The organism is Geodermatophilus sp. SYSU D01106, from assembly GCF_054049995.1.
On sequence record NZ_JBJGYM010000003.1, the window covers coordinates 227239 to 282407 of the forward strand.

The 55169-nt window shown below is 76.7% G+C and carries 61 protein-coding genes (2 of these 61 only partly in view); 37 read left to right on the plus strand and 24 right to left on the minus strand.

Features of this window, described 5'->3' with window-relative positions:
- Window positions 1–25: the 3' portion of a hypothetical protein gene (locus ACI78R_RS04945; RefSeq protein WP_073421677.1), read on the plus strand. 176 nt of this gene lie to the left of the window's left edge; the window shows 25 of its 201 coding nt (coding positions 177–201); the start codon falls outside the window, past its left edge; it ends in the stop codon at window positions 23–25.
- A gap of 8 nt (window positions 26–33) precedes the next feature.
- On the opposite strand, the gene ACI78R_RS04950 is transcribed toward ACI78R_RS04945, so the two are convergent.
- On the minus strand, window positions 34–957 hold the full coding sequence (locus tag ACI78R_RS04950) for an EamA family transporter (RefSeq protein ID WP_457039848.1): 924 nt from the start codon (window positions 955–957) through the stop codon (window positions 34–36).
- A 73-nt stretch (window positions 958–1030) separates the two neighbouring features.
- Between ACI78R_RS04950 and ACI78R_RS04955 the strand changes: the two genes are divergently transcribed.
- Entirely contained in the window at window positions 1031–1945 is a 915-nt protein-coding gene (locus ACI78R_RS04955) for a LysR family transcriptional regulator (RefSeq protein ID WP_457039849.1), read from the plus strand.
- 15 nt (window positions 1946–1960) lie between these two features.
- Here the strand turns inward: ACI78R_RS04955 and ACI78R_RS04960 are convergent, their stop codons facing one another.
- Together ACI78R_RS04960 and ACI78R_RS04965 are read right to left on the minus strand one after the other, a co-directional pair.
- Complete coding sequence (locus ACI78R_RS04960; protein ID WP_457039850.1) at window positions 1961–3442, minus strand: AAA family ATPase; 1482 nt, start codon at window positions 3440–3442, stop codon at window positions 1961–1963.
- A gap of 64 nt (window positions 3443–3506) precedes the next feature.
- The gene (locus ACI78R_RS04965) at window positions 3507–5492 is read right to left on the minus strand and encodes a SpoIIE family protein phosphatase (RefSeq protein WP_457039851.1); all 1986 of its coding nucleotides are present in this window, start codon (window positions 5490–5492) and stop codon (window positions 3507–3509) included.
- 139 nt (window positions 5493–5631) lie between these two features.
- Here ACI78R_RS04965 and ACI78R_RS04970 point away from each other — a divergent pair, with 139 nt between their 5' ends.
- The gene (locus ACI78R_RS04970) at window positions 5632–6039 is read left to right on the plus strand and encodes a hypothetical protein (protein WP_457039852.1); all 408 of its coding nucleotides are present in this window, start codon (window positions 5632–5634) and stop codon (window positions 6037–6039) included.
- A gap of 14 nt (window positions 6040–6053) precedes the next feature.
- A complete protein-coding gene (locus ACI78R_RS04975; protein ID WP_457039853.1) occupies window positions 6054–6929 on the plus strand; it encodes a cobalamin-binding protein in 876 nt (291 codons plus the stop codon).
- A gap of 37 nt (window positions 6930–6966) precedes the next feature.
- On the opposite strand, the gene ACI78R_RS04980 is transcribed toward ACI78R_RS04975, so the two are convergent.
- Window positions 6967–7689 carry a YcnI family protein gene (locus ACI78R_RS04980; protein ID WP_457039854.1) on the minus strand — a complete coding sequence of 241 codons (723 nt, stop codon included), beginning with the start codon at window positions 7687–7689 and terminating at the stop codon, window positions 6967–6969.
- 149 nt (window positions 7690–7838) lie between these two features.
- Between ACI78R_RS04980 and ACI78R_RS04985 the strand changes: the two genes are divergently transcribed.
- Window positions 7839–8732 carry an alpha/beta fold hydrolase gene (locus ACI78R_RS04985; protein ID WP_457039855.1) on the plus strand — a complete coding sequence of 298 codons (894 nt, stop codon included), beginning with the start codon at window positions 7839–7841 and terminating at the stop codon, window positions 8730–8732.
- Between the two features lie 41 nt (window positions 8733–8773).
- Here ACI78R_RS04985 and ACI78R_RS04990 read toward each other — a convergent pair whose 3' ends face one another.
- Window positions 8774–9544, minus strand: a complete 771-nt coding sequence (locus tag ACI78R_RS04990; RefSeq protein WP_217651296.1) for an SDR family NAD(P)-dependent oxidoreductase — start codon at window positions 9542–9544, stop codon at window positions 8774–8776.
- 121 nt (window positions 9545–9665) lie between these two features.
- On the opposite strand from ACI78R_RS04990, the gene ACI78R_RS04995 reads away from it, so the two are divergent.
- From ACI78R_RS04995 to ACI78R_RS05005, 3 genes are read left to right on the plus strand one after another with little or no spacing between them, the layout of a single operon-like run.
- Window positions 9666–10076, plus strand: a complete 411-nt coding sequence (locus tag ACI78R_RS04995; protein ID WP_457039856.1) for a hypothetical protein — start codon at window positions 9666–9668, stop codon at window positions 10074–10076.
- Window positions 9997–11109, plus strand: a complete 1113-nt coding sequence (locus ACI78R_RS05000) for a PHA/PHB synthase family protein (protein ID WP_073421668.1) — start codon at window positions 9997–9999, stop codon at window positions 11107–11109. The genes ACI78R_RS04995 and ACI78R_RS05000 overlap by 80 nt, the downstream gene beginning before the upstream one ends.
- Window positions 11110–11111: 2 nt before the next feature.
- On the plus strand, window positions 11112–11666 hold the full coding sequence (locus tag ACI78R_RS05005) for a GNAT family N-acetyltransferase (protein ID WP_073421667.1): 555 nt from the start codon (window positions 11112–11114) through the stop codon (window positions 11664–11666).
- Window positions 11667–11752: 86 nt separating this feature from the next.
- On the opposite strand, the gene ACI78R_RS05010 is transcribed toward ACI78R_RS05005, so the two are convergent.
- The 3 genes from ACI78R_RS05010 to ACI78R_RS05020 all read right to left on the minus strand — a co-directional run bounded on the left by ACI78R_RS05010 (window position 11753) and on the right by ACI78R_RS05020 (window position 15048).
- The gene (locus tag ACI78R_RS05010; RefSeq protein WP_457039857.1) at window positions 11753–13390 is read right to left on the minus strand and encodes an ABC-F family ATP-binding cassette domain-containing protein; all 1638 of its coding nucleotides are present in this window, start codon (window positions 13388–13390) and stop codon (window positions 11753–11755) included.
- A gap of 85 nt (window positions 13391–13475) precedes the next feature.
- Window positions 13476–14576, minus strand: a complete 1101-nt coding sequence (locus ACI78R_RS05015) for an adenylate/guanylate cyclase domain-containing protein (RefSeq protein ID WP_457039858.1) — start codon at window positions 14574–14576, stop codon at window positions 13476–13478.
- A gap of 13 nt (window positions 14577–14589) precedes the next feature.
- Complete coding sequence (locus ACI78R_RS05020) at window positions 14590–15048, minus strand: universal stress protein (protein ID WP_457039859.1); 459 nt, start codon at window positions 15046–15048, stop codon at window positions 14590–14592.
- A 205-nt stretch (window positions 15049–15253) separates the two neighbouring features.
- On the opposite strand from ACI78R_RS05020, the gene ACI78R_RS05025 reads away from it, so the two are divergent.
- From ACI78R_RS05025 to ACI78R_RS05080, 12 genes are all read left to right on the plus strand, one after another.
- Window positions 15254–16255, plus strand: coding sequence for an ABC transporter ATP-binding protein (locus tag ACI78R_RS05025; RefSeq protein WP_457039860.1), 1002 nt, complete (start codon window positions 15254–15256; stop codon window positions 16253–16255).
- Entirely contained in the window at window positions 16252–17007 is a 756-nt protein-coding gene (locus ACI78R_RS05030) for an ABC transporter permease (protein ID WP_073421662.1), read from the plus strand. The genes ACI78R_RS05025 and ACI78R_RS05030 overlap by 4 nt, the downstream gene beginning before the upstream one ends.
- 107 nt (window positions 17008–17114) lie before the next feature.
- On the plus strand, window positions 17115–17960 hold the full coding sequence (locus tag ACI78R_RS05035; protein WP_457039861.1) for an ankyrin repeat domain-containing protein: 846 nt from the start codon (window positions 17115–17117) through the stop codon (window positions 17958–17960).
- A gap of 131 nt (window positions 17961–18091) precedes the next feature.
- Window positions 18092–21964, plus strand: a complete 3873-nt coding sequence (locus ACI78R_RS05040; protein WP_457039862.1) for a multifunctional oxoglutarate decarboxylase/oxoglutarate dehydrogenase thiamine pyrophosphate-binding subunit/dihydrolipoyllysine-residue succinyltransferase subunit — start codon at window positions 18092–18094, stop codon at window positions 21962–21964.
- 33 nt (window positions 21965–21997) lie between these two features.
- Window positions 21998–22183 carry a DUF6104 family protein gene (locus tag ACI78R_RS05045; protein ID WP_073421659.1) on the plus strand — a complete coding sequence of 62 codons (186 nt, stop codon included), beginning with the start codon at window positions 21998–22000 and terminating at the stop codon, window positions 22181–22183.
- A 147-nt stretch (window positions 22184–22330) separates the two neighbouring features.
- Entirely contained in the window at window positions 22331–23044 is a 714-nt protein-coding gene (locus ACI78R_RS05050; RefSeq protein ID WP_073421658.1) for a metal-dependent hydrolase, read from the plus strand.
- Between the two features lie 30 nt (window positions 23045–23074).
- The gene (locus tag ACI78R_RS05055; protein ID WP_457039863.1) at window positions 23075–24340 is read left to right on the plus strand and encodes a sensor histidine kinase; all 1266 of its coding nucleotides are present in this window, start codon (window positions 23075–23077) and stop codon (window positions 24338–24340) included.
- Window positions 24337–25017, plus strand: coding sequence for a response regulator (locus tag ACI78R_RS05060; protein WP_457039864.1), 681 nt, complete (start codon window positions 24337–24339; stop codon window positions 25015–25017). Before ACI78R_RS05055 ends, ACI78R_RS05060 begins: the two co-directional genes overlap by 4 nt.
- A gap of 75 nt (window positions 25018–25092) precedes the next feature.
- Window positions 25093–25929 carry an alpha/beta hydrolase gene (locus tag ACI78R_RS05065; protein WP_457039865.1) on the plus strand — a complete coding sequence of 279 codons (837 nt, stop codon included), beginning with the start codon at window positions 25093–25095 and terminating at the stop codon, window positions 25927–25929.
- Complete coding sequence (locus tag ACI78R_RS05070; RefSeq protein ID WP_457039866.1) at window positions 25926–26978, plus strand: acyltransferase family protein; 1053 nt, start codon at window positions 25926–25928, stop codon at window positions 26976–26978. The genes ACI78R_RS05065 and ACI78R_RS05070 overlap by 4 nt, the downstream gene beginning before the upstream one ends.
- Complete coding sequence (locus ACI78R_RS05075) at window positions 26975–28315, plus strand: MFS transporter (RefSeq protein ID WP_457039867.1); 1341 nt, start codon at window positions 26975–26977, stop codon at window positions 28313–28315. Before ACI78R_RS05070 ends, ACI78R_RS05075 begins: the two co-directional genes overlap by 4 nt.
- Window positions 28312–29778, plus strand: a complete 1467-nt coding sequence (locus tag ACI78R_RS05080) for a pyridoxal phosphate-dependent decarboxylase family protein (RefSeq protein ID WP_457039868.1) — start codon at window positions 28312–28314, stop codon at window positions 29776–29778. Before ACI78R_RS05075 ends, ACI78R_RS05080 begins: the two co-directional genes overlap by 4 nt.
- Here ACI78R_RS05080 and ACI78R_RS05085 read toward each other — a convergent pair.
- Window positions 29768–30988, minus strand: coding sequence for an NAD(P)-dependent malic enzyme (locus ACI78R_RS05085; protein ID WP_457039869.1), 1221 nt, complete (start codon window positions 30986–30988; stop codon window positions 29768–29770). The two genes, ACI78R_RS05080 and ACI78R_RS05085, sit on opposite strands and share 11 nt — an antisense overlap.
- Window positions 30989–31068: 80 nt before the next feature.
- Between ACI78R_RS05085 and ACI78R_RS05090 the strand changes: the two genes are divergently transcribed.
- Window positions 31069–31686 carry a dTDP-4-dehydrorhamnose 3,5-epimerase family protein gene (locus ACI78R_RS05090; RefSeq protein WP_457039870.1) on the plus strand — a complete coding sequence of 206 codons (618 nt, stop codon included), beginning with the start codon at window positions 31069–31071 and terminating at the stop codon, window positions 31684–31686.
- On the opposite strand, the gene ACI78R_RS05095 is transcribed toward ACI78R_RS05090, so the two are convergent.
- A complete protein-coding gene (locus tag ACI78R_RS05095; RefSeq protein WP_245794708.1) occupies window positions 31683–32060 on the minus strand; it encodes a S26 family signal peptidase in 378 nt (125 codons plus the stop codon). The genes ACI78R_RS05090 and ACI78R_RS05095 overlap by 4 nt on opposite strands.
- Window positions 32061–32111: 51 nt before the next feature.
- On the opposite strand from ACI78R_RS05095, the gene sodN reads away from it, so the two are divergent.
- The 5 genes from sodN (at window position 32112) to ACI78R_RS05120 (ending at window position 35506) form a co-directional block, all read left to right on the plus strand.
- Window positions 32112–32516 (plus strand): superoxide dismutase, Ni, encoded by a 405-nt coding sequence (gene sodN / locus ACI78R_RS05100; RefSeq protein WP_073421650.1) that lies wholly within the window; start codon window positions 32112–32114, stop codon window positions 32514–32516.
- 198 nt (window positions 32517–32714) lie between these two features.
- On the plus strand, window positions 32715–33392 hold the full coding sequence (locus tag ACI78R_RS05105; RefSeq protein WP_073421649.1) for a phosphatidylserine decarboxylase: 678 nt from the start codon (window positions 32715–32717) through the stop codon (window positions 33390–33392).
- Between the two features lie 8 nt (window positions 33393–33400).
- Window positions 33401–34228: a CDP-diacylglycerol--serine O-phosphatidyltransferase gene (gene pssA, locus ACI78R_RS05110; RefSeq protein ID WP_073421648.1), complete on the plus strand. Its 828-nt coding sequence runs from the start codon at window positions 33401–33403 to the stop codon at window positions 34226–34228.
- A complete protein-coding gene (locus ACI78R_RS05115; protein ID WP_457039871.1) occupies window positions 34225–34719 on the plus strand; it encodes an N-acetyltransferase family protein in 495 nt (164 codons plus the stop codon). The genes pssA and ACI78R_RS05115 overlap by 4 nt, the downstream gene beginning before the upstream one ends.
- Before the next feature lie 4 nt (window positions 34720–34723).
- Window positions 34724–35506, plus strand: coding sequence for an HAD-IIA family hydrolase (locus ACI78R_RS05120; protein WP_217651295.1), 783 nt, complete (start codon window positions 34724–34726; stop codon window positions 35504–35506).
- 23 nt (window positions 35507–35529) lie between these two features.
- Here the strand turns inward: ACI78R_RS05120 and ACI78R_RS05125 are convergent, their stop codons facing one another.
- Window positions 35530–36003 (minus strand): hypothetical protein, encoded by a 474-nt coding sequence (locus ACI78R_RS05125; protein ID WP_336027671.1) that lies wholly within the window; start codon window positions 36001–36003, stop codon window positions 35530–35532.
- Between the two features lie 82 nt (window positions 36004–36085).
- Here ACI78R_RS05125 and ACI78R_RS05130 point away from each other — a divergent pair, with 82 nt between their 5' ends.
- On the plus strand, window positions 36086–37108 hold the full coding sequence (locus tag ACI78R_RS05130) for a diacylglycerol/lipid kinase family protein (protein ID WP_457039872.1): 1023 nt from the start codon (window positions 36086–36088) through the stop codon (window positions 37106–37108).
- A gap of 434 nt (window positions 37109–37542) precedes the next feature.
- On the plus strand, window positions 37543–37791 hold the full coding sequence (locus tag ACI78R_RS05135; protein ID WP_073421644.1) for a WhiB family transcriptional regulator: 249 nt from the start codon (window positions 37543–37545) through the stop codon (window positions 37789–37791).
- Between the two features lie 63 nt (window positions 37792–37854).
- Here ACI78R_RS05135 and ACI78R_RS05140 read toward each other — a convergent pair whose 3' ends face one another.
- Window positions 37855–39354, minus strand: coding sequence for a sensor histidine kinase (locus ACI78R_RS05140; protein WP_336027676.1), 1500 nt, complete (start codon window positions 39352–39354; stop codon window positions 37855–37857).
- A 45-nt stretch (window positions 39355–39399) separates the two neighbouring features.
- Here ACI78R_RS05140 and ACI78R_RS05145 point away from each other — a divergent pair, with 45 nt between their 5' ends.
- On the plus strand, window positions 39400–39930 hold the full coding sequence (locus ACI78R_RS05145; protein WP_073421642.1) for a GNAT family N-acetyltransferase: 531 nt from the start codon (window positions 39400–39402) through the stop codon (window positions 39928–39930).
- A 3-nt stretch (window positions 39931–39933) separates the two neighbouring features.
- Here ACI78R_RS05145 and ACI78R_RS05150 read toward each other — a convergent pair whose 3' ends face one another.
- Together ACI78R_RS05150 and ACI78R_RS05155 are read right to left on the minus strand one after the other, a co-directional pair.
- Window positions 39934–40158 (minus strand): biotin/lipoyl-binding carrier protein, encoded by a 225-nt coding sequence (locus ACI78R_RS05150; RefSeq protein ID WP_073421641.1) that lies wholly within the window; start codon window positions 40156–40158, stop codon window positions 39934–39936.
- A 68-nt stretch (window positions 40159–40226) separates the two neighbouring features.
- Window positions 40227–41276 carry a biotin carboxylase N-terminal domain-containing protein gene (locus ACI78R_RS05155; protein WP_457039873.1) on the minus strand — a complete coding sequence of 350 codons (1050 nt, stop codon included), beginning with the start codon at window positions 41274–41276 and terminating at the stop codon, window positions 40227–40229.
- Window positions 41277–41458: 182 nt separating this feature from the next.
- Between ACI78R_RS05155 and ACI78R_RS05160 the strand changes: the two genes are divergently transcribed.
- Window positions 41459–41533, plus strand: coding sequence for a 50S ribosomal protein bL37 (locus ACI78R_RS05160; RefSeq protein ID WP_014377707.1), 75 nt, complete (start codon window positions 41459–41461; stop codon window positions 41531–41533).
- Between the two features lie 59 nt (window positions 41534–41592).
- Here the strand turns inward: ACI78R_RS05160 and rsrA are convergent, their stop codons facing one another.
- Complete coding sequence (rsrA, locus tag ACI78R_RS05165) at window positions 41593–41916, minus strand: mycothiol system anti-sigma-R factor (protein WP_073421639.1); 324 nt, start codon at window positions 41914–41916, stop codon at window positions 41593–41595.
- On the minus strand, window positions 41913–42620 hold the full coding sequence (locus tag ACI78R_RS05170) for a sigma-70 family RNA polymerase sigma factor (protein ID WP_073421638.1): 708 nt from the start codon (window positions 42618–42620) through the stop codon (window positions 41913–41915). Before ACI78R_RS05170 ends, rsrA begins: the two co-directional genes overlap by 4 nt.
- 230 nt (window positions 42621–42850) lie before the next feature.
- Between ACI78R_RS05170 and ybaK the strand changes: the two genes are divergently transcribed.
- A complete protein-coding gene (gene ybaK, locus ACI78R_RS05175; protein ID WP_073421637.1) occupies window positions 42851–43327 on the plus strand; it encodes a Cys-tRNA(Pro) deacylase in 477 nt (158 codons plus the stop codon).
- Between the two features lie 82 nt (window positions 43328–43409).
- Here ybaK and ACI78R_RS05180 read toward each other — a convergent pair whose 3' ends face one another.
- Both ACI78R_RS05180 and ACI78R_RS05185 read right to left on the minus strand, forming a co-directional pair.
- Window positions 43410–44891 carry a fused MFS/spermidine synthase gene (locus ACI78R_RS05180; RefSeq protein WP_457039874.1) on the minus strand — a complete coding sequence of 494 codons (1482 nt, stop codon included), beginning with the start codon at window positions 44889–44891 and terminating at the stop codon, window positions 43410–43412.
- A gap of 83 nt (window positions 44892–44974) precedes the next feature.
- Complete coding sequence (locus ACI78R_RS05185; RefSeq protein ID WP_457039875.1) at window positions 44975–45721, minus strand: SOS response-associated peptidase; 747 nt, start codon at window positions 45719–45721, stop codon at window positions 44975–44977.
- A 147-nt stretch (window positions 45722–45868) separates the two neighbouring features.
- On the opposite strand from ACI78R_RS05185, the gene ACI78R_RS05190 reads away from it, so the two are divergent.
- The 4 genes from ACI78R_RS05190 (at window position 45869) to ACI78R_RS05205 (ending at window position 50137) form a co-directional block, all read left to right on the plus strand.
- Window positions 45869–47332, plus strand: a complete 1464-nt coding sequence (locus ACI78R_RS05190) for an NAD-dependent succinate-semialdehyde dehydrogenase (protein ID WP_457039876.1) — start codon at window positions 45869–45871, stop codon at window positions 47330–47332.
- Window positions 47333–47375: 43 nt separating this feature from the next.
- The gene (aroA, locus tag ACI78R_RS05195; protein ID WP_457039877.1) at window positions 47376–48671 is read left to right on the plus strand and encodes a 3-phosphoshikimate 1-carboxyvinyltransferase; all 1296 of its coding nucleotides are present in this window, start codon (window positions 47376–47378) and stop codon (window positions 48669–48671) included.
- Between the two features lie 143 nt (window positions 48672–48814).
- Complete coding sequence (rsgA, locus tag ACI78R_RS05200) at window positions 48815–49687, plus strand: ribosome small subunit-dependent GTPase A (RefSeq protein WP_454555124.1); 873 nt, start codon at window positions 48815–48817, stop codon at window positions 49685–49687.
- A gap of 9 nt (window positions 49688–49696) precedes the next feature.
- On the plus strand, window positions 49697–50137 hold the full coding sequence (locus ACI78R_RS05205) for a VOC family protein (protein ID WP_073421634.1): 441 nt from the start codon (window positions 49697–49699) through the stop codon (window positions 50135–50137).
- Here ACI78R_RS05205 and ACI78R_RS05210 read toward each other — a convergent pair.
- Together ACI78R_RS05210 and ACI78R_RS05215 are read right to left on the minus strand one after the other, a co-directional pair.
- Window positions 50125–50907: a hypothetical protein gene (locus ACI78R_RS05210; protein WP_457039878.1), complete on the minus strand. Its 783-nt coding sequence runs from the start codon at window positions 50905–50907 to the stop codon at window positions 50125–50127. The genes ACI78R_RS05205 and ACI78R_RS05210 overlap by 13 nt on opposite strands.
- Before the next feature lie 92 nt (window positions 50908–50999).
- Window positions 51000–51536 carry a DUF2087 domain-containing protein gene (locus ACI78R_RS05215; RefSeq protein ID WP_073421632.1) on the minus strand — a complete coding sequence of 179 codons (537 nt, stop codon included), beginning with the start codon at window positions 51534–51536 and terminating at the stop codon, window positions 51000–51002.
- 53 nt (window positions 51537–51589) lie between these two features.
- Here ACI78R_RS05215 and ACI78R_RS05220 point away from each other — a divergent pair, with 53 nt between their 5' ends.
- On the plus strand, window positions 51590–51766 hold the full coding sequence (locus ACI78R_RS05220; protein ID WP_073421631.1) for a DUF2795 domain-containing protein: 177 nt from the start codon (window positions 51590–51592) through the stop codon (window positions 51764–51766).
- A gap of 22 nt (window positions 51767–51788) precedes the next feature.
- Window positions 51789–52598 (plus strand): inositol monophosphatase family protein, encoded by an 810-nt coding sequence (locus ACI78R_RS05225; protein ID WP_336027708.1) that lies wholly within the window; start codon window positions 51789–51791, stop codon window positions 52596–52598.
- A 75-nt stretch (window positions 52599–52673) separates the two neighbouring features.
- Here ACI78R_RS05225 and ACI78R_RS05230 read toward each other — a convergent pair whose 3' ends face one another.
- The 4 genes from ACI78R_RS05230 to ACI78R_RS05245 form a co-directional block, all read right to left on the minus strand.
- Complete coding sequence (locus tag ACI78R_RS05230; RefSeq protein ID WP_457039879.1) at window positions 52674–52853, minus strand: hypothetical protein; 180 nt, start codon at window positions 52851–52853, stop codon at window positions 52674–52676.
- A 105-nt stretch (window positions 52854–52958) separates the two neighbouring features.
- Window positions 52959–54320 carry an FGGY family carbohydrate kinase gene (locus ACI78R_RS05235; protein ID WP_457039880.1) on the minus strand — a complete coding sequence of 454 codons (1362 nt, stop codon included), beginning with the start codon at window positions 54318–54320 and terminating at the stop codon, window positions 52959–52961.
- On the minus strand, window positions 54317–54820 hold the full coding sequence (locus ACI78R_RS05240) for an XdhC family protein (RefSeq protein ID WP_457039881.1): 504 nt from the start codon (window positions 54818–54820) through the stop codon (window positions 54317–54319). The genes ACI78R_RS05235 and ACI78R_RS05240 overlap by 4 nt, the downstream gene beginning before the upstream one ends.
- Window positions 54817–55169: the end of an aldo/keto reductase gene (locus ACI78R_RS05245; protein WP_457039882.1), read on the minus strand. 661 nt of this gene lie beyond the right edge of the window; only the last 353 of its 1014 coding nucleotides appear in the window; its start codon lies beyond the right edge, outside the window; it ends in the stop codon at window positions 54817–54819. Before ACI78R_RS05245 ends, ACI78R_RS05240 begins: the two co-directional genes overlap by 4 nt.

The following is a 55169-nucleotide window of genomic DNA, read 5'->3' on the forward strand; positions in this document are numbered from 1 at the left end:
CGCCCGGCGCCAACAGGGACGCTGACCCACCGGTCAGGACACGGCGGCCGCCGGGGCCTCCGCCGGGAGGGCCGTCCGGCGGCGCGGGCGCAGCTGCACGACCACCACGGACGTCAGCACCAGCAGGCCGCCGGCGAGCTGGACCGGCGTCAGGGACTCCCCCAGCGTCACGGCGGCCAGCGCCGCGGTGACGAGGGGCTCGGCGGTGGACAGGATGGCCGCGGTCGACGGGCCGGTGCGGCGCAGGCCGGCGAAGAAGGCGAGCATCGCGACGACGGTCGACACGACGGCGATGCAGCCGACCCACAGCCACCCGGCCGGCCCGAAGCCGAGGTCCAGCCCGCCGCCGGCGATCGCCCGGCCGGTGAGCGCCACGGCGGCGCCGGCCATCACCAGCGCGGACAGCACCACCGGCGCCAGCCGGTGCACCACCGTGTCGGCCACGAGGATGTAGCAGGTGTAGGTGACGGCGGCGCCGAAGGCGAGGGCCACGCCCGTGCCGTCGAACCGCACGCCGCCCGCGCCGAGCAGGACCAGCAGCGTCCCGCCGGACGCGACCAGCAGCGCCGCGGCGCGCGCCGGGGTCAGCCGGTCGCGGCCGAGCAGCACCGCGGCCAGCGTGACGAGCGCCGGATAGGTGTAGAGCACGAGCGCCACCAGCGAGGCGTCGATCCGCTCCAGCGCCGTGAAGTAGAGGGTGGCCTGGGTGGCGTACCCGACGGCGCCGAGCGCCAGGGCGGTCAGCAGGAGCCGCCGGCCGAGCGGCCGCCGCGGCCCCGGGCCGCCCGACCGCAGCCCGGGCCGCAGCGCGAGCACGCCGGCCAGCAGCAGCGCGGCGAGGAGGAACCGCAGCGCGAGGAGCGCCTCGGGCCCGACCCCGGCGGCGTAGGCGAGCTTGCCGAAGACCCCCATCGCGCCGAAGCAGGCCGCCGACAGCAGGCACAGTGCGAGACCCACGCCGGACAGCCTCGCCCGCACGTCCCGTCAGCTCCAGCGACGGTTCGTGGACCGCACTGGTTAGCGTCCCTGCATGGTCGAGTTCGATCTCCGCCGGCTGCGCGTGCTGCGGGAGCTGGAGCTGCGCGGCACCCTCGGCGCCGTGGCCGCCGCGCTCGGCTACACGCCGTCGGCGATCTCGCAGCAGCTGGCGGTCCTGGAGCGGGAGGCCGGGACGCCGCTGCTGGAGAGGGCGGGCCGGGGCGTGCGCCTCACCGACGCCGGGCGCCTGCTCGCCCGGCACGCCGGGGTCCTGCTCGCCGCGGCCGAGGCGGCGCGCGCGGACCTCGCGGCGCTCGGCGGCGAGGTCCGCGGCACGGTCCGGGCGGGCGGCCTGCAGTCGGCCACCCGCCGCCTGCTCGTCCCCGCGGTGGCCGGCATGCGCGGCGAGCACCCGCGGGTGCGGGTCGAGGTGTCGGAGCTGGAGCTCGAGCAGGCGCTGCCGGAGCTGCGGTCGGGCAGCCTCGACGTCGTCGTCAGCGACGAGTACGACGGTCACCCGCGCCCGCGGCCGGCGGGGCTGCGGTTCGCCGTGCTGCACGAGGAGCCGCTGCACCTCGTCCTGCCCGCCGACCACCCCGCGGCCGTCCCGGGAGGCCCGGTCGCCCTGGCGGACCTGCGCGACGACGCCTGGGCGACCTCCGGCGCCGGGACCGGGCACACGGCGCTGGTCGTCGGCGCCTGCCGCTCCCTGGGCGGGTTCGAGCCGGACCTGCGGCACCGGTCCGACGACGCCGACGTCCAGCTGGAGCTCGTGCGCCGCGCCGGCGCCGTCGCCCTGCTGCCCGCGCTCACCCTGCCCGGGGGCGATCCGGCGCTGGCCGTGCGCGACGTCGCCGGGGCCGCCGTCCGGCGCCGGCTCGTGCTGCTCACCCGCGACCAGCCCGCTCCCCCGGCCCTGGCCGCCTTCCTCGCTGCGGTGCGCGGCCGGGCGGAGCAGCTCGGCTGAGCGGGCCGACGGCGGTCAGCCCGGGTGGGCGACCCAGCCGCCCGGGAAGGCGTCGGGCGGGGCGAGCCCGGGCCGCGGGCCGCCGTCGAGGTCGTCGGCCGCCGCGACGACCTCCTCGGCGCCCACGCCGAGCAGCACCCGGGTGACCTGCTGGGTGGAGTCGAGCAGGTCGTCGAGGGCGCGGTCGACGTGCGCCCCGGTGACCACCTCGACCGGGTCCTGCTCGTGCAGCGCCTCGAGCACCGCGCGGCGCAGCAGCTCCTTGAGGAACGACGCCGTCACCCCGTCGGTGCGCTCGACGGCCCGCTCGACGTCGTCGCCGGTGAGCTGCAGCGGCACCGCCCGGCCGTAGAGCCGCAGCAGGTCACGGCGGGCGGCGGCGTCGGGCAGGCCGACCTCGACCGCGACGTCGATGCGCCCCGGCCGCGCGGCGAGGGCGGGCTCGAGCAGGTCGGCCCGGTTGGTGGTCAGCACGAACAGCAGGTCGGCGTCGGGGGCGGCGCCGTCCATGGCGTCGAGCAGGTCGAACAGCACGGGGCTGCCGCCGGGGCCGAACGAACGCTCGGCGGCCACCAGGTCGACGTCCTCCAGGACGACGACGGCCGGCTGCAGCTCGCGGGCGAGCTCGGCGACCGCCCCGATCGCCCCGAGGGAGCGGCCGGTGAGCAGCAGCCGGGTGTAGTCGTCCATCCGGCCGAGCAGCCACCGCACGGTGTGCGTCTTGCCGGTGCCGGGCGGGCCGTAGAGCAGCAGGCCGCGCTTGAGGTGCTGGCCGGCGGCGCGCAGGCCCGCGCGGTGCTCGGCCACCCCGACGGCGTGCCGCTCGACCCGGTCCAGGACGACGGCGGGCAGCACGACGTCGTCGCGGGTCAGGCCCGGCGGCTCGAGGAAGGTGAGCTCGACGCCGCCCATCGGCGTCGGCGTCACCTCGACCAGCTGCCCGCGGTAGACGTTGCGCTCGCGGCGCAGCCGGTCGAGCTCGGCCAGCACCTCCTGCGCCGCGCGGACCGGCAGCCCCGCCACCTCCACCGACAGGGTGGGCCGGTGCTCGCCGGGGCCCTGCACGAGGAGCACGTAGCGCCCGGTGTCGTCCGTGACCAGCAGCAGCGCCAGCCGCAGGCACGCGAGCGTCGAGCCGGGGCCGTCGGGCAGGTCGACCACCGTCGGGGCGGACAGCCGCACCGGCGGCAGCGCCTCGCCGGTCATCAGCTGCTGCAGCGAGATGTCGCCGTAGTGCGGCGGGAGGACGACGCCGTGCACCTCGACCGTGCGCCCCTCGGCGGCCGTCCAGGCGTCCAGCGCCGTCTGCAGGTTGACGTGCTCGAAGCCCGACAGCGTCCGGGAGACGACGGACTCCGCCAGCCCCGCCGCGCCGAGCGACCCCCGCACGAGGGCCACGACCTCGTTGGCCCCCTGCGCCGGGGCGTGCAGCCAGTTCAGCAGCGACTGCAGGCCCTCGGCGAACCGCCTCACCTCGTCGTCCGACGCTCCCGCCACGCTGCCCCCGCTCCGTCGGCCCGGCCGTGCCGGCGGAGCGTAGCGATCACAGGCCTGTGGCGCCTCAGCCCGCGGCGGGCAGCCGCACCAGGTCGAGCACCGCCCGGGCCGCGCTGCCCGGCGGCGCGAGCAGCACGAGCTCGCGGCCGTGCCCGGCGAGCTGGTCGCGCACGCGGTGCAGGACCTGCACTCCGGCGCTGGCCAGCAGGGTGACCGCGGACAGGTCGAGGGTCAGCGACAGCACGCCGCCGCGGGTGGCGGCCGCCACCGTGCGGTCGAGCTCGTCGACGCTGGTGACGTCGACCGGCCCGCTCACCCGCAACCGCACCGCGCCGGGGGTGCCGTCGGGCTCCCCGGGCACCACGCCGAAGGGCTCGCGGGGCGGCGCGGCGGCGCCCGGGCCGGCGTCGGCGTCGGCGCCGAGCATCGCCGGCCGGTGGAGCCGGTGCCGGAGCGTGACCACGGTCCCCGAGCCGCCGTCGGAGCGCTGCACGTGCAGCGAGTCGGTGAGCTGCTGGGCGAGCAGCAGCCCGCGTCCGCGGTGCGAGGCGCCCGGGTCGGGGTCGCGCCACCGCCCCTCGTCGGCGACGCGGCACTCGAGCACCCCGTCGGGCAGCAGCACCGCGTCGAGCCGGACCGGGCCGGTCTCGCCGCGCGGGTAGGCGTGGTCGACGGCGTTGGCCACCGCCTCCCACACGGCGAGCTCGACCGCGCCCCGGTCGTCGGCGGCCGGGTCGAGCTCGTCGAGCCACGCGTCGACGGTCCGCCGCAGCCGGCGCACCTCGTCGCGGGCCGTGCCGGAGTCGGCGTGCAGGGGCGGCACGGGCACCGGCAGGCGGTGGGCGGCCAGCGTGGTGACGTCGTCGTCGTAGCCGGTGCGGGTGAGCAGCTCGACGGTCAGCCGGCACAGCCGCTCGTCGGGGGTGCCCGGCGCGCCGAGCGGGAGGGCCCGGTTGGCGGCCGCGTCGGAGGCGACGCCGGCGAGCTCGGCCATGCCGTCGGCGATGCTGCGGAAGGGCCGCTCGATGAGCCCGTCGCTGTACAGGAGCACCGTCTCGCCGGGGGCGAGGACGTCGTCGGTGATCTCGGGGACGGAGCCCGGGGCGGCGGTGCCCAGCGGTCCCGCCGCCCCGGGGGCGAGGAAGCGGGTCGTCCCCTCCTCGTCGACCACGAGGGGCGGCGGCTGGCCGCAGCAGGCGTAGCGGAGGGCGCCGGTCGCCGGGTCCAGGACGACGAGCGCCACGGTCGCGGCGTGCAGCCGCGGGTTGCGCGCGGCGAAGGCGTCGGCCCGGGCGAGCGCCTCGGCGGGTCCGAGGCCGGCGAGCAGCGCGTCGCCGAGGACCGCGCGCAGCTGGCCCATGGCCGCCGAGGCCGCCACCCCGTGCCCGACGACGTCGCCGACGACGAGCGCCACGGTCCCCGCGGGCAGCGGGATCGCGTCGAACCAGTCGCCGCCGGCCACCTGGTCGCCCGCGGCCACCAGGTACCGGGCGGAGATCCGGGCACCGGGCAGCACCGGCAGGGTGGCCGGCAGCAGTGCCTCCTGCAGCGTCGTGACCAGGGCCCGCGCGTCCCGGAAGCGCCGCTCGGCGTCGGCGGCCTGCTCCTGCGCCGCCTGCCGGGCGAGCACCTGCTCGGTGACGTCGTGGGCGAAGGTGGCCACGCCGTCGACCTCGCCGTCGGCCGAGCGGGTCGGCGCGAGGTGGAAGTCGAGGAACACCTCCTGCAGCTCCCCGGTACCGCCGGGGTCCACCTGCAGCCGCCACTCCCGGGCCACCCGGTCGCGGCCGGTCGCCAACACCTCGTCGAGGAGCTCGAAGATGTGCTGCCCCTCCAGCTCGGGCAGGGCGTCGCGGATCGGCAGGCCGACCAGGTCGTCGCGGCCGAAGAACGCCCGCATCGCGCCGTTCGCCGCGACGACGGCGTGCTCCGGGCCGCCGTAGACGCACAGGATCAGCGGCATCTGGTCGTAGGCGACGCGGACGGCGGAGGCGTCGCCGACCAGCCGGTCGGCGTCTGCTCCGCCGCGCTGCACCACTCGCCCACCCACCCCCGCGGTCCTCCGGCGCGAGCGCGCCGCGGCGCCCCCCTACCCCCCGGACCTGCGGGTCCATGCACCGTGCCGGTGCGCGGCACCCCGCCGGGCGGTCCTCCTGGCCGTGCGGCCCCCGGTGGTCGATGATCGGGTGATGACGGTCACCGCACTGCCCTCGCGCGGGAGGTGGGTCTGGGACGCGCGCGACCGGACCCGCGCGGTCCGCGTCTCGGCGCACGCCGCCCAGGGGCTGCTCAACCTGAGCATCTGGCGCGACGACGTGTGCGTCGGCACCGTGAAGCTGCGGCCCGACGAGGCCGCCGACCTGGTGTCCGGCCTGTCGGAGGGGCTCGCCCAGCTGGCCGCCGCGCCGGCCCGCCCGGTCCCGGTCGACGCGCGGGTGCTCGACCTGGAGACGCGCCTGGCCGCCGTCGAGTCCGCCGTCGGGGGGCCGACAGGCGCCGCCCGCCGGTACCGCAGCGAGCCGCCCGCGCTGCGGGTGGCCCGCGCGCTGGCCCGCCGGGTGCAGCAGCGCCTCGCGCCCGGCCCCCGGGCCCGCTGACACCGGGCCGGCCCGTGCGGGTCGTCTCCCTGCTCCCGTCGGCGACCGAGATCGTCTACGCCCTGGGCCTCGGCGAGCAGCTCGTCGGCGTCACGTTCGAGTGCGACGAGCCGCCGCGGGCCCGCGCCGAGAAGACCGTCGTCGTCGGCGGGCTGGACACCGCGGGGATGACGCCGGCGGACGTCGACGCCGCCGTCCGCGCCCGCGTCGCCGCCGGGGAGGACCTCTACACGCTGGACGCCGGCGCCCTCGCGGCGCTGGACCCCGACGTCGTCCTCACCCAGGACCTCTGCCGCGTCTGCGCGCTGCCGGCGGGCTCCGTCGACGACGCGCTGGCGCACCTCGGCTGCCGCGCCGACGTGGTGACCCTCGACCCGCACACCCTCGAGGACGTCCTGGCCACCATCACCACCGTCGGCGAGCGCACCGGCACCGCGCCGCGGGCCGCGGAGCTCGTGGCGTCGCTGCGCGCCCGGCTGGACGCCGTCGCGCGCCGGGTGGCCGGGCGGCCCCGCCCGCGGGTGGCCGTCGTCGAGTGGGTCGACCCGCCGTTCCCGGCCGGGCACTGGGTCCCCGACCTGGTCACCGCCGCGGGCGGGCAGCCGGTGGCGTGCCGCCCCGGGCAGCGGTCGGCGCCGGTCCCCTGGGCCGAGTTCAAAGCGGCCCGCCCCGACGTCGTCGTGGTCGCGCCCTGCGGCTTCGGCCTGGACGGGGCCGCCGGGCAGGCGGCCGACGTCGCGGGCCGGCTGCCCGGCGTGCCGGTCTGGGCGGTCGACGGCAACGCGGTGGTCGTCCGCCCCGGCCCCCGGCTGGTCGACGGCGTGGAGGTCCTCGCCGCGCTCCTGCACGGCGGGGAGGTGCCGCCGCACCTGGCGGTCCGGGTCGCCTGAGCGGCGGCTCCCCAGGAGGTGAGCCGCCGCGGCCGGCTCAGGCGGTGGGGGTGCGCCGGCGCGTGGTCCAGGCCAGCGCCAGGCCGGCGACGCCGGTGACCGCGCCGACGACGCCGAGCACCAGCGCGGTCGTGGCGGTCCCGGAGCCGCCGTCGCCGCTCGCGGAGGCCTCGGCGACGTCGGTGGTGGGGGCGTCGCTGCCGCCGCCGTCGCCGTCGGCGGCCGCGGCACCGGCCAGTGTCAGCACCGGCGCCGGGTACTCGGGCTCCTCGCCGCCGACCGTGGGCTCGATCCAGGCGGCCTCCGTGCCGTCGCTGTAGGTCTGCACGGCCGGGTAGCTCACCTCGTCGGCGTCCGGGAACGGGCCGCCGGACAGCGCGAACTCCAGGAACTCGCCGGGGCCGATGCCCTGGCCCTCCTCGGCGCGGAACTCCACGACGGAGACGTACTCGGTGATCTCCTGGCCGTGGGACTCCAGCGGCTCGGCCAGCTGCGCCCGGGTGGTCGACACCGTCCAGCCGGGCACCGGCATGGCCCGCAGCGAGGCCATCGCGGCCTCCTCCGGGACGGAGATGCGGACGGCCACGGTGCTGGCGGTGTCGCTCTCGTTCGGCACGCGGAAGGTCAGCTTCCCGTAGCCGCCGGCGGCCGCGTCCTGCGACGAGACGGTCACGTGCGCCGAGGCGACCCCGGCGGTCGCCAGGAGCGCGGCCAGGCCGGCCGCCAGGACGACGGCCAGCCGGTGGATGGTGCGGGACACGGTTCTCCTCGGGTCGGTGGTCGGGTGCGGCGGGCCGCACCTCTCCCCCCTCTGGTCGCCGCGCGCGCCGCCGCGGTTCCCGTGTGCCCGGTCACGGCCGGCACCGAGCCGCCCGACGGTCCTGTGCGGTGCCGGTTTAGCGTCGCCGCATGGAGCACACCGGGGTGCAGACCACCCGCGCCGGCGACGTCGAGATCGCCTACGAGACCTTCGGCTCGCCCGAGGACACACCGCTGCTGCTGGTCATGGGCCTGGCCACCCAGATGGTCGGCTGGCCCGACGGGTTCTGCCGGATGCTCGCCGACCGCGGCCTGTACGTCGTCCGGTTCGACAACCGCGACATCGGCCTGTCCACGCACCTCCACGACGCCGGCGCGCCCGACGTGCTCGCCGTCATGGGCGGCGACCACAGCCGCGTCGCCTACCGGCTGGCCGACATGGCCGACGACACCGCGGGCCTGCTCGACGCGCTCGGCCTCGACAGCGCGCACGTCGTCGGCGCCTCGATGGGCGGGATGATCGCCCAGACGCTGGCCATCCGGTACCCGCAGCGGGTGCGCAGCCTGACCTCGATCATGTCGACGACCGGCGACCCCGCCGTCGGCTCCCCCGCCGAGGCCGCGATGGGCGTCCTGCTCGCCCCGCCGGCCACCGACCGGGAGTCCGCGCTGCAGCGCGCCGTCGACACCTACCGCGTCATCGGCTCGCCGGGCTTCGAGTTCGACGAGGCCGGCCTGCGCGAGCGCGCCGGGCTGTCCTTCGACCGCGCCCACGACCCGGCCGGCGTCGCCCGCCAGCTCGCCGCGATCCTCGCCAGCCCCGACCGCACCGCCGACCTGGCGTCGGTCGCCGTCCCCACGCTGGTCGTGCACGGCGAGCAGGACGCGCTGGTGGACGTCTCCGGCGGCCGCGCGACGGCGGCGGCGATCCCCGGCGCCGAGCTGCTCGTCGTCGACGGGATGGGCCACGACCTGCCGCGCGAGGTGTGGCCGCAGATCGTCGACCGGGTCGCCGCGCTGGTCGACCGGGTCGAGCGGGCCTGACCTCCCGGGGCCCCGGCGCGCGGCGGGGCCCCGGACCGGGCTCAGCTGGTGAGCATGCCGCCCTCCACCGGGATCGTCGTCCCGGTGACGTAGCCGCCGGCCTCGCTGACGAGGAAGACGAGGGCGGCCGCGAGCTCCATCGGGTCGCCGGCGCGGCCGGCGAGGACCCGGCCCATCTGCTGGTCGAGGTAGCCCTCGGGGTACTGGTCGGTCATCTCCGAGGCGAAGAAGCCCGGCGCCAGCGCGTTGACCCGGATGCCCTTGCGGCCGGTCCACTGCTGCGCGAGGTCGCGGGTCAGGCCGATCAGCCCCGCCTTGCTCGCCGCGTACGCCGCCTGGGGCAGCCCGGCGGTGGTCAGCCCCAGCACGCTGGAGATGTTGACGATCGAGCTGCCCGGCTGCATCACGCGCCCGCAGGCCTGGGCCATCCAGTAGCAGCCGTTGAGGTTCACGTCGATGACCGACCGGAACTCCTCCGGCTTCTCGCGGGTGGCCGGCGCGGCGGTGCCGATGCCGGCGTTGTTGACCAGGACGTCGACACGCCCGAACTCCGCCATCGTGGCGTCGACCAGCGCCTGGCAGTCCTCCACCCGCGCGACGTCCGTGCGCACGGTGATCGCCCGCCGGCCCTCCGCCTCGACCGCCTCCCGCGTCGCGGCCATGCGGTCCTCGCGGCGGGCACCGAGGGCGACGTCGGCCCCGGCCTGCGCCAGCGCCCGGGCGAACACCACGCCCAGCCCCGAGGACGCCCCCGTCACGATCGCCACCCTGCCGTCGAGCCGGAACATGTCCAGGACGCTCTTGTCCGCCACCGTGCACTCCCCTCGCCGACCATGCCGTCCCCGGGACCGTATCCGGGCTGTGCGGTACATCACCGCCCGGGCGGGTAGGGGGTGCTGCGCGGGCAGCAGGACCCGCGGGGAGGGAGTCGGCATGACGTCGGCACAGCCACCGGGCACGCCGCTGTGGCGGCAGGCGTTCGACGCCGCCGAGAGGGCGGTGACCCCCCACGCGGAGAACCTGGTGCGGACCCCCGGGTTCGCCACCGGCGTCACCCTGCTGCGCCGCGCGCAGACGATGGCGCGCGACACCGCGCGCGGGGTGTCCGCCCGCGCCTGGCACCTGGTCAACCTGCCCGCCGGCAGCGACCTGGCGCGGCTGCGGGCGCAGATCGGCGCGCTGGACCGCGAGGTGCGCCGGCTGACCGTGCAGCTGGAGAACGAACGACGTGCCCGTGCCGCCGACCCCACCCCGGAGGAGCCCGATGCCGACGGTCCCCACTCCCCAGGCGGTGCTCGACCGCGTGCGCCGCGACGTCGAGCGCAACGCCCTCCGCGCGCGTAACGGCATCAAGCTCGCCGCCGGCGTCGACCGGCCCGGCGTCGGGCTCACGCCCAAGGACGTCGTCTGGCAGCGCGGCCGCACCCAGCTGTGGCACTACCGCAGCGAGAAGGTGCGGTACTCGCCGCCGCTGCTCATCGTGTTCAGCCTGATCAGCCGCAGCTACATCCTCGACCTGACGCCGGGGAACTCCTTCGTCGAGCAGCTGCTCGACGCCGGCTTCGACGTCTACATGGTCGACTGGGGCGAGCCCGACGAGCGCGACGCGCAGAACCGCCTCGAGGACTACGTCGACGACTACGTCCCCGCGGCCGTCGACCGGGTGCGGGAGATCTCCGGCGCCGACGAGGTCAACCTGTTCGGCTACTGCTTCGGCGGCGACCTCTCGCTCCTCTACGCCGCGCACCACCCCGACGCCCCGGTGCGCAGCCTGAGCGTGCTGGCCACCCCCGTCGACTTCACGGAGATGGGGCCGATGGCCGACATCTTCCGCAGCGGCGGGATGGAGGTCGACGACGTGGTCGACGAGAACGGCAACGTCCCCCCGCGCATCGTCGTCCAGGGCTTCCGCACCCTCACCCCCACCGCCGAGGTCACCCGCTACGTGACGCTGTGGGAGCGGCTCTGGAACGACGAGTACGTGGCGGCCTACCAGGCGATGACCGGCTGGTCCGACGACCACATCCCGTTCCCCGGCGCGGCCGCGCGGGAGACCGTGCAGATGCTCGTGCGCGACAACGGCATGGTCACCGACCGGCTGACCGTCGGCGGGGACCGCGTGCACCTGTCCGACATCCGGCTGCCGTTCCTCACCGTGCGCGCCGACCGCGACCACATCGTCCCGCCGGCGGCCACGGCGCCCCTGATCGACCTGGTCGGGTCGGAGGACAAGCACGAGCTGCGGCTGCACGCCGGGCACATGGGGCTGGTGGTCGGCCGGACGGCGGCCAAGACCACCGTGCCGGAGATCATCGGGTTCCTGCGCCAGCGCAGCGACGAGCACACGCCCGGCCGCGCCGCCGGGCAGGAGGGGTGAGCGTGGACGTCGTCGAGCTCGGCGAGGCGCACTGCGACGCGCTGCTGCGGTTCTTCCGGTCGCTGCCGGAGGAGGACCTCACCTTCATCGAGGAGCAGGTGACCGACCCCGACGTCGTCCGGTCCTGGGCGTCGGGCGGCGGGAGCGCCCGGCGGTTCGTCACCGTCGACGGCGACGACCCGGGGGGCGACGTCGCCGGCTACGTGGCGATCCGGCGGCTGACGGGCTGGTCCTCCCACGTCGGCGAGGTCCGGCTCGTGGTCTCCCCCGCCCGCCGCGGCTCGGGCCTCGGCCGGGCGCTGGCCCGGCACGCCCTGGTGACGGCGGTCGGCGACGGGCTGACCAAGCTCGTCGTCGAGGTGGTCGCCGAGCAGGGCAGCGCGCTGGCGCTGTTCACCGGCCTGGGCTTCACCGGGGAGGCGCTGCTGCGCGACCACGTCCGCGACCGGGAGGGGCAGCTGCGCGACCTCATGGTGCTGGCCCACCACGTCGACGAGACGTGGTCGGGCATGGCCACCGTCGGCCTCGACGAGGCACTCGGCCAAGATCTGAGCTGACCTCCGCTCCCGTTCCCCGGCCTCCCTGCAGGGTCCCGCCGCGAGCTCGCGAGCGGTGGGGGGCAGGGAGGTCCTTCGACGGAGGCTCAGGACTCCGTGACCCGGCCGTCCTCGACGGCGAACCGGCGGGTGGTGGCCACGGCGTCGAGCATCCGGCGGTCGTGGGTGACCAGCAGCAGCGTGCCCGGGTAGGCGGCGAGCGCGGACTCCAGCTGCTCGATGGCCGGCAGGTCGAGGTGGTTGGTCGGCTCGTCGAGGACCAGCACGTTCACCCCGCGGGCCTGCAGGAGGGCCAGCGCGGCGCGGGTGCGCTCGCCCGGCGAGAGGGTCGCGGCGGGTCGCAGCACGTGCTCGGCGGTGAGGCCGAACTTGGCCAGCAGGGTGCGCACCTCGGCGGTGGGCCAGTCGGGCACCTCCGCGCCGAAGGCGTCCAGGAGCAGCCGGTCACCGGTGAACAGGCCGCGCGCCTGGTCGACCTCGCCCAGCCGCACCGCCGGGCCCAGCGACGCGCTGCCGGAGTCCAGCGGCACCCGGCCCAGCAGCGCGCCGAGCAGCGTCGTCTTGCCCGAGCCGTTGGGGCCGGTGATGGCCACCCGGTCGCCCCAGTCGACCTGCAGGCTCACCGGCCCGAGGGTGAACGCGCCGCGGCGGACGACGGCGTCGCGCAGGGTGGCGACGACGGCGCCGGCGCGCGGGGCCGCGGCGATCGTCATCCGCAGCTCCCACTCCTTGCGGGGCTCCTCGACCACCTCCAGCCGCTCGATGCGCCGCTCGGTCTGCTTGGCCTTGGCGCCCTGCTTCTCCGCCGTCGACCGGTTGTGCGCGGTGATGTGCTTGTCCGGGTCCTTCTTCTTCTTGACCGCGTCGCGCACGCCCTTGGCCAGCCAGTTGCGCTGCATCCGGGCGCGGGCCTCGAGCTCGGCCCGCGTCCCGGCGTACTCCTCGTACTCCTCGCGCGCGTGCCGCCGGGCCACCTCGCGCTCGGCGAGGTAGGCCTCGTAACCGCCGTCGACCACCCGCACCAGCTGCTGGGCGAGGTCGAGCTCGACGACGCGGGTCACGGTGCGCGACAGGAACTCGCGGTCGTGGCTGACCACGACGATGCCGGCGCGGTTGCCGGCGACGAACCGCTCGAGCTGGTCGAGCCCCGTCAGGTCGAGGTCGTTGGTCGGCTCGTCGAGCAGCAGCAGGTCGTAGCGGGACAGCAACAGCGAGGCGAGGCCCACGCGGGCGGCCTGCCCCCCGGACAGCGCGGGCATCGAGGCGTCCGGCGCGACGCCGGGGGCCACCTCGGCGAGCACCGCCCCGAGCCGGTCGTCGAGGTCGGCGCCGCCCAGAGCCAGCCACCGCTCCAGCGCCTCGCCGTAGGCGTCGTCGGCACCGGGCCGCCCCTCGGCGAGGTCGGCGGTGGCGGTGTCGAGGGCGGCCTGCGCGGCGGCCACGCCGGTGCGCCGGGCGACGGCCGCGGCGACGGTCTCGCCCTCGCGGCGGTCGCGCTCCTGCGGCAGGTGCCCGACGGTCGCCGCCGGCGGGCTGAGCGACACCGAGCCGCCGCCGGCGGGCAGCTCGCCGGCCAGGGTGCGCAGCAGCGTGGACTTGCCGGCGCCGTTGACGCCGACCAGGCCGACGACGTCACCGGGCGCGACGACGAGGTCGAGGCCGGAGAACAGGACGCGGGCGCCGTGGCCGGCGGAGAGGGCGCGCGCGACGAGGGTGGCGCTCATGGGGGTGCTCCCGGGAGGACGGTCGGAGGAGGGACGACGTCGGGTCCGCGGGTCACAGCACGCGACCACGGTAGCGCGGGCGCGCTCAGCCGTCGTGCGGGTTCCCGGCGTCGTCCTCGCGGTCGTCCCGGACGTCGTCCTCGGCGTCGCCGGCGAGGACGTCGTCGGCCATCTCGTCGAGCATCGACTCCAGCGCGTTGTCCTCCTCTCCCGGCGGCCGGCGGCGCACCAGCCAGGGCTGCAGGTGGTCGTAGCCGCGCACCGACACCCGCCGGAGCGGGCGCACCCGGTACTGCCGCAGGCCCCGCAGGTGCCCGGCCAGCACGCGGTCGGCGAGCAGCGTGCCGGGCCGGGCCAGCGAGGTGAGCCGGCTGGCCAGGTTCACCACCGGCGAGTAGACGTCGCCGAGCCGCGTGAGCACGGACCCGTAGGCGACGCCCACGCGCAGCGGCGGGCGGTCCTCGGCCTCCCAGGCGCCGGGCAGCGTCAGGCCGATCTCGACGGCGTCGACGGCGGAGACGGCGGTGTAGAGGACGCCGTCGCCGACGGTCTTGACCACCCGGCCCCGGTGCCGGGCGATGACCTCCGTCGCGGTGGCCTCGAACGCCTCCACCATCGCGCCGAGCTCGCGCCCGCCCATCCCGCGGGAGCGCGAGGTGTAGCCGACCAGGTCGGCGAACCCGACGGCGAGCTCGCGGCGGTCACCGGGCGCCCCGGCCGACATCAGCCGGTCCACGTTGGCCGCGAGGTGCCGGCGCCACACGTAGTCCTGCGTGCGGGCCAGCAGCGGCAGCAGCGTCTCGGCCGCGGCGACGACGTCGACCGGTCCCTCCGCGTCCCGCCCCTGGCGCAGCAGCGCGGCGGCGAGCAGGTCGGTCTGCCAGTCGGCCAGCCGCGACAGCGCCTGCCCGGTGGCCCGGGCGATCGACGCCTCGGTCCCCGGCTCGACGAAGCCGGAGTCGATGAGCGCCGAGACGGTCGCCAGCGCGCCGACGTCGGCGAGGGTGAAGGCCGGGTCGTCGTCGGCGACGTCGGGGAAGCCGAGCGCGCGCCACAGCCGCTGGGTCCGCTCCGGCGGCATGCCGGCCGCCGCAGCGACCTCCAGGCGCGTCAGCCGGCGCGGCCCGCCCAGCAGCAGGCGCTCCAGCGACTCCCGGACGTCGGGATCGGGGCCGGCGGGGTCCACGTCCGGCTCCGGGTCAGCCCGTCGTGTGGACGACGAGGACGTCGCAGGCCGAGCGCCGGGTGGCGTCGGCGGGGACCGAGCCCAGCAGCCGCCCCTTGATGCCGGCGAGCCCCCGGTTGCCGACGACGAGCAGGTCGGCGCCCTCGCGGCGGACCACGTCGAGCAGCGCCTCCACGGGCGAACCGACGACGGCGACCGTGCGCACCTCCCCCGCGCCCGCGGCCAGCGCCGCCTCCCCCGCCCGGCGGACGGTGTCCTCCGCGGGGTGCGAGCCGACCACCTGGTAGGCCTCGTCGCGCAGCACGTCCCGGGCCCGCGCGAGCTCCCGCTCGTCCTCCTCCGTCGGCAGGTACGCGCAGGCCACGACGAGGGCGGCACCGCACGCGCCGGCCAGGGCGCCCGCTCGCGCGACCGCGCGCAGGGAGGAGTCCGAGCCGTCGGTACCGACGACGACCGTCCGGTAGGCGCTCACGGCCGCACTGTAGTGACCGGCCGGACCCGCTGTGCCCGTGGTCACGGCGGCGCACCCGCTCGGGGCCGCGGGGGAACGGCCGGTGGACGGCGGGTGGCCGGCCGGTGTGGAGGCCGCGGCCCGGGGGCCGGAGGGGTCGGAACGGTCGGCCGGGTGCGCTTGGATGACTCCCGCACGGGGGTGCACGCACAGACGAGGAGGACCGATGCCCAGCGGCACCACCGCCGGACCACGGCCGGTGCGGATCGAGGTCGCCGGCCTGACCAAGACGTTCGGCTCGGTCCGGGCGGTGTCCGACCTCGGGTTCACCGTCGAGCCCGGTGCCGTCACCGGCTTCCTGGGCCCCAACGGCGCGGGGAAGACGACGACGCTGCGGATGGTCCTCGGCCTGGTCACCCCCGACAGCGGCCGCGCCACCTTCGACGGCGTCCCCTACGCGGCGCTGCCCGACCCGGTGCGCACCGTCGGCGCGGTGCTCGAGACCGCCTTCCACCCGGCCCGCTCCGGCCGCGACCACCTGCGCGTCTACTGCCGCGCCGCGGGCCTGCCGGTCGCCCGCGCCGACGAGGCGCTCGAACGGGTGGGCCTCACCGCCGCCGGGCGGCGCCGCGCCGGCGGCTACTCCCTCGGCATGCGGCAGCGGCTCGCGCTGGCCACCGCGCTGCTCGGCGACCCGCCGGTGCTGGTCCTCGACGAGCCGGCCAACGGCCTCGACCCCGAGGGCATCCTCTGGCTGCGCGGCTTCCTCCGGCACCTGGCGCACGACGAGGGCCGCACCGTGCTGGTGTCGAGCCACCTGCTCGCCGAGATGGAGCAGACCGCCGACCGGGTGGTCATCGTCGGCGCCGGCCGGCTGGTGCGGCAGGGTTCGATCGCCGAGCTGCGCTCGGGCGCGCAGGGCGCGGGCACCGTGCTCGTCCGCAGCCCCGAGGCCGACCGGCTCGCCGCCGTCCTCACCTCCGGCGGGCTGTCCGCCGCCCGCGGCGACGACGGGCTGGTCACCGTCGAGGGCGCGAGCCCCGCCGACGTCGGGGCCCGGGCCTTCGCCGCGCAGGTGGAGCTGCACGAGCTGCGCGCCGAGAGCACCGGCCTCGAGGAGCTCTACTTCCGGCTCACCGCCGGCCAGGAGCAGTACGCCGCCGGCACCCCCGACCAGCACGCGACCACCTCCGACCGGCCCACGGCCCCCGAGGGAGCGACCCGATGAGCGCGCTCGTCCGCGCCGAGTGGACCAAGCTGTTCACCACCCGCGTCTGGATCGGGCTGCTGCTCGGCGCGTGCGCGCTGACCATCGGCTTCGCCGTCCTGTTCACCGCCTTCGCCGGCAACCCCGAGAGCGGGCTGCCCGCCGTCGGCACCCCGGCCTACGAGCAGCTGGCGCTCGCGGTCGCCGCCAACGTGACGGTGCTCTTCCTGATCCTCGGCGTCATCGGGATGACCCAGGAGTACCGCCACCGCACGGCCACCCCGACCTTCCTCACGACGCCGCGGCGCGGCCGGGTGGTCGTGGCCAAGCTCCTGGCCTACGCCGCGGCCGCGGTGCCCTTCGCGCTCCTCGTGCTGGTGGTCAACTACGTCGTCGTGCTCGTCGCCGCGGGCGCGCGGGGCTCGGCACCGTCGCTGACCGGGGACAACCTGCAGGTGCTGGGCAACAGCGGGCTGGCGCTGGTGATCTACGCCGTCATCGGCGTGGGCCTGGGCGCGCTGCTGCGCAACCAGGTCGGGGCGATCGTCGGCGGGCTGGTCTACCTGTTCGTGATCGAGCCGATCATCCGGTCGATCCCCGCGACCGCCGGCACCTACAAGTGGCTGCCCGGTGGCGCGCTGGAGGCCATGACAGCGACGTTCGAGGCCCCCGACCTGCTCGAGCGGTGGCAGGGGGCGGTGCTGCTGCTCGGCTACGGTCTGGTGGCGGCGCTGCTGGGCACCCTGCTCGCCGTCCGCCGCGACGTGAGCTGAGCCCCGGCCCACCCGCACCGACGCCCCGAGCGCCGACGCCGGCGCCGGCCCGGCCACGGGCGCGGCGCCGCTCCCGCACACGACTCCCGAGGACGGGGACCCCCTGCATGACCACCCGCATGACGGTGCAGCGACTCATCCGGCTGGTGGAGGCCGGCGACCTCGGGGCGGTCCGCGCGGCCGTGGCCGAGGCGCCGCGGCTGCTGGCCGGCACGGTGGAGCGCGCCGGGGAGAGCGGCTGGACGCCGCTGCACGTGGCCGTCGCCTGCGGGCAGACCGTCGCCGTGCGCGACCTGGCCGCGGCCGGCGCCGACCTCGGGGCGCGCACCGAGTCCGGCCGCACGCCGCTGCACGTCGCCGTCTTGGAGGCCCCGGACCTCGTGCCGCTGCTCGGTGAGCTCGGCGCACCGGTCGACGCCCCGGCCGCCGCCTACCTCGACGACGCCGCGCGGCTGGCGGCCCTGCTCGACGGCGGCGCCCCGCTCACCGACCCGGTCACCGGCCTGGACCTGCTGACCGTCGCCGCCGCCGGCGGCGCGGCCGGGACGCTCCGGCTGCTGCTCGAGCGCGGGGCCGACCCCGACGGCGGTGCGCTCGCCGCCGCCGCCGCCGCCCGCCGGCCGGACCTGGTGCGCGCGCTGCTCGACGCCGGGGCCCGCGCCGACCGCCGCGACCCCGACACCGGGCGCACCGCGCTGCACGAGGCGGTGTCGGCCGGGACGCCGGCGGGCGCGCCGGCCGGCCCGGGGACCGGACCGGAGGGCGACGCGCCCGAGGTCGTGCGGCTCCTGCTGGCCGCCGGGGCCGACGTCGACGCCACCACCAGCGACGGCGCCAGCGCCCTCGACATCAGCCGGGTCGCCGCGGCCCGCCACCGGCGCGACGACGCAGGTCGGGCCGGTGCCCGCGACGCGCTGGTGGACCTGCTGGTGGCCGCCGGCGCGAGCAGCTGAGGGAGGTCGCGCGGGCCCCGCCGCGGGCCCGGCACACCGGCTGCGCACTCCGGGTCGGCCGGGAGGGACGGGCGTAGAGTCAGTCCCCGGTCCAGAGACGCCCACCGACGACGAAGAAGGCACTCGACCCCGTGTCACGCGACAACGCATCCCGGCCGTCCACCACCGGCGCCTCCTCGGCCGTGGCGGGCTTCGGCACCAACGAGTGGCTGGTCGAGGAGATGTACCAGCAGTTCCTCGCCGACCCGTCCAGCGTGGACCAGGCGTGGCACGAGTTCTTCGCCGACTACCGGCCGGGCAGCCCGGTCGCCGCCAGCGACGACCGTGAGCAGGCCCCGGCGCCCGCGCAGGCGGCCGCCCCGGCACGGCCGCAGGCCCCCGCGCCGGCACCTGCCCAGGCCTCCGCCCAGGCCGCCGCGCCCTCGAACGGCGCCGCGCGACCGGCCGCCGCCGACGCGGCCGCCTCGGCCCCCACCGCGGCCGCGCCCGCCGCCCCGGCCACCCCCGCCCCGGCCCGGTCCACCCCGGTGCCCGAGCGCACCGAGGCCACCGTCGTCGACCGCGCGGCCGACCGTGCCGACCAGAAGACCGCCGCCGCCCCCGCGCCGAAGCCCGCGGCGAAGCCGGCGCAGCCGGCCGGCGAGGGCCCGAAGCGCACGCCGTTGCGCGGTGCGGCGGCCAGCGTCGTCAAGAACATGAACGCCTCGCTCACCGTGCCCACGGCGACGAGCGTGCGGGCGGTGCCGGCCAAGCTCCTGGCCGACAACCGCATCGTCATCAACAACCACCTCAAGCGCTCCCGCGGCGGCAAGGTGTCCTTCACGCACCTGATCGGCTACGCGCTGGTCCGGGCGCTCGACGACTTCCCGAACATGAACGCCGCGTTCGCCGAGGTCGACGGCAAGCCGACCCTGGTGCAGCCCGAGCACGTGAACTTCGGCCTGGCCATCGACCTGCCCAAGGCCGACGGCTCGCGCTCCCTCGTCGTCGCCTCGATCAAGGGCGCCGAGGAGATGGACTTCGCCGCGTTCTGGGGCGCCTACGAGGACGTCATCCGCCGCGCGCGGGCGAACAAGCTGACGCTGGAGGACTTCTCCGGCACCACGATCAGCCTGACCAACCCGGGCACCATCGGCACCGTCCACTCGGTGCCGCGGCTGACCGCCGGCCAGGGCGCGATCATCGGCGTCGGCGCCATGGAGTACCCGGCGGAGTTCCAGGGGATGAGCCCCGAGGCGCTCACCGACCTCGGCATCTCCAAGATCATCACGCTGACGTCGACCTACGACCACCGGATCATCCAGGGCGCCGAGTCCGGCGACTTCCTGCGCCGGCTGCACCAGCTGCTCCTCGGCGAGGACGGCTTCTACGACGACGTCTTCCGGTCGCTGCGCATCCCCTACGAGCCGGTGCGCTGGATGCCCGACGTGCGGGTCAGCCGCGAGGGGCAGATCGACAAGGAAGCCCGGGTCATCGAGGTCATCGAGTCCTACCGGCGCAACGGCCACCTCATGGCCGACACGGACCCGCTCGAGTTCAAGGTCCGCAGCCACCCCGACCTCGACATCCTCCAGCACGGCCTCACCCTGTGGGACCTCGACCGCCCCTTCCCCGTCGGCGGCTTCGCCGGCGAGAAGGTCATGCCGCTGCGCGACATCCTCGGCGTCCTGCGCAACTCTTACTGCCGCACCGTCGGCGTGGAGTACATGCACATCACCGATCCCGAGGAGCGCGAGTGGCTCCAGAAGCGGATCGAGGTCAAGCACGAGCAGCCCGACCGGGAGAAGCAGAAGCACATCCTCGGCCGGCTCAACGCCGCGGAGGCGTTCGAGACCTTCCTGCAGACCAAGTACGTCGGCCAGAAGCGCTTCAGCCTCGAGGGCGGCGAGTCGGTCATCCCGATCCTCGACGAGGTGCTCATCGCCGGCACCGACCACGGCCTCGACGAGGTCGCGATCGGCATGGCCCACCGCGGCCGGCTCAACGTGCTGGCCAACGTGCTCGGCAAGAGCTACTCGAAGATCTTCGGCGAGTTCGAGGGCAACATCGACCCCGGCACCGTCCAGGGCTCGGGCGACGTGAAGTACCACCTCGGCGCCGAGGGCACCTTCGCCAACCCGTTCCAGCCGGGTGCGGAGATCGCCGTCTCGCTCGCCAGCAACCCCTCGCACCTGGAGACGGTCAACCCCGTCCTCGAGGGCATCGTCCGCGCCAAGCAGGACATGATCGACAAGGGCGAGCAGGGCTTCACCGTCCTGCCGGTCCTGCTGCACGGCGACTCGGCGTTCGCCGGCCAGGGCGTCGTCGCCGAGACGCTGAACCTGTCGCAGCTGCGCGGCTACCGCACCGGCGGCACCGTGCACGTCGTCATCAACAACCAGGTCGGCTTCACCACCAGCCCGGCCGCGGCCCGCTCGAGCCTCTACTCGACCGACGTCGCGCGGATGGTCAACGCGCCGGTTTTCCACGTGAACGGCGACGACCCCGAGGCGTGCGTGCGGGTGGCGCGGCTGGCGGTCGAGTACCGGCAGGCGTTCCGCAAGGACGTCGTCGTCGACCTGGTCTGCTACCGCCGGCGCGGGCACAACGAGGGCGACGACCCCTCGATGACCCAGCCGCTGATGTACGACATCATCGACCGCAAGCGCTCGGTCCGGAAGCTCTACACCGAGGCGCTGATCGGCCGCGGCGACATCACGCTGGGCGAGGCCGAGGAGGCCCTGAAGGACTACCGCGACCAGCTGGAGCGGGCCTTCGCCGAGACGCACGACGCCACGGAGACCCCGAAGCCGCAGCCGGTCATGGACCAGCCGGCCCAGCAGGTCAGCACCGTCGCCACCGCCATCACCCCCGAGGTGATGAAGGCGATCGGCGACGCGCACGTCTCGCTGCCGCAGGACTTCACCGTGCACCCGAAGCTGCAGCGGCTGCTCGAGCGGCGCGCCGCGATGGTCAGCGAGGGCGGCATCGACTGGGCGATGGGCGAGCTGCTCGCCTTCGGGTCGCTGCTCATGCAGGGCGTCCCGGTGCGGCTGGCCGGCCAGGACTCCCGCCGCGGCACGTTCGTGCAGCGCCACTCGGTGCTCATCGACCGCGAGACCGCCGGTGAGTACACGCCGCTCGGCAACCTGTCCGAGGAGCAGGCGAAGTTCTTCGTCTACGACTCCCTGCTCTCCGAGTACGCCGCGCTCGGCTTCGAGTACGGCTACTCGGTGGCCAACCCGAAGGCGCTGGTCCTCTGGGAGGCGCAGTTCGGCGACTTCGTCGACGGCGCGCAGATGGTCATCGACGAGTTCATCTCCTCCGGCGAGGCCAAGTGGGGCCAGCGCTCGGGCGTGACGATGCTCCTGCCGCACGGCCTCGAGGGCCAGGGCCCGGACCACTCCAGCGGCCGCATCGAGCGGTTCCTGCAGCTGTGCGCCGAGAACAACATGACGGTCGCCAACTGCTCGACGCCGGGCAACTACTTCCACCTGCTCCGCCGCCAGGCGCTCTCCGACGTGCACCGGCCGCTGGTCGTGTTCACGCCGAAGTCGCTGCTGCGGGCCAAGGCGGCGGTCAGCCCGGTCGCGGACTTCACCGAGGAGTCCTTCCGGCCGGTGCTCGGCGACCCGGGCGTGGGCGGCGAGCCGCTCGACGACGCCGCGGTGCGCCGGGTGCTGCTGTGCAGCGGCAAGGTCGCCTACGACCTGGTCGCCCAGCGCGAGGCCGAGGGCCGCGCCGACACCGCGATCCTGCGGGTCGAGCAGCTCTACCCGCTGCCGGCCGAGCAGATCGCCGAGGCGGTCGGCCGGTACCCGAACGCGCAGGACCTCGTCTGGGTGCAGGAGGAGCCGGCGAACATGGGCGGCTGGTCGTTCATGGCGCTCGAGCTGCCCGAGCACCTCGGTGGCCGCACCCTGCGCCGGGTCAGCCGCCGGGCGTCGGCCAGCCCCGCCGTGGGCTCGGCGAAGGTGCACGAGAGCGAGCAGAAGGCGCTGGTCGCCGAGGCCTTCGCGAGCTGACGTCCGTGTACTCCACCAGAGGACGTCCCGGCCGTGTACTTCACTGACAGGGGCCTGGAGGAGCTGGCCGACCGGCGAGGCGGGGAGCAGGTGACCCTCGCCTGGCTGGCCGACCAGCTGCAGGCCTTCGTCGACCAGAACCCCGACTTCGAGGTGCCGATCGAGCGGCTCGCCACGTGGCTGGCCCGCGGCGGCACCGACGACGTCGACGACGACTGAGCGCCGGACGCACGATCAGGTGAGCTGATCGTGCTGCGTCCTGGCTCACCTCCCACGGTGACCCAGGACGCACGCCGGTGATCCCGGCTGATCGTCGGTACGGAGCGCCTCCGCCGGCGGCGCCCCACCAGGCGGGACGCTGCGCACGTGCTCGGTCACTCCCACGCGCTCTCCGGCCTGGCCGCCGGCGCGGCGACGCTCCCCTGGGCCCCGGTCGACGGCACCGTCGCGCAGGTCGCGTGGGTGGCCGCCGCCGGCGGGTTCGCCATGCTCCCCGACCTCGACCACTCCGGCTCGACCGTCTCGGACATGTGGGGCCCGCTGACCGACGTGCCCTCCGGCGCGATCGGCCGGCTGTCCGGCGGGCACCGCTGGGGCACCCACGACGCGCTGCTGGCGCCGATCGCGTTCGGCGCGGTCGCGCTGGCCGCGGCCAACCTCTACTGGTCGAGCCTCGTGGTCATGGCGCTGGCGATCGGGCTGGCGCTGCGGGCGCTGCACTTCGTCATCCCCGGCCGGGCGGAGAACACCGTCGTCGGCAACCTGGCGCTGTCCTTCGGCGGCGCGTGGCTGCTGCTGGCCCACTCGCCGCAGCCGACCTGGCTGCCGTGGGCGGTGGCGCTCGGCGTGCTCACCCACGTCGCCGGCGACCTCATCACCAAGCAGGGCGTGCCGCTGCCGGTGCTGTGGCTGCTCAAGCGCAAGCGGGTGGCCCTGACGCCGATGCGCACGGGCACGACGCTGGAGAAGGCGGTGCTCGCGCCCGCGTTCCTGCTGGTCGCGGTCTGGTTCCTCTACAGCAACACCGCCGCCCGCGACGTCGTCGACCCCTACCTGCAGGGGTTGCTCAGCCTGGGCTGAGCCGCCGGGCAGCGCTAGGTTGCGCTCGCCATGACCGTCCTCCACACCGCAGCGCGCTGGTCGCTGCCGCTGCTGCGCCCCGTGCCCGGCGCGGTCGCCGCGGCGCTGTGGACCGCCGTCGACACCGGCCGCCCGCCGTGGCGGCCCCGCAAGCGGCGTTGGGACCGCCTGCTGCTGCTCGTCGTCGCGCTCGCCGGCTACGTCACGTGGCTGACCGCGTCGGGGGCGGGCGCCTCGAGCCGGCTCTCCAGCGGCCTGTTCCTGCTCACCGCGGCGCCGCTGCTGGCGGGATTCGTGCTCGCGGTGCGCCGCCCGCTCGACGGGTGGCGGCTGTCGCTGCTCGGCCTCGTGCTCGTCGGCTACGCGCTGCCCCCTCCCCCGGCGCCCGCGCCCGTCCTCGAGGGCTGGCAGTGGACGCTGTGGTGCCCGGTGCTGCTCGCCGTCGCCTGGGCCTGCGCCCGGAGGGTGGCGCTCGGCGTCGCGGTGGTCTCGCTGGCGCTCGTCGTCGTGCTCGGCGCGACGACGCCGTGGCCGGTCGACCTGCGGCTCACCCTGCCCGTGGCGTTCCTCGGCGTGCTGGCCCCGCTGGTGGTCGGGGCGAGCCTGGGCGCCCGGTGGGACGCCCGGCGCGCGCTGGAGGCCGAGCAGGCCCGGACGGCGGAGGCGCAGGCCGCCCGCGGCGCGCTGGCCGAGCGAGCCCGGATCGCGCGGGAGATGCACGACGTCGTCGCCCACCACCTGTCGCTCATCGCGGTGCGCTGCGAGACCGCGCCCTACCGCCTGGCCCCGCTGGACGCGCGGGCCGGCGCGGAGCTCGCCGAGGTGGCCGGCACCGCCCGCACCGCGCTGACCGAGCTGCAGCGGCTGCTCGGCGTGCTGCGCGCCGAGGACCAGGACGCCGAGCGGTCGCCCCAGCCGGGCACCGCCGACCTCGGCGCGTTGTTCGCCGGCGTCCGCGCGGCGGGCACCGACCTGCGGGTGGAGGTCGCCGACCTCGACCTGCCCGCGGGCCTGGGCCTGAGCGTCTTCCGCATCGCGCAGCAGGCGCTGTCCAACGCCGCCCAGCACGCCCCCGGGGCGCCGGTGCGGGTGACGGTGCGGCAGGACGGCGGCGCCGTGCGTATCGAGGTGGTCAACGGCCCCGGCGCCGTGCCGGGCACCCCCGGCGCCGGCAACGGCCTGACCGGCATGCGGGAGCGGGCCGAGCTGCACGGCGGGCGCCTCGACGCCGGCCCCACCGCCGACGGCGGCTTCCGGGTGCTCGCCGAGCTGCCGCTGGAGGTCGCGCGCCGGTGATCCGGGTGATGCTGGTCGACGACCAGGAGATGGTCCGCGAGGGCTTCGCCGCGCTGCTCGGCGCCCAGCCCGACGTCGAGGTCGTGGGCACCGCCGGCGACGGCGCGGCCGCGCTGGCCACCCACGCGGGCCTGGCCGCGGCCGGGCGGGCGCCCGACGTCGTGCTCATGGACGTGCGGATGCCGGTGCTCGACGGGCTGGAGGCCACCCGCGCGCTGCTGTCGGGCGACCCGCCGCACCCGCGGGTGCTGGTGCTCACCACCTTCGACCTCGACGACTACGTCTACGACGCGCTGCGCGCCGGGGCCAGCGGGTTCCTGCTCAAGCACGCGCCGGCCGCCGAGCTGCTGCACGCGGTGCGGGTGGTCGCGGCCGGGGACGCGCTGCTCGCGCCCGCGGTGACCCGCCGGCTGATCGCCGACTTCGTGGCCGCCCGCCCCGCCGCCGCGCCCGCCCCCCGCCCCCAGGTGCTGGCCGCGCTGACCGAGCGCGAGGCCGAGGTGCTCGGCCTGGTGGCCCGCGGGCTGTCCAACACCGAGATCGCCGCGCACCTGGTGCTCGCCGAGCAGACGGTGAAGACCCACGTGAGCCGCGTGTTCACCAAGCTCGGGCTCCGCGACCGCGCGCAGGCGGTGGTACTGGCGTACGAGACGGGGCTGGTCTCCCCCGGCTCCTGAGTACCCCGGTAGCACCCGCAGGTGGGCTCCCCGGTGTGACGATCCGGGCGCCCGACCTGCCTAGCGTCGGGCAGCGTGAGAAACCGGTGGACCGCCTCGTTCCTGCTGGTCAGCGCCCTGTGGACGGCGTCCGCGCAGCCGTCGGAGGCCGCCGTCCCGCCGCCCGTGCGGCTCGACGCCGCGTGCGCCGCCGACCTGGCCGCGCGGCTCGGGCCGGTGGGCGTCCTCGGCTGCGACCCGGCCGGCCGGGGCCTCGCCGTCGTCGTCCTCGGCGACCTCGCGACGGCCCGCTCGGTGGCGGTGCTGGTGCCCGGGTCCGACACCGACCTCGCCCGGCTGCACGACCCCGCCGACCCGCGGCGGCGCCCGTTCGGCTGGGCGCGGGCCCTCGCCGACGCCGGCGGCCCGGGCCTCGCCGTCGTCCTCTGGGTGGGCTACGTGACGCCGGACGGGCTGGGCGTGGACGCCGCGAGCGGCCGGCTCGCCCGTGCCGGGGCCACCGCGCTGGTGCGGTTCGTCGACGACCTGCGGGCCGGCCCGTCGGCGGCGGCGCACGTGACGGTGGTCGGGCACAGCTACGGCGCCGTCGTCGCGGCGCTGGCCGCCCCGGACCTCGCCGCCGAGGACCTGGTGCTCGTGGGCAGCCCCGGGGCGCGCGCCGGGTCGGTGGCGGACCTGGGCACCACCGCCCGGGTGTGGGCCGGGCGGGCGGACGCCGACTGGATCGGCCGGGTGCCGGGCCTGCGGATCGGCGACCTCGGGCACGGCCGCGACCCGGCCGGCCCCGGCTTCGGCGCCCGCCCGCTGCCGGTCGACGGCGTGCGCGGGCACGACGGCTACCTCTCCCCGGGGACGGCGTCGCTGGACGCGATCGCCCGGATCGCCACCGCGCCCGCGGGCGGTGCGGCGTGACCCGCGACCGCGGCCCGGACCTGCTGCGCGCCCTGGCGCTGGTCGGCGTCGTCCTCGGGCACTGGTTGGTCACCGCGCCGGGGGCGCCCGGGGCGGTGGACGGGCGGGTGGTCACCGGCAGCCCGCTCGCGGGGATGCCCGCGCTGGCGCCGGTCAGCTGGCTGCTGCAGACGCTCGCCCTGTTCTTCCTCGTCGCGGGCTGGGCGGCGGCCCGCGGGACCGGGGCGCGGCGGTGGTCGCGGTCGCTGCGCCGGGCCGCCGGGCCGGTGGTCGCCCTCGTGGCCGCGGTGGCGGCCGTCGCGACCGCGCTGGCGGTGGCCGGGGCGTCGCAGGGCGTCGTGCGGACCGTCGTCACGCTGTCGCTGCGGCCGCTGTGGTTCCTCGGCGTGTACCTGGTGCTGTCGCTGGCGACGCCGCTGCTGGTGCGGCTGGACGCCCGCCTCGGCGCGGCGGCCGCCGTCCTGCCGCTCGGGCTCGCGCTGGCCGGGCCGCTGGTGCCGGGGACCGCCGGGACGGTCGCCACCGCGCTGGCCGCGTGGTGGGTGCCGTGGCAGCTGGGCGTGGCGGCCGCCCGGCGCGAGCCCGGCCCGGGTGCCTGCGTGGCGCTGCTGGCCGGCGGGGTGCTCGCCGTCGTCCTGCTGGTGACCGCCGGCGGGCTGCCGGTGACGGCGGTCGGCGTCCCGGGGGCCGGGGCCTCCAACCTGGACCCGCCGTCGGCGGCCACGCTCGCCCTGGGGCTGGCGCAGGCCGGCGCGGCCGGGCTGCTGCTGCCAGTGCTGCGCCGGGCCCGCGGGCCGCTGGCCGACGCCGCGGTCGCCGCCGGGCGGTCGGCGCTGCCGGTGTTCCTGCTGCACCAGCCGCTGTTCGTGCTCCTGTGGCTCGGCACGCTGCCGGCCGCGCCGCTGCCCGGGTTGCACGACGCGCCCGACGACCCCGCCTGGCTGGTCGCCCGCGCCGGCTGGGTGCTGGTGCTGGCCGGGCTGCTGACCGCGGCGGTGCGGGCGCTCGGGGCGCGCCCCGCCGCCGGCCGCTACGGTGCCCCGCTGTGACCGCCGTCGCACCGCGCCTGTCCCGGGGCACGCACCTGGGCTACGCCGTGGGCTCCATCGGCACCGCCGCGTTCGGCACCGTGCCCGGCCTGCTCCTCCTGTACTACCTGACCGACGAGCTCGGCGTCGCCGCCGGGCTGGCCGGCCTGGTCGTGTTCGCCCCCAAGGCGTGGGACGTGCTGCTCAACCCCTGGATCGGCAGCCGGTCGGACCGCACGACCGGCCGCTGGGGGCCGCGCCGGCCGTGGATGCTCGCCGGCGGGCTGGCCCTGCCGCCGCTGTTCGTGCTGGTCTTCGCCGGCCCCGGGGAGCCGCCGGCGCTGGCCGCCGCCTGGGTGGCGGTCGCCTTCCTGCTCGCCGCCACCGCCTACGGCTGCTTCCAGGTGCCCTACGTCGCCCAGCCGGCCGAGATCACCGACGACCCGGGCGAGCGCGCCACGCTCATGTCGTGGCGGGTGGCCGCCCTCGCGCTCGGCATCCTGCTCGCCGGCGCCGGCGCCCCGGCGGTGGTCGACGCGTTCGGCGGCGGGCGCGGCGGCCACCTGGCGATGGCCGTGTTCGTCGCGCTGCTGCTGGCCGGCGGGATGCTCGGCGCGGTCGCCGGCACCCGCCGCGCGCCCACCCTCACCCGCGCCACGAGCGAGGGCCGGCTCGGCGCCACGCTGGTGCTGGCCTGGCGGTCCCGGCCGTTCCGGGTGCTGCTCACCGGCTTCGTCGTCCAGGCGCTCGGCATCGGCGTGATGCTCGCCGGCGTCCCGTACTTCTCCGAGCAGGTGCTCGGCGACGCCGCCGCGGGCTCGCTGCTGTTCGCCGCGCTGGTCGGCCCGGCGATCGTCGTCATGCCGCTGTGGCTGCGGGTGAGCCGGCGGCTGGGCAAGCGCACCGGGCTGCTGGCGTCCTCGGCGCTGTTCACCGCGGGCGCGGCGGCCCTGGCGCTGGTCGGCCCGGGCGGCACCGGGCTCGCGCTGGCCCTCGTCGTCCTGGTCGGCGTCGGCTACGCCGGCATGCAGATGTTCCCGCTGGCGATGCTGCCCGACGTCGTGGCCGCCGACGAGGCCGCCTCCGGACAGCGGCGCGCGGGCGTCTTCACCGGCGTGTGGACGGCGGCCGAGACGCTCGGCCTCGCCGTCGGCCCGGGCCTGCTCGGGCTGCTGCTCGCGGCGGCCGGCTACGTCTCCTCCGCCGGCGGCGACGCCGTCCAGTCCGACGGCGCGGTGCTCGCCGTGCGGCTGGGCTTCTCGGTTGTCCCGGCGCTGCTCGTGCTCGCCAGCCTGCCGGTGCTGGCCCGCTACCGGCTCGACCCCGTCCCCGACCGGCCCCAGGAGGTCCCCGCGTGACGCCGCAGGAGGTGCTGGCCGAGCTCACCGCGCTGCAGGCCGGCGACGTGCCCACCCACGGGGGCTCGACGATGGCCTACGTCTACGACTCCGGACGGGCCGGCGTCGAGGACCTCGCCGCCGCCGCGCAGGCCGCGTTCCAGTGGACCAACGCGCTGGACCCGACCGCCTTCCCGAGCGTCGCCCGCATCGAGGACGACCTGGTGGGCGCGGCGGCCGACCTGCTCGGCGGCGGCCCGGCGACGGTCGGCACGGTGACCAGCGGCGGCACCGAGAGCTGCCTGCTGGCGGTGCTGGCCGCCCGCGAGCGGTGGCGGGCGCGGGGAGGCGACCGGCGGGGCGGCAGCGGGCGGCCCCGGCTCGTCCTGCCGGTCACCGCGCACGCCGCGTTCCGCAAGGCCGCGCACCTGTTCGACCTCGAGGTCGCCGACGTCGCCGTCGACCCGGACACCTGCCGGGCGCTGCCGTCGGCGGTGGCCGGGGCGCTGGACGACCGGGCCGCGCTGGTCGTGGTCAGCGCGCCGTCCTACCCGCACGGCGTGCTCGACCCGGTCGGCGAGGTGGCCGCGCTGGCCGCCGCCGCGGGCGTCCCCTGCCACGTCGACGCGTGCATCGGCGGGTGGGTGCTGCCCTTCCTCGACGACGTCCCCGAGCCGTTCGACCTGTCGGTGACCGGCGTGACCTCGCTGTCGGTGGACCTGCACAAGTACGGCTACGCGCCCAAGGGCGTCTCGGTGCTGCTCACCGCCGAGCCCGAGCTCCGGCAGGGGCACTGGTTCAGCACCGCCGGCTGGCCCGGCTACCCGGTGGTCAACCCGACGCTGGCCGGCACCCGCCCGGCCGGCCCGATGGCCGCCGCCTGGGCGGTGCACCGCTGGTTGGGGCGCGACGGCTACGCGGAGCTCGCCCGGGCCACCCGGGCGGCGACGGTCGCGCTGGCCGGGGGCGCGGCGGCGATCCCGGGACTGCGGGTGGTCGGGACGCCGGTGGCCACGCTGGTCGCGCTGGCGCAGGACGGCCCGGACGGCGTCGACGTGCTCACCCTCGCCGACGAGGCCTCCGCCCGGGGCTGGCTGCTGCAGCCCCAGCCGCCGTTCGCCCAGCCCGGCGGGGCGGACCTGCCCGCCACGCTGCACCTGACCGTCACCGGCGCCACCGCGGGCCGGGTGGACGCCCTGCTCGCCGACCTCGCCGACGCCGCCCGGGCCGCCGCCGCGCTGCCCCGCCCGGTCGCCGACCCGGACCTGGTGGCGGCCGCCGCGACGATCGACCCGGCCGCGCTCACCGTGGCCGAGGTCGACGCGCTGCTGGAGCTGGCCGGCGTCGGCGGCGGGCGGCTGCCCGAGCGGATGGCGCCGGTGCACGCCCTGGTGGCGGCGCTCCCCCGCCCGGTGGCCGAGCGGCTGCTGGCCGGCGTCCTCGACCTGGTCTACCGGCCCCGCCGGGCGGCGTTCAGCGGGTGATGCCCTGCGCCCGGGCGGTGGCGGCCACGGCCTCGGCGACCGCGGTGGCCACCCGCCGGTCCAGCGGGCTCGGCACGACGTACCCGGGCGCGAGGTCGTCGCCGACGACGCCGGCGATGGCCTCGGCGGCGGCCAGCTTCATCTCCTCGGTGATCGCCGTGGCGCCCGCGTCGATGGCGCCGCGGAACACCCCGGGGAAGGCGAGCACGTTGTTGATCTGGTTCGGCAGGTCGCTGCGCCCGGTGGCGACGACGGCGGCGTACCGCGCGGCCATCTCCGGGTCGACCTCCGGCGTCGGGTTGGCCAGGGAGAACACGATGCAGCCCGGCGCCATCGAGGCGATCGCGGCCTCGGGCACCGAGCCGCCGGACAGGCCCAGGTAGACGTCGGCGCCCTCGAGCGCGCCGGTCATCGTGCCGGCGTAGCCCGAGCGGTTGGTGTGCTCGGCGACCCACCGCTTGACCGGGGTGAGGTCCTCGCGGCCGGGATGCAGCACGCCGCGTGAGTCGGCGACGCAGATGTCCCCGACCCCGGCGCCGAGCAGGATCCGCGTGCAGGCGATGCCCGCTGCGCCGGCCCCCGCCACCACCACCCGCAGGTCGGCCAGGGTGCGGCCGGTGACCCGGGCGGCGTTGCGCAGCGCGGCGAGCACGACGATCGCCGTCCCGTGCTGGTCGTCGTGCATGACCGGGACGTCGAGCCGCTCGCGCAGCCGGTCCTCGATCTCGAAGCAGCGCGGGGCGCTGATGTCCTCGAGGTTGATCCCGCCGAACGACGGCGCGATGGCGGCGACGGTCTCCACGATCCGGTCGACGTCGGTCGTCGACAGCACGACCGGCACCGACGACAGCCCGGCGAACTCGCTGAACAGGCAGGCCTTGCCCTCCATCACCGGCAGTGCCGCCGCCGGCCCGATGTCGCCGAGACCCAGGACGGCCGTGCCGTCGGAGACCACCGCGACGACGCGGGAGGCCCAGGTGAAGCGGCGGGCGAGCTCCGGCTCGGCGGCGATGGCGCTGGAGACGCGGGCGACGCCGGGGGTGTAGGTGAGCGCGAGGTCCTCCCGCGACTCGATCCCGCGGGTGGGGCGCACCACCAGCTTCCCGCCCTCGTGCACCCCGAAGGCCGGGTCGGAGGCGAAGCGGTCCTCCGCCGGGACCTGCGGCGCGCGGTCGGCAGCGGTCGCGGGCGAGCCCGTCTCTGCGCTCATGGACCCCGGAGGGTAGTGCGGCGGCGCGGGCCCCTCTGCCGCCGACCCCGGGCGCACGGCGGCTCGCTACCGTGCCCGCCGTGGAGATCCGCGAGCTCGCCGTGCCGGACAGCTACGTGCTCGACCTGGTGCCGCACGGCGACGACCGCGGACGGTTCACCGAGTGGTACCGCGCCGACGTGCTCGCGGCGGCCACCGGCTGGGCGCTGCCGCTCGCGCAGGCCAACCACAGCGTGTCGGCCCGCGGCGTGCTGCGCGGGGTGCACTTCGCCCTCGTCCCGCCGGGCCAGGCCAAGTACGTCTACTGCCCGGCCGGCCGGGTGCTCGACGTCGTCGTCGACGTGCGGGTCGGCTCCCCGACGTTCGGCGTCTCCGACTCCGTGCTGCTCGACGCCGCCGAGCCGCGCGCCGTCTTCCTCGCGGAGGGCCTGGGCCACGCGTTCCTCGCGCTGGAGGACGGCTCGTCGGTGACCTACCTGGTCTCCACCGGCTACTCCCCCGGCCGCGAGTTCGGCGTCTCGCCGCTGGACCCCGAGCTGGACCTGCCGTGGCCGGCGGACGTGGAGGTCCGGCTGTCGGACAAGGACCGCGCCGCGCCGACGCTGGCCGAGGCCCGCGCGCAGGGGACGCTGCCCACGATGGAGCAGTGCACGGCCCGCTACGCGCAGCTGCGCGCCGGGGGTCAGGCGGGCGTCTAGGCGGTCGGCTGGACGGGCGGAGGCGGCCGCAGCCTCCCGGGCCGGGGGGACAGCCGGCCGACGACGCGGCCCACGGCGACGGCCGGCCCGAACGCCCGGCTGTCGTCGGTGACCAGCGGGTTGTCCCCGCGCACGTCGACGGCGCCGCCGTCGAGCAGCGCGTGCACCCGCTTGACCACGAGCAGGTCCGGCCGCGCGGGGAACCGCGCCAGGACGACGTCGCCGGGCGCCACCCGGCCCGCGCGCACCCGCCGGACGAGCAGCCGGTCGCCGTGCCGGACGGTCGGCGACATCGACGGGCCGCTCACCCGCGCCACCACCCACGCGCCGGCCAACGGCGGGACCGGGCGCTCGCCGGGACGGGGGGTGATCACCGCGAGTAGGGTCGCAGACGACCCGATCCCGCGACATCCGGAGGAAGAGACATGCTGTTCAGCCGCGTGTTCTCCGCCGTGGAGGCCACCGCGCACTGCGACCTCCCCTGCGGTGTGTACGACCCGGCCCAGGCCCGCATCGAGGCGGAGTCCGTCAAGGCCATCCAGGAGAAGTACCAGGCCAACGAGGACCCGGCCTTCCGCACCCGCGCCATCCTGATCAAGGAGCAGCGGTCGGACCTGGTCAAGCACCACCTGTGGGTGCTGTGGACCGACTACTTCAAGCCGCCGCACTTCGAGAAGTACCCGCAGCTGCACGAGCTGTTCAACAAGGCGACCAAGCAGGCCGGCGCCGCCGGCGGCAAGGGCAGCATGGACCCGGCCGAGGGCCAGAAGCTGCTCGACTACATCGCCGAGATCGACAAGATCTTCTGGGAGACCAAGGCCGCGGCCTGACGAAGGACCCCCTCGCCCCCCACCGCTCGCTGACGCTCGCGGCGGGACCCTGCGAGGGGGCCGACGGCACGTCCCGACGGCCGGTGGGCACCCGCCCACCGGCCGTCGGCGTCCCCGCCCCGGGCCGGCGGCGCGGACCGAGCGCGCCGGTGGCGGGTGCCCGGGCGCGCGCAGCGGCCCCGGTACCGTCGCACCTCGATGCGCATCGACCGGGCCGGGTGGCCCTTCATCACCGGACCCCTCGGCCCGGCCGCCGTGCTGGCCGCCGCCGGCGCGCGAACCGGACGCCGCTGGGCGCGGGTCGCCGCCTGGCCGTTCCTCGCGCTCTCGGCCTACATGCTGCTGTTCTTCCGCGACCCCGAGCGGCCCTGCGACCGCGTCGAGCCACCGGCCGACGTCGTCCTGTCCCCCGCCGACGGGATGGTCATGGTCGCCGGGGAGCCGCAGGAGGGCGTGGCGCCCGAGCCCGCGCCGCCGGGCGGCTGGCAGCAGGTCAGCGTCTTCCTCTCCGTCGTCGACGTGCACGTGAACCGCTCGCCCTACCGCGGTGAGGTGGTGGAGAGCTCCTACCGCAAGGGCAGCTTCCTGGCCGCCTACCGGGCCGAGTCGGCGCACCGCAACGAGCGCAGCGAGCTGTGGCTGCGGGACGGCGACCGGACCGTCGTCTTCCGCCAGCTCGTCGGGGTGCTCGCCCGCCGCATCGTCACCCGCACCGGCGTGGGGCAGCGGCTGGCCACCGGCGAGCGGTTCGGGCTGATGAAGTTCGGCTCGCGGATGGACGTCTTCCTCCCCGCCGAGTGCGAGATCACCGTGCGGAAGGGCCAGCGCGTGCGCGGCGGGGACACCGTCATCGCCCGCTGGCCCGCCGCCGGCTGAGGGCCCCGGTGCCCAGTTCCGCGTCGGGGGAGGGCCGCGCGCCCACCCGGCGGCTCGCGACCGTCGAGTTCGTCCGCGGCTCGGTCCGGGGCAGCCGCCGCCGGGCCCTCGCCACGCTCCCCAGCCTGTTCACGCTCGGCAACATGATGTGCGGCTTCGCCGCGATCCTGGTCTCGATCCGCGGGCAGTTCTCCCTCGCCGCGGTGCTCATCGGCCTGTCGGTGCTCTTCGACATCGCCGACGGCGCGGTGGCCCGGCTGGTCCGCGCGGTCAGCGCCTTCGGCCTGCAGTTCGACTCGCTCGCCGACCTCGTCTCCTTCGGCCTGGCCCCGGCGCTGCTGGCCTTCACGCTGTTCTCCGAGGGCCGCGACGAGTGGGACCCGCTGGGCTGGGTCGTGTGCTTCCTGTGGGTGGCGTGCGCGGCGATCCGGCTGGCCCGCTTCAACACCACGGTCGACCCGACGGCCGACAAGCGGTACTTCACCGGCATGCCCAGCCCCGGCGCGGCCGGCGTCGTGCTGGCCTCGGTGTTCGCCTTCGGCGACCAGATGCAGGGCCGCGATCGGCTGTGGGTGCTGCTCATCGTCGCCGTCCCGGCGCTGCTGATGGTGAGCACCGTCCGGTTCCGCTCGTTCCGGTCGCTGGTGAGCCCGAAGAGCGGCCGCCCCTACGGGCTGGTCGCCGCCGCCGTCGCGCTCGTCGTCGGGTTCGCCACCGTCCCGGTGGTCACCGGCTGCGTGCTGGCCTACGGCTACCTGCTCGCGCCGGTGCTCAACCCGGTGCTGTCCCCGCTCGGCCGGCTGGTCCCGGAGCGGGTGCGGGAGGTGCTCACGTGACCGTCCGCCGCATCGAGCCCGGCGACGTCGCCGCCGTCGTCGGCCTGGTGCGGGAGCTGGCCGAGTACGAGGAGTCCGCGCACGAGGTGCGGCTCACCGAGGAGCAGCTGTCCGGCGCGCTGTTCGGCGACTCCCCCGCCCTGTTCGGCCACGTGGCCCTCGGCCCGGACGGCGCCGTCGTCGGCACGGCCCTGTGGTTCCTCAACTTCTCCACCTGGCGCGGCACGCACGGCATCTACCTCGAGGACCTGTACGTGCAGCCGCGGCACCGCGGGACGGGCCTCGGGCGGGAGCTGCTGCGTACGCTGGCGGCCACCTGCGTCGAGCGCGGCTACGACCGGCTGGAGTGGTCGGTCCTCGACTGGAACGAGCCCTCGATCGCCTTCTACCGGGCGGCGGGCGCGGTGCCGATGAACGGGTGGACGGTCTTCCGGCTCACCGACGACGCCCTGACCGGCTTCGCGGCCGATCGGCGCGGTACGGCAGGCTGAGCGCGTGACGATCGAGCGCGGGCCCGCCGAGTGCTGGCTCACCGACATGGACGGCGTCCTCGTGCACGAGGGTCAGGCGCTGCCGGGGGCGGCGGAGTTCCTCGCCCGGCTGGTGGAGCGGCGGCGCCGCTTCCTCGTCCTCACCAACAACTCGATCTTCACGCCGCGCGACCTCGCCGCCCGGCTGTCGCGGTCGGGCCTGCAGGTGCCCGAGGAGTCGATCTGGACGTCGGCCCTGGCGACGGCGGACTTCCTCGCCACCCAGCTGCCCGGCGGCTCGGCCTACGTCATCGGCGAGGCGGGCCTGACGACGGCGCTGTACGAGGCCGGCTACACCCTCACCGACACCGCGCCCGACTTCGTCGTGCTCGGCGAGACCCGCACCTACTCGTTCGAGGCGATCACCCGGGCGATCCGGCTGGTCGACGCGGGCGCCCGGTTCATCGCCACCAACCCCGACGTCACCGGCCCCTCCCCGGAGGGCCCGCTGCCCGCCACCGGGTCGGTGGCCGCGCTGATCACCGCCGCTACCGGCGCCAAGCCCTACTTCGTCGGCAAGCCCAACCCGATGATGTTCCGCAGCGCCATGAACCGCATCGAGGCGCACTCGGAGACCACCGTGATGATCGGCGACCGCATGGACACCGACGTCGTGGCCGGCATCGAGGCGGGCCTGGAGACGTTCCTCGTGCTCACCGGCTCCACGACGGCGGCCCAGGTGGCGCAGTTCCCGTTCCGGCCGAGCCGGGTGCTCGACTCGATCGCCGACGTCGTCGACCTGGTCTGACGGCCCGCGCCGGCGGTCAGCGGTCAGCGGTCGAGGAACGCCAGCCGCGCCTCGGGGGTGGCCAGCAGGTACAGCTCGGTCAGCGCCAGCACGATGAGCGGGATGCCGAGCAGCGGCTGGCCGCCGGGGAACGCGGTGCTGTAGCCGAACAGGCCGAGCAGCAGCTGCAGGACGACGACCGGGCCGCGGGACCACCCCGCCAGCCGGCGCAGCCCCGCCGCGGCGAAGGCCAGGGCGACGCCGAAGAGGGCCACGTAGACGACCTCGGCCAGGGCCCGGCCGACGCTGTCGGGGTCGCTGGTGAGGGTCAGCCAGAGGATCACCAGCGCGCCGCCGAGCAGGAGCGCGGCCTCGACGGCGGCCACCAGCGCCGCGCGCCGGACCGCCGGCGGGGCCTCGGGGGCGGGCGGCCGGGGCGGGCGCGACGAGGGCTGCGCGGCGCCGCCGAAGAGCCGCTCGGCCCGGCCGGGGCGGCGCGGGGTGTCCTCCTCCGTCACACGAGCGAGGCTACGCGTCAGCAGGAACGCACCGGCCGCGTCCGTGCCGGTCAGCGGCCCGGGTGCTGGTTAGCCTGACCACATGCGTGCGCTCGTGGTGGCCAACCCCGCGGCGACGACGACGAACGGCCGTGTCCGCGACGTGCTCGTGGGCGCGCTGGCCAGCGAGCTGAAGGTCGACCTCGCGGAGACCACCCACCGCGGGCACGCCCGCGAGCTCGGGCACCGGGCGCTGGCCGAGGGCTTCGACGTCGTCGTCGCGCTGGGCGGCGACGGCACCGTCAACGAGGTCGTGAACGGCCTGCTCACGGACGGCCCGGGCGCGCACGTGCCCACCCTCGCCGTCGTCCCCGGGGGCTCCACCAACGTGTTCTCCCGGGCGCTGGGCCGCTCCCGCGACCCGGTCGAGGCGACCGGCGAGATCCTCGACGCGCTGCGCGCGGGCCGGACGCGGCGGGTGTCGCTGGGCACCGCCAGCGCCACCGGCACGAGCACCACCCCCGCCCGCGGCGTCGACGAGCGCGTCGCCGTGGCCGCCGCCGAGGCCGGCGCGGCCGAGCACGACGGGTGGACCGAGCCGCGGTGGTTCGTCTTCGCCGCGGGCCTCGGCTTCGACGCCGACGTGATCGCCCGCGTGGAGGCGCAGCGGGCGCGCGGCCGGCGCTCGACCGGGGCGCTCTACGTCCGGGAGGCCACCCGCGCGTTCGTGCTCGGCCGCGAGCGGCGGCGCCCGGCGATGACGCTGACCCGGCCCGGGGAGCCCGACCTCGACGGGCTGTTCCTCTGCCTGGTCTCCAACGTGAGCCCGTGGACCTACCTGGGCGCCCGGCCGGTGAACCCCAGCCCGCAGGCCTCCTTCGAGACCGGGCTGGACGTGTTCGCGATGGGCCGGATGGGCGTCCTGCGGATGCTGCACCACTCCCGCCAGGTGCTGGCCCGCCGTCCCGACGCGCGCGGCCGCGGCGTGCACCGCCTGCACGACCTCGACGGGGTCACCCTCACCGCGTCCCGGCCGCAGGGCTGGCAGCTCGACGGCGACCACCTGGGCACCGCGACCGGCCTGCGCGTGCGCTCGGTGCCCGCGGCGCTGTCCGTCGTCGCCTGATCCCCGCGCCGGGCGTCCGGGCTCGCTGCCCGGCCCGGCCGCCGCCCTGTCCGACCTCGCGTCGCGGTGCCCGACCTCGCCCCGCAGCGCGAGGTCGGGCACCGTGCGGCGAGGTCCGCGCGGACGGGCGGCGGAGAGGCGGCGGGCGTCCCTCACGCACGTCGCGGAGCGCCTGTCAACGACCCCGGCACTGCCGAGTGGCGGCCCTAGCACGCCCGTGGTGAGGTTGCTCACGCGGGGTCGACCCGAGACCCTCACGCGCTTGACACGCGGTCCTCAGGTGAAAACATCGCGAGAGGAAAGCAACCTGCCGGTAACAAACGGCAGGCGGTCGCTGGAACGAGGCGCTGGGCAACCGGTGTCGCGCCCGCGCGAGCGGCCCGTGGTCAGCGATCCGCACGCACAACGTAGTCGACACCGAGGAGTGCACCGACATGGACTGGCGCCACCGCGCCCTCTGCCGGGACGAGGACCCGGAGCTGTTCTTCCCCATCGGGACGACCGGCCCCGCCCTCGTGCAAGTCGAGCAGGCGAAGGCCGTGTGCCGTCGCTGCTCCGTCGTGGAGTCCTGCCTCGACTGGGCCCTGCGATCCGGCCAGGACTCGGGCGTGTGGGGCGGGCTCTCCGAGGACGAGCGGCGCGCGCTCAAGCGCCGCCAGTCCCGGACCCGCGTCCGCGCCTGACACACCCGCACCACCACGCCGCGAGGCCGGTTCCCCACCCGGGGGACCGGCCTCGCGGCCGTTTCAGCGGCGGTCGCGGCCGGCGTTGGGGAGCTCGAGCACGACCTCGGTGCCCGGACGGCCGGGCCCCGGCGGGTCGGCCGGGGTGGTGGCGTGCAGCGCGCCGCCGAGCTCGCTGGTGACCAGCGTCCGCACGATCTGCAGGCCGAGCCCCTCGCTGTGCGCCGGGTCGAACCCCTCGGGCAGCCCCTGGCCGTCGTCGCGCACCCGCACGACCAGGTCGTCGCCGTCGCGCTCGGCCACCAGCTCGATCGAGCCGGGCGGGCCGTCGGCGGGGAACGCGTGCTCGGCGGCGTTCTGCAGCAGCTCGGTCACCGCCATGACCAGCGGCGTCGCCGTCGCCGCCGGCAGCTCGCCGAAGCGCCCCACCCGCCGGGTGCGCGCCGCCGGGCCGATCGAGGTGAGGTCGCCGAGCATCGGCAGCACCTGGTCGATGACGTCGTCGACGTCGACGACGTCCTCCCGGCTGCCGGCCAGCGTCTCGTGCACGACGGCGATCGAGGCCACCCGGCGCACCGACTCCTCCAGCGCCGCGCGCGCCGCCGGCTCGGTCATCCGGCGCGCCTGCAGCCGCAGCAGCGCGGCGACCGTCTGCAGGTTGTTCTTCACGCGGTGGTGGATCTCGCGGATCGTCGCGTCCTTGGTGAGCAGCGCCCGGTCGCGGCTGCGCAGGTCGGTCACGTCGCGCACCAGGACCAGCGCGCCTTCCTCCGCGCCCGGCGCCTGCAGCGGCAGCGCCCGCACCAGCAGCACCGCCGAGGCGCCCTCGACGTCGGTGGGGTCGGGGAACCGCCCCGCCACGGCCGCGGTGATCCCCGCCGCGGCGGCCTCGCCGGCCACCCGGTCCCAGGCCGCCGAGCGCGTCAGCCTCGCCAGGTCCGCCCCGACGAGGTCGCCGGTCACCCCGAGCCGCCGGTAGGCCGACAGGGCGTTGGGGCTGGCGTAGACGGCCCGCCCGGACGCGTCCAGGCGCACCAGCCCGTCGCCCACCCGCGGGCTCATCTCGGCGTCGAGCAGCTTCTCCGGCGGGAAGGTGCCCGCCGAGACCATGAGGCAGAGGTCGGCGGCGATGTCGAGGTAGGTGAGCTCCAGCGTCGACGGCGACCGGGTGACGGCCAGGTTGGTGTCCTTCGCCAGCACCGCGACGACGACGCCGTCGTGCCGCACGGGGATGATCTCCCGCCGACGGGGCGCGGTGCCCGACCAGTCGACGTCGCCCTCGGTCACCGGGCGGCCCTCGCGGTGCGCCAGCCGGAACGCGTCGGCGCCGGGGCCGTCGACCTCGCTGCCCACCAGGTCCTCGGGCTGGCTGGTCGGCGCGGTGAGCGGCCGCACCTGCGCCACGCACCACCACGCGCCGGTGCGCAGGGGCACCCACAGCGTGAGGTCGGCGAAGGCCAGGTCGGCCAGCAGCTGCCAGTCGGCCACCAGGCGCCGGGCGTGGTCGACCTGAGAGGGGGCGGTCGCCGAGCCGCGGTGCAGGCGTTCGGAGAGGGTGCTCATGGTGCCCCCGAGCGTAGGTGGGGCCGCTGCCTAGGCTCGGCGGACGTGGCGCTCCCCTCCCCGCTCCCCTCCCCGGTCCCCTCCGCCGTCCCGTCGCCCGTGCGGGTCGAGGACGCCGTCCCCGCCGACTGGCCGCGCATCGCGGAGCTCACCGCCGGCGTCTACCGCGACGAGCGCCTCGCCTCCGACGAGTACCAGGCGGAGCTGGCCGACGTCGCCGGGCGGGCGGGCCGCTCGCAGCTGCTCGTGGCCCGCGACGGCGGGGTCGTGGTGGGCGCGGTGGCCCTCGTGCTGGAGGGCGACTTCGGCGAGGTCACCGGCTCCGACGACGAGGCGGCGTTCCGCATGCTCGTCGTCGACCCCGCGGCCCGCGGGCGCGGTGTCGGCGAGGCGCTGGTGCGCACCTGCCTCGACCGGGCACGGGCCGCCGGCAAGCGGCTCATGGTCCTCTCGACCGACCCGCGGATGACCGCCGCGCACCGCATCTACGGCCGGCTGGGCTTCACCCGGCTGCCGGAGCGCGACTGGAGCCCGCGCCCGGGCATCGACCTGCTGGTGTACGCGCTGGAGCTGTGAGCCTCAGGCGTCGCCGACGGTGGCGATGAGGTCGCCCTCCTGCAGCACCTCGCCCTCGACGACGTGCAGCTCCTGCACGACGCCGGCGCGCTCGGTGAGCACGGGGATCTCCATCTTCATCGACTCGAGGATCACCAGCGTGTCCCCCGCCGCGACCTCGGTCCCCGGTGCGACGAGGACCTTCCAGACGCTGGAGACCATCTCGGCGTGGATCTCCTCGACCGCCACGCGGCACCCCCTCGGCTCGGAGACCCCATCCAACCAGGCCGGGTCCCCGGCGGCGGCGGGAGCGGCCCTCAGGCGCCCGGCGCCGGGTCGCCCGCGGCCAGCCGGTCGAGGACCGCGCACACCTCGGCGCCGTCGTGCGGGACGCCGGCGTCGGGCAGGTCCGACAGGGCCGCACCGGCGGCGCGGGCCGCGGTGGCGGTGTCGGCCGCGCCGGCGCTGATGGTCGTCAGCAGCGCGTCGTACCAGGGGTCGAGGCGGTCGCCGGGGTCGTAGCCGCTGACCGCGACCACCTCGGTCTCGCCCGCGGCGCCGCGCAGCCGCCCGGAGGCGGGCAGCCGGCCGGTGACCCGGCCCGCGCGCCCCGGCGCCAGCGTGGAGCGCAGCTGCACGGCGACGGCGGCCCGCGGCGGGTGCTCCTCGGCCGTGCGGCGGCGCGGCGCCCGGCGGCCCGCGGCGGTGGCCAGCGCCAGGTCGACGGCGTCGACGCGGTGCGCGCGCTCCAGGACGGCCATGTCGAGGGAGAACCCGGCCGCGACCTCGCCGAGCTCGCCGTCCTCGGAGACACCCACGGTGACCAGCCCCCGCCAGCCGACGTCGACCAGCCGCTTCGCGCCCAGCGGCACCTCGCCAGCCGGGTCGGGCGTCCAGGACACGCGGGCGATGCCGGCGGCGCGGTCGCGGGCGACCGCCGTCGGGTAGCGGAGGCCCTCCTCGGTGACCAGCGCCAGCAGGCCGTGCTCGCTGGCGGGCTCCACGCCGTCGCCGCCGAGCCGCTCGAGCACCTCGGCCGGCGGCCCGACCCAGGTCAGCCCCGCGGCGGCGACCTCGGCGGCCAGCGACGCGTTGCCGGCCAGCGCCGGCGGCACGGGCAGCACCGCGCCCGCGCCGCTGCGGCGGGCGGCCTCGACCACCCGGTCGACGGCGAGGTAGGACTCCGCCGCGGGCGCGGGGCCCAGCAGCACGGCGTCGTCGGCCAGGCGGACGTGCCGGGCGCTGCGCTCGGCCTCGGAGTAGACGGCCACCGCCTTGACCCCGAGCCGGGAGCAGGCCGCGATCACCGCACAGGCCGCGGGGCCCCGCCCCGCCACGAGCACGCTCTCGATCCCGTGCTGCGCCACGCTCCGGTCCTCCCCGTCCCGAGCCGGGTCCCCGTCGTCCCGGCTGCCCTCATCGTGCCCCCCGCCCCCGACACCCGCCGCACCGGCCGGGGCGCTCTCCCCCGCCTGTGGGACCCTGGAGGCAGACCCGGCGGTCGCCTCCCGGCGCACCGCGACCCGACGACGGAGGAAGGAGGGCAGCGATGTCCAAGCGCGGACGCAAGCGTCGCTCCCGCAAGGGGAACAAGGCCAACCACGGCAAGCGCCCCAACGCCTGAGCGCGAACGCAGCAGCGCCCCGCACCGGAGTCCGGTGCGGGGCGCTGTCGCGCGTGGGGTCAGTCCTCGAGGTCGACCCGGACCACCTCGGTGCTCACCTGCTCGACGCTGACGTGCGTGCCGTCCTCGTCGAAGGAGACCGTGGTCAGCTGCAGCTTGATCCGGTCGCGCAGGCCCAGCGGCGTGGGGTCGCCCCCGCAGCGGCGGCGGACCAGCGCCTTGAACTCCTGCTCGATGCCGAACTGCCGCAGGCACGGCGAGCAGTCCTCGAGGTGCTCGGCGATGACGGCCCGGCGGGCGTCGTCGGTCTCGTGGTCGAGGAACTCGAAGACGTGCGAGAGGACGTCGTCGCAGGAGGTGGCGTGCTCGTGGTCGGTGGTCACGACCGGCCCTCCTCGGCGGCACCGGCGCGGACGAAGCCGCGCTCGCGGGCGTAATCGGCCAGGAGCTTCTGCAGGCCCCGCCGGCCGCGGTGCAGCCGGGACATCACCGTGCCGATGGGCGTGCCCATGATCTCGGCGATCTCCTTGTAGGCGAAGCCCTCGACGTCGGCGAGGTACACCGCCAGGCGGAAGTCCTCCGGCAGCTGCTGCAGGGCCTCCTTGATGTCCGAGTCCGGCAGGTGGTCCAGCGCCTCGATCTCGGCCGACCGCAGCCCGCTGGAGCTGTGCTCCTCGGCGGCGTACAGCTGCCAGTCCTGCACCTGGTCGGTGGGGTACTGCTGCGGCTGACGCTGCTTCTTGCGGTAGCTGTTGATGTAGGTGTTGGTCAGGATCCGGTACAGCCAGGCCTTGAGGTTCGTGCCCTCGGCGAACTGGTGGAACGCGGAGTAGGCCTTGACGAAGGTCTCCTGGACCAGGTCCTCGGCGTCGGCGGGGTTGCGGGTCATCCGCAGCGCCGCCGGGTAGAGCTGGTCGAGGTAGGGCAGCGCGTCGCGCTCGAAGCGGGCGTCGCGCTCGGCTCGGGTCTCGGCGACCTCGGTGCGGCTGCCGCCCTCGCGGGCCTCCGGCACCTCCACCGGCGCCCCCGGGACCTGCGTCTCGACGGGCTCGACGGCGGGGTTCCCGCCCGCGGACTCCTCAGGCACCGACCGTCCTCTCTGCGGCGCCCGGGTGCGGGCGACCACGTCAGACGATCCTAGTCGCGCGGCGTCGGGCCGGCCCGGGGGCCGCCGGCGCGAGGCCCGCGTGCGGGCGAGGGAGACGGTGCTGCTCACGGTCGCTGCAACGGTCCCCCCGGGGGCGTCATTCCCCGCCGGGCTCCCCACCTGCGGAACCCGGCGGCGCCGCGGGGAGGCGCTGGCTACGCTGCCCGGCCGTGGCGGCGACCCCCGCGGTGCGGGCTCTGGAGAAGGCCGGCGTGGCGCACACGCTGCACCCCTACGACCCGGAGCACCCCTCCGACCAGGGGCACGGCGAGGCCGCGGTGGCCGCGCTGGGCGCCGATCCGCGCCAGGTGTTCAAGACGCTGGTCACCCGCGTCGACGGCGTCCTGACCGTCGCCGTCGTCCCGGTGGCCGGCACCCTCGACCTCAAGGCGCTCGCCACCGCGGCCGGCGGGCGGAAGGCCGCGATGGCCGACCCCGCCGACGCCGAGCGGACCACCGGCTACGTGCTGGGCGGGATCAGCCCGCTCGGCCAGCGCAAGGCGCTGCCGACGGTGGTCGACGACTCGGCGCTGGGGTTCGCGACGGTCATGGTGAGCGCCGGCCGCCGCGGCCTGCAGGTGGAGCTGCCGCCGGCCGAGCTGGTGCGCCTCACCCGTGCCCGCACCGCCCCGATCGGCCGCTGCTGAAGGACCTCCCTGCCCCCCACCACTCGCACGCTCGCGGCGGGCCCCTGCAGGGAGGCCGCGTGGACCGGAAGAGTCCTCCTGGTCAGGCGTCCGGGGCGCCGTAGGGGGTGAGCAGCTGGTCGACCGGCGCGGCGTCGTCGGTGAGCACCCGGGCGTCGCCGGCGAAGGCGGCCACCTCGTCGGCCGAGGCCACCTGCCACGTGGAGTCCTGGGCCAGCAGGGCCTCGGCCAGCGCCACCTCGTCGAGCGGCCGGTGCGAGGCGACGGCGACCAGGTTGCCGCCGTCCTCCCCCGCGAGCACCGGCGCCCGGGCCAGCAGCAGCACGTGCGGCCAGACCTCGCGCATGGTCGCCAGCTCCGCGCGGACGAACGACAGCGGCGGGTGGTCGATGAGGTTGGCGACGTAGACGCCGTCGTCGGTGAGCGCGCGGTCGACCAGCCCGAGCGCCTCCACGGTGGTCAGCTGCCACGGGACCGACAGCCCGCCGAACGCGTCGCCGACGACGAGGTCGCGGGTGCCGGCGTCCTCGTCGGCCAGCCCCACCCGCGCGTCGCCGACCCGCACCTCGAGCTCCGCGGACTCCTCGAGCCCGAGCCGCTCGCGGTCGATCTCGACGACGCCGGGGTCGACCTCCAGCACCCGGCTCGTGGTGCCCGGCCGCACCTCGGCGAGGTAGCGCGGCACCGTGGCCCCGCCGCCGCCGAGGTGCAGCGCCGACAGCGACTGCCCGGCCGGGGCGAGGACGTCGGTGACCGCGGCGATCGCGCGGACGTACTCGAACTCCAGGTACGTCGGGTCGGCGAGGTCGACGTAGCTGTGCCGCAGCGTGTCGAGCACCAGCACCCGGCCGGTCTCGCGCTCGGGGTCGGCCACCACGCGGGCGCAGTGGTAGGCGGTCTCCTCCTCGCACGGCGTGGGCGCGACCGCGGCCAGCAGCGACCCGGCCACCGCGAGCAGCAGGAGCGCGGCCGGCAGCCGCCCGGCGCCGGCGGGGGCCGAGCGGCGCAGCAGCACGAACACCGCGATCCCGGCGAGCACGGTGACCAGCCCGGTGCCCACGAGGATGCCGCTGCTCGGGAACACCGCGACCAGCACGAACCCGGTGGCGAAGGTGGCCGCGATCCCGCCGAGCGTGCCGATGCCCGACAGCTTCCCGACCACCGCGCCGGTCTCGTCGAGCGAGGCCAGCTGCAGCTTGACCACCATCGGCGGCACCGCCGACAGCAGCGCGGCGGGCACCACCACGGCCACGGCGGCCAGCAGCAGCACGCTCCCGGCGTCGGCCCCGGTGAGGAACGACCCGGCGAAGCGGACCAGCGGCAGGACGGCGACCACCAGCGCGCCGCCGGCCACCAGCAGCGGCGCGATGAGCTGCCGCGGGTCGCGCCGGTCGGCGGTGGCGCCGCCGGCCCACGCGCCGATCGCGATGGCGGCCAGCGCGAAGCCGATGACGGCGGTGTTGGTCTGCAGCGTGATGCCGACGTAGGGCGCGATCAGCCGCAGCCCGACGATCTCGAGCACCAGCACCGCCCCGGAGGACAGGAAGGTGACCCCGGCGGCCACCCACCCGGGCAGCGCGGCGCCGGCCGGAGCGGGCGGGTCGGTCGACGGGACGGCGGGCGCGCGCTCGCTCAGGGCAGGTCTCCTCAGAAGAGCGCCGGCTGGTCGGCGGGGACGCTGGTGCCCTCCACCCGGGTCAGCAGCTCGGCGCCGTTGTTGCGGACGTTGTTCACCGCGGTGCCGACGGGGCGCAGCTCCAGCGCCTCGACGACCTCCGGCGGGGTCGGCTCGGTGAGCGCCTCGACGTCGTCGCGGGACGGGTCGAGCCAGTCGGCCCAGCGCTCGCGGGGCAGCACCAGCGGCATCCGGTCGTGGATGTCGGTGAGCGCCCCCACGGCCGGGGCGGTGACCACGGTGCAGGTGTAGAGGCGGTCCTCGCCCTTCCCCCACACCTCGTACAGCCCGGCCATCGCCAGCGTCGACCCGTCGGCCGGGTGGATGAAGAAGGGCTGCTTGCCCGGGGAGTCGAGCCGCTTCTGCCACTCGTACCAGCCGTCGGCCGGCACCAGGCAGCGGCGCGAGCGCGCGGCCGAGCGGAAGGCCGGCTTCTCGGTGAGCGACTCGACGCGGGCGTTGAGCAGCCGGTTGCCGATCGAGGCGTCCTTGGCCCACGAGGGCACCAGGCCCCAGCGCACCGCCCGCAGCTCGCGGTGCCCGGCGCCGGTGGGGCTGCCCTCGGCGTCGCGCTCCCGCTTGGTGCGGACGACGTACACGTCCTTGGTGGGCGCGACGTTGAAGTCGGCCCGCAGTGGCTCCTGCCCCTCGGCGGGGACCGCCTCGAACTCGACCACGAGGTCCTCGGGACGGCGGCTGGCGGCGTAGCGACCACACACGGCTGGTCCTCCCGGCGGCTGTCGGGCCCGGACGGCGGGCCCGTCCCTCCCGACTCTAGGTGGGGGGACCGACGGCGCGACTGCCCCGGGCGGCCGCGGGTAGGCCGGGGGTGGAGTCGACGCCGACGAGAGACGAGGATCACCCAGGTGACCGCCACCCAGAACCCCACGCACGAGCAGCCGAAGACCGCGAGCGAGTCCGCCGAGCGGCGCTACGCGACGGTCAACCCCTTCACCGGTCAGGTCGAGAAGGAGTTCGACTTCACGCCGACCGAGGCCATCGACGGGATCGTCGGGAAGGCGCACGCCGCCTACCAGGAGTGGCGGGAGCGGCCGGTGGAGGACCGCGCCGCCGTGGTCCGCCGCGCCGCCGAGCTGATGGACGAGCGGCGCGAGGAGCTCGCGTCCCTCATCACCACCGAGATGGGCAAGCGCCGCGACGAGGCGACCGGCGAGCTCTACCTGTGCTCGATGATCCTCAAGTACTACGCCGACAACGGCCCCGGCTTCCTCGAGCCCACGTCGATCACGCCGCTCATGGGCAAGGGCGAGGCGGTCGTGGAGACCCGGCCGGTCGGCGCCCTGCTGGCCATCGAGCCCTGGAACTACCCCTTCTACCAGGTGGTCCGCGTGGCCGGCCCCAACCTGGTGCTGGGCAACACCGTCATCCTCAAGCACGCCGAGATCACCCCGCAGTGCGCGGTGGCCATCGAGCAGCTGTTCACCGACGCCGGCGCGCCCGAGGGCGTCTTCACCAACACGTTCCTGCGCATCGAGGACGTCGAGCAGGTCATCGCCGACCCCCGCATCCAGGGCGTCACGCTCACCGGCAGCGAGCGGGCCGGCAGCGCGGTGGGCGCCCTCGCCGGCAAGCACCTCAAGAAGTCGGTGCTCGAGCTCGGCGGCAGCGACCCGTTCATCGTGCTCGACGCCGAGGACATGGCCGCCACGGTGAAGGCCGCGACCATGGGCCGGATGCAGAACACCGGCCAGGCCTGCACCGCCTCCAAGCGGCTGATCGTCACCGAGGAGAACTACGAGCCCTTCGTCGAGGGCCTGCGGCAGGCGTTCGGCACCTTCGCCCCCGGCGACCCGGCGGACAAGGCGACGTCGCTGGCCCCGCTGTCGAGCGAGCGCGCCGCGAAGGACCTGCACGCCCAGATCCAGGACGCCATCGACAAGGGCGCCACGGTCGTCGCCGGCGGCGGGCGCCCCGACCACCCGGGCGCCTTCGTGGAGCCGACGATCCTCACCGACGTCACGCCGGAGATGCGCGCCTACCGCGAGGAGCTGTTCGGCCCGGCCGCCGTCGTCTACAAGGTGAAGGACGCCGACGAGGCGGTCGCGCTGGCCAACGACAGCGACTTCGGCCTCGGCGCCACCGTCATGAGCAGCGACGTCGACCGCGCCCGCGCGGTGGCCGAGCGGCTCGAGGCCGGCATGGTGTGGATCAACCAGCCCACCGGCTCCTCCCCCGAGCTGCCCTTCGGCGGGATCAAGCGGTCGGGTTACGGCCGTGAGCTCTCGGAGCTGGCGATGTTCGAGTTCGCCAACCGGCGGCTGGTCCGCACGGTGCCGGTGAAGAAGGCCGACCGCCCGGTCGGCGGCTGAGCGTGCGCGGAGCGGCGTCGGCCGGGCCAGGCAGGATGGACCCGTGAGCCAGGTCTGGTCGACGCCGCACCGCAGCACCCCGGTCGACGCCGTGGTGGCGCTGCCCGGCTCGAAGTCGATCACCGCGCGGGCCCTGGTGCTCGCCGCGCTGGCCGACGGCCCGAGCCGGGTGGTGCGCCCGCTGCGCGCCCGCGACACCGACCTCATGGCCGCCGGGCTGCGGGCCCTCGGCGCGCGGGTCGACGAGGACGGCGCCGACTGGCTCGTCACCCCCGGCCCGCTGCGCGGCCCCGCCGAGGTCGACGCCGGGCTGGCCGGCACCGTGCTGCGCTTCCTGCCGCCGGTGGCCGCCCTCGCCGACGGCCCGGTGCGGCTCGACGGCGACCCGCGGCTGCGCGAGCGCCCGAACGCCGGGCTGATCGCCGCGCTGCGCGCCCTCGGCGTGGCGGTCGACGACGGCGGCCGCGGCCGGGCGCCGTTCACCGTGCACGGCACCGGCGGGGTCCGCGGCGGCGCGGTGACCGTCGACGCGAGCGAGTCGTCGCAGATCGTCTCCGGCCTGCTGCTGGCCGCCGCCCGCTTCGCCGACGGGATCGACCTGGCGCTGGCCGGCGGGGTGCCGTCGATGCCCCACGTGGAGATGACCGTGGCCGCGCTGCGCGAACACGGCGTCGACGTCGCGGCCACCGACCGCGGCTGGCGCGTGGCGCCCGGGCGCCTGGCCCCGCTGGACCGCGTCGTCGAGCCCGACCTGTCCAACGCCGCGCCGTTCCTCGCCGCCGCGCTGGTCACCGGCGGCCGGGTCACCGTGCCCGACTGGCCGGCGGCCACCACCCAGCCCGGCGCGCAGCTCGACGCGCTGCTGTCGCGGATGGGCGCCGAGGTGGAGCGCACGCCCGAGGGGCTGCGGGTCACCGGCACCGGCCGGATCGCGCCGCTGGTGGCCGACCTCGGCGACGTCGGTGAGCTGACCCCGGTGCTCGCCGCGCTGTGCGCGCTGGCCGACGGGACCTCCCGGCTCACCGGCATCGAGCACCTGCGCGGCCACGAGACCGACCGGCTGCAAGCCCTCGACGAGGTGCTCACCGCCGTCGGCGCGCGGGTCGAGCAGCTGCCCGACGGCCTGGTGGTCACCCCCGGCCCGGGCCGCGCCGCGCTCGTCGACTCCTACGCCGACCACCGCATGGTGCACGCCGCCGCCGTCCTCGGCCTCGCGGTCGACGGCGTGCGGGTGTCCGGGCCCGAGGCGGTCACCAAGACGCTGCCGGACTTCCGGGAGCGCTGGGCGGCGATGCTCGGCGCCGACGTGTCCGGGGCTCCCGCCGGGGTGGGCACCTGAGCCCCCGCAGGCTCGACAGCCGGTCGGACGAGGACGACGTCCGGACGCGGCCGAGCCGGCGTGGCTCGCGGCCGCGCACCCGCACCCGCCCGGCGCACGGCGACGCCGTCCCGGGGCTCGTCGTCGCCGTCGACCGCGGCCGGATGACCGTCCGCGTCGAGGGCCCGGACGGCGCCCCCGTCGAGGTCACCGCGATGCGCGCCCGCGAGCTCGGGCGGCACGGCGTCGTCGTCGGCGACCGGGTGCGGCTCGTCGGCGACACCACCGGCCGCCCGGACACCCTGGCCCGGATCGTCGTCATCGAGGAGCGGGCGACCTCGCTGCGGCGCACCGCCGACGACACCGACCCCACCGAGCGGGTCGTGGTGGCCAACGCCGAGCTGCTCGTCGTCGTCACCTCGGTGACCGACCCCGAGCCCGCGCTGGGCTTCCTCGACCGGTGCCTGGTGGCCGCCTTCGCCGGCGGCCTGCAGCCGCTGTTCTGCCTGACCAAGACCGACCTGGCCAGCGCGCAGCCGCTGCTGGACCGCTACGCCGGGCTCGACGTGGACGCGGTGCCGATGTCGCGCGAGGCGCCGCTGGAGCCGCTGCTCGACCGGATCGGCGGACGCACCAGCGTCTTCGTCGGGCAGTCGGGCGTGGGCAAGTCGACGCTGGTCAACCGGCTGGTGCCCGACGCCTTCCGGGCCACCGGCGACGTCAGCAAGATCGGCAAGGGGCGGCACACCTCGTCGTCGGCGGTGCTGTTCGACCTGCCCGGCGGGGGCACGGTCATCGACACCCCGGGCATCCGGTCGCTGGGGCTGGCGCACGTCACCGCCGACGACGTCGTCGCCGCCTTCGACGACCTGGCCGAGGCCGCGGTCGACTGCCCGCCCGGGTGCGGGCACTCGTCCGACGACCCCGACTGCGCGCTGGACGCCTGGGCCGCGGCCGGCCCGGACAACCGGGAGGAGCGGCTGGCCAGCGTGCGACGGCTGCTCGGCGCCGTCGGCCAGGTCGGCCCGGGGTACTAGGAGGCCACCGTGGAGCAGCAGGTCCACTTCCTCACCCTCGCCACCGCCGACCTCGACGCGGCGCGGCGGTTCTACGTCGAGGGCCTCGGGTGGACGCCGCTGCTCGACGTCCCCGGCGAGATCGTCTTCTTCCAGGTCGCGCCGGGCACGGTGCTGGCCTTCTTCGAGACGGGGAGCTTCGCCCGCGACCTCGGCACCGGCCCGGCGCGTCCGGAGGTGTCCGGGGTGACGCTGGCGCACAACGTCGCCGACCGGCCCGCCGTCGCCGCGCTGGCCGACCGGATGGCCGCGCACGGCGGGACGGTGCTCACCCCGCCCGAGGAGGGCGCCTTCGGCGGCGTCTTCCACGCGCTGGTGCGCGACCCGAACGGCGTCGTCTGGGAGGTCGCGCACAACCCCGGCTGGTCCGTCGACCCCGACGGCACGGTGCGGCTGGCTCAGCCGGACTGACGGCCCGGAGCGGCTGCCGGACCCGGACCCGGGCCCGGCGGCCGGGGCAGCGGGACGAACAGGTCGTCGGCCATCGGCTCGTCGACGGCCTCGACCACCACCTCGTGGCCGTCGCCGGCGGAGGTGCCGTCGAGGGCCTCGACGAGGACGCAGACGCCGGTGCCGACGTCCAGCCGGATCCGGGAGGCGGTCGGGTACACGACGTCGCGCGCCTCCCCCCACTCGAGCCGGTCGACGTCCGGGTCGTGCAGCAGGGAGCAGCAGCCACAGCGCGGCTCGTAGGTGGCGGTCGTCGCGACGACGGCCTCCCAGGCGGGCCGGCCCCCGTGCTCGACCTCCCGGACAGGCCCGATCTCCAGCGGCGGCCCCGCGGGCTCCCCGGTGTCCCGGTCGCGGCCGTCGGCGAACTCGACGGGGTCCAGCAGGGCGACGAAGCCGTAGTCCTGCCACATCGGGTCCTCGGCCTGCGCGCGGTCCCACGGGCGGACGGCGACCAGCCCGTCGGGGCGCCGGACCGGCTCCCCGGGCGGCTCGGGGGCCGGGGCGACCCCGCCCGCCCACGAGGTGAGCACGACGGTCCCGCTGCCGGGGGACTCGTGGACGACGTCCAGCAGGTCCCCGTCGAGGGTCTCGACGCGCAGCCGGTCCGGGCGCCGCAGCCGGACCCGGACGGCGCCGTCGGACCGCCCGGTGCGGAGGGTGAACCGCAGCGTGCGGAACAGCCACGGCGAGGACCGGGCGAGCGCGCGGAGGTCGTCGGCGTCGGGCACGGGCGGGAGTGTGGCCCCCGGAGGCGGGTCCTGTCCTGCGAGTGGTCGTGCTCTGCCCCGCCGGGCGGGGCAGAGCACGACCCGCACCGGGACTAGACGTCCACCCAGCCGCCGGAGCGCCAGTACTCCCCCGCCTCCCGCGACAGCAGCCCCTCGTCGACCAGGTACCGGCGCAGCGCCGCGGTGTCGGGGTGCCAGACCGCGAGCAGCGCGTTGACCTCCCGCTCGGGGTAGCGCACGCCGACGTCGAAGACCCGCACCACGTGCTCGAGCACCACCCGGCGCTTGCTCAGCTGGGCCGGGATGGTGGTCAGCCGGCCGTCGCGGATGAAGGAGGCGAGCACCGCGGACTCCGCCGGGTCGTCCGACAGCGGCTCGGCCGGCGGGGCGGAGGCGGCCGCGGCCCGCGCGGCGGCGCCGAACCGGTCGGTCAGCAGCTCGAGGCCGTGCCCGTCGCGGCGCACCAGCCCGGCGCGGGCCAGCCGGCGGGCGGCCAGCGCGACGTCCTTGAGCGAGAGCCCCGAGGCGTCGGCGACCTCCTCGATCGTCCCGGCGCCGAGCGCCAGCGCCGCCACCACCCTCAACCGGGTGGGGTCGGCCAGGAGCCCCACGATCGTCGCCGCCTCCACGCCCGCGACGGTATCCGCGCATCGACGGACGGGGGCGGGGGTAGCGGGACGCCATGGTGAGCCCGATCGACATCCAGAAGGCCCTCAAGGGCATCGAGTACCCGGCCAGCAAGGAGCAGCTCCTCGAGCACGCGAAGGGCGGCGACAAGGAGGTGCTCGACGCGCTGCAGAAGATCGAGGACCGCGAGTACGAGGGGCCCAGCGGCGTGAGCGCCGCGGTGTTCGACTGACGTCCCGCTAGGTTCGGTGCCCATGACACCGGGCCGGGACTTCACGGGGGACATGCACCTGGCGCACGTGCTGGCCGACCAGGCGGACTCCATCAGCATGGACCGCTTCAAGGCCCTCGACCTCGCCGTCGAGACCAAGCCGGACCTGACGCCGGTCACCGACGCCGACCGCGCCGTCGAAGAGCAGCTGCGGATCACCCTCGCCCGGGCCCGCACCCGCGACGCCGTGCTCGGCGAGGAGTTCGGCGTCACCGGGCACGGCCCGCGGCGCTGGGTGCTCGACCCCATCGACGGGACGAAGAACTTCGTCCGCGGCGTGCCGGTGTGGGCGACGCTCATCGCGCTGTTCGACGGCGACGAAGCGGTCGTGGGCCTGGTCTCCGCGCCCGCGCTCAACCGCCGCTGGTGGGCGGCCAAGGACGTCGGCGCGTGGACCGGCCGGCGGCTGGAGTCGGCCACGCGCTGCCGGGTGTCGGGCGTCTCCGACCTCGGCGACGCGAGCCTGTCCTACTCCAGCCTGTCCGGCTGGGAGGAGCGCGGCCTGCTCGACGGCTTCATCGGCCTCACCCGCGCGTCCTGGCGCACCCGCGCCTACGGCGACTTCTGGAGCTACGTGCTGCTGGCCGAGGGGGCGGTCGACGTGGCGTGCGAACCGGAGGTCTCGCTGTGGGACCTCGCCGCGCTCGACGTCATCGTGCGGGAGGCCGGCGGCCGGTTCACCGACCTCACCGGCGTCCCCGGCCCGGCCGGCGGCAGCGCCCTGGCCACCAACGGCCTGCTGCACGACGCCGCGCTGGCGCACCTGCGGCTGCCCCCGGACGACGCGGCCTGACGCGCCGGCCCGGGACACGACGGCGGCCCCACCCCGGACTCGGGGAGGGGCCGCCGTCGTGTGCGGTGCGGGGGCCTACGGGCGCGGACCGCCCGTGCCGCGGCCGCCGGAGAACCGGCGGCGCGCGTCGTCGATGCGCGCCTTCGTCTTCGGGTCGCTCGCCAGCTGCTGCGCCTTGGCCGAGACCTGCTTGAGCGCCTGCTGGCCCTTGGGACTGCGGGCGAACTGGGCCACCTTGTCGAACACCGACGCCATGTCGGGTGCCTCCTCTCGCCGGGGCCCGCGGCTGGGCCCGCTCGTCGAGGTCAACGGATGCCCCGCCCCCGCCGTTCCATGCGGCTGGCCGGGCGTCGGCCCGGGTCACTTCCCCGGGGACACCGGCTCGCCCGCCGCCCGCTCCGGCTCCGCCGCCAGCCCGACCCCGCGCCCGGCCAGCACGGCGGCACCGATCGCGGAGGCGCTCCGCAGCTCCAGGGGCACCACGGGCCGCCCGAGCAGGTCGGCGAGCACCTGCCGCACCAGCGGGGAGCGCCCGCCGCCACCGGTGAGCACGACCGGCCCGTCCGGCGGCTCCCCGAGCAGCCCGGCTGCGTCGGCGACCGCGGTCAGCACCCCCTCGACGGCGGCGCGGGCGAGGTCGGAGCGCGTGGTGCCCGCCGACAGCCCGGTCCACGAGGCGCGGTCACCCGGACCGGCCACCCCGCCGCGCTCGCCGGTGAGGAACGGCCGGAAAACCACACCCCCGGCGCCCGGCGGCGACGACGCGGCGAGGTCGAACAGGTCCCCGGGGGCGACACCGAGGACGCCGGCCGCCCAGGACCACGCCGAGCCGCCGTTCTGCAGCGCGGCCATCGCGTACCAGCCGCCCTCGGCGTCGGCGTAGCCGTGCACGGGCGGGTCGTCGGCGGGGGCGGGCGTCCAGCCGGGCCGCAGCACCTGCGCACCGGTGCCCAGGTTGATCTGCAGCCCGCCGGCGGTACCGGCCGCGAGCAGCGCCAGTGGGGTGTCGGCGCCGCCGACGACGACCGGCACCCCCGCCCCGCCCAGCACCGCCGTCCCGCCCAGCACCGCCGTCCCGGCGACCGCGGCCGAGGACCGCACCGCGGGCAGCAGGCTGGGCGGCACCCCGGCCGCGGCCCGGGCGGCGTCGGACCAGGTGTCGGCGACGACGTCCCACAGCAGCGTCCCGGAGGCGTCGCTGCGGTCGGTGACCCGCCAGTCGGCGCCGGGCAGCAGGGTGGCCCGCAGCGCGTCCTTGGGCAGCAGCACGCCGGCCGCGCGGGCCACCAGGTCCGGGCGGTGCGCCGTGAGCCAGGCGAGCACCGGGCCGGTCATCCCGGGCACGAGCGGGTTGGCCAGCGCGGCGCGGGCGGCGTCGGGCAACGCCCGCCAGCGAGCGACCTCCGCGGCCGCCCGCCGGTCCGGCCAGAGCACCGCGGGCGCCAGCGCCGCCCCGGCCTCGTCGACCAGGACGGTGCCGTGCATCTGCCCCGAGAGGCCGAGACCGGCCACCGGGCGCCCGCCCAGAGCGGGCAGCAGCCGGGCGAGGGCGTCGTCGAGGGCGGCCCGCCACGTGCCGACGGCGCACTCGGCCCACCCCTCGCGCGGGCTGTCGACCGGGTAGCCGGCCTCCGTCTCGGCGGCGATCCGGCCGTCCTCGCCGAGGGCCACCAGCTTGAGCCCGCTGGTGCCGAGGTCGGCACCGAGCAGGACCGCGCTCACCGCGGGCCGTGCGCGGCCCCGCCGCCGCGGCCGTTGCGGTCGGCGAGCAGGCCGGCGAGCGTGCTGAGCGCGATCTCGGCCGGTGCCCGCGAGCCGATGTCCAGGCCGATCGGCCGGTGCACCCGCGCGACCTCCTCCGGCGGTACCCCGAGCGCGGCCAGCGCCGCCACGTGCGGGCCCTCGTGCCGCGGGTTGCCCATGACGCCCACCCAGCGCACCCGCCGGGCGAGCGCGTCGCGCAGCACCTCGCCCAGCTCGGGCCGGTGGTGGTCGGTGACGACGACGTCGGCGTCGCCGAGGTCCTCGGGCAGGTCGGCGAACGAGACGACGCCGGCGCCGCGGGCCGCGTCGGGGTCGAGCAGCACCGCGCGGAAGCCGAGCTCCGGCGCCCACCGCAGCAGCACCTCGGCCACCGGCGAGTCGAACACCGCCACCAGCACCCGGCCCGGCGGCGCCTCCCCCGGCGCCCCGTGCGCGACGCCGCAGGCCGGGTCGGTCACGCCGCGCCCCGCTCCGGGCTGTCGCCGTAGGCGTAGCCGGCATCGGCGTAGCGGCCGCCCACGGCGACCCCGGGCGGGGCGATCTCGCCCAGCCGGGCCAGGTCGTCGGCCGAGAGCTCCACGGCCAGCGCGCCGGCGTTCTCCTCCAGGTAGGGCCGCCGCTTGGTGCCCGGGATCGGCACGACGTCGGGCCCCTGCGCGAGCACCCAGGCGAGCGCCAGCTGCCCGGGCGTGCAACCCCGCTCCTCCGCCATGGCCCGCACGGCGTCGACCAGCCGCAGGTTGGCCGCGAACGCCTCGCCGGTGAACCGCGGGTGGGTGCGCCGCCAGTCGTCCTCGGCGAAGTCGT

Bases quoted from the DNA above. Each gene is read 5' to 3' on its own strand.
- ACI78R_RS04955 (WP_457039849.1), top strand. From the start codon at position 1,031: ATGGTCGAGTTCGATCTCCGCCGGCTGCGCGTGCTGCGGGAGCTGGAG.
- ACI78R_RS04970 (WP_457039852.1), top strand. From the start codon at position 5,632: ATGACGGTCACCGCACTGCCCTCGCGCGGGAGGTGGGTCTGGGACGCG.
- ACI78R_RS04985 (WP_457039855.1), top strand. From the start codon at position 7,839: ATGGAGCACACCGGGGTGCAGACCACCCGCGCCGGCGACGTCGAGATC.
- ACI78R_RS04995 (WP_457039856.1), top strand. From the start codon at position 9,666: ATGACGTCGGCACAGCCACCGGGCACGCCGCTGTGGCGGCAGGCGTTC.
- ACI78R_RS05000 (WP_073421668.1), top strand. From the start codon at position 9,997: ATGCCGACGGTCCCCACTCCCCAGGCGGTGCTCGACCGCGTGCGCCGC.
- ACI78R_RS05010 (WP_457039857.1), bottom strand. From the start codon at position 13,390: ATGAGCGCCACCCTCGTCGCGCGCGCCCTCTCCGCCGGCCACGGCGCC.
- ACI78R_RS05025 (WP_457039860.1), top strand. From the start codon at position 15,254: ATGCCCAGCGGCACCACCGCCGGACCACGGCCGGTGCGGATCGAGGTC.
- ACI78R_RS05030 (WP_073421662.1), top strand. From the start codon at position 16,252: ATGAGCGCGCTCGTCCGCGCCGAGTGGACCAAGCTGTTCACCACCCGC.
- ACI78R_RS05035 (WP_457039861.1), top strand. From the start codon at position 17,115: ATGACCACCCGCATGACGGTGCAGCGACTCATCCGGCTGGTGGAGGCC.
- ACI78R_RS05055 (WP_457039863.1), top strand. From the start codon at position 23,075: ATGACCGTCCTCCACACCGCAGCGCGCTGGTCGCTGCCGCTGCTGCGC.
- ACI78R_RS05085 (WP_457039869.1), bottom strand. From the start codon at position 30,988: ATGAGCGCAGAGACGGGCTCGCCCGCGACCGCTGCCGACCGCGCGCCG.
- sodN (WP_073421650.1), top strand. From the start codon at position 32,112: ATGCTGTTCAGCCGCGTGTTCTCCGCCGTGGAGGCCACCGCGCACTGC.
- ACI78R_RS05105 (WP_073421649.1), top strand. From the start codon at position 32,715: ATGCGCATCGACCGGGCCGGGTGGCCCTTCATCACCGGACCCCTCGGC.
- ACI78R_RS05130 (WP_457039872.1), top strand. From the start codon at position 36,086: ATGCGTGCGCTCGTGGTGGCCAACCCCGCGGCGACGACGACGAACGGC.
- ACI78R_RS05135 (WP_073421644.1), top strand. From the start codon at position 37,543: ATGGACTGGCGCCACCGCGCCCTCTGCCGGGACGAGGACCCGGAGCTG.
- ACI78R_RS05140 (WP_336027676.1), bottom strand. From the start codon at position 39,354: ATGAGCACCCTCTCCGAACGCCTGCACCGCGGCTCGGCGACCGCCCCC.
- rsgA (WP_454555124.1), top strand. From the start codon at position 48,815: ATGACCGTCCGCGTCGAGGGCCCGGACGGCGCCCCCGTCGAGGTCACC.
- ACI78R_RS05220 (WP_073421631.1), top strand. From the start codon at position 51,590: ATGGTGAGCCCGATCGACATCCAGAAGGCCCTCAAGGGCATCGAGTAC.
- ACI78R_RS05225 (WP_336027708.1), top strand. From the start codon at position 51,789: ATGACACCGGGCCGGGACTTCACGGGGGACATGCACCTGGCGCACGTG.
- ACI78R_RS05230 (WP_457039879.1), bottom strand. From the start codon at position 52,853: ATGGCGTCGGTGTTCGACAAGGTGGCCCAGTTCGCCCGCAGTCCCAAG.